Genomic DNA, 54,891 nt, shown 5'->3' with positions numbered 1-54,891 from the left:
CGGGGGTGCACAGCGCGCACGGGGTGAACCCGAGCTGCCGCGCCTCGCCGATGCCGAGCGGGATGGTGTCCCGGGTCTCGAGCCACTCGCACGAAGTCACGTGATAGCGCGGGTACTCGTCGACGACGACGACCTCGATCTCGAGTTCGGAGACGACCGCCACATCCGCGGGGTCGCTCTTCTCCTCGCCGGGGTCGCCGTTCTGCTGAGGCTCGGGGGTGTCCTCCGCGTCGCCGAGTTCACCCGCGGCGGGCATCAGGACGGTCTGCTCGACGTCCTCGGGTTTCTTTTCCTCACCCTCGGCGGGCTCGTCCTCTTCGGCCGGGGCTTCCTCCGCCGCTTCTTCAGCGGGGGCCTCGGCCGCGCGCTTCTTCCGGCGGCGCAGCAGGTCGAAGAGGAGCAGCAACCCCGCGACGACGGAGAGACCGATGGAGATCCAAGCCCACAGGGAGTTCGCGGTGATGAGCGCCGCGACGAGCAGCCCCAGAGCCGCCAGTACCAGTACCAGGACGATGAAGAGCACGGTGAATTACAACACGAGCGCACAGGGAAACGGCCCCGACCCTCCGGAGAGTGCCGAGGCCGTTCCACTGTGTAGAAACAAACCGCTGTAGAAACAAACCGGGGCAGAGATCAGCCCGCTTCGGCCCGGGGGCCGAACGAGTAACCCTGTCCGCTACCGGAGGACGACGACTGCCCCGAGTTCGACGAGGACGCCGAGGCGGGAGCGGCCGAACCGCGGTCGTCGAGCTCACGCAGCTGGGACTCGAGGAACCCGCGCAGCCTCGTGCGGTACTCCCGCTCGATCGTGCGCAGCTCTTCGATCTTCTTGCCCAGCGAGCCCTTCTCCGCGTTCATGTTGTTCATGGTCTCGGTGTACTTGCGCTGAGCCTCGCGCTCCATGGTCGTCGCCTTGTCGCGCGCCTGGCGCTCCAAGGTCTCGGCACGGGTCCGCGCGTCGTTCAGCATCGTCTCGGCACGCGTACGCGCCTCGTTCACCATCGAGTCCGACTTGGACCGCGCGTCCGACAGCAGCTGCTCGGACTTGGTCCGGGCTTCGGCGAGCATGCCGTCCGACTCGGTCTTGGCCTCGGCGGTGAGCCGGTCGGCCATTTCCTGCGCCAGCCCGAGCACCTTCGCGGCCTGGACGTTGGGCTCCCCGTTGTCCGGCACCATCGAGTGGGCCTGGGTCTGCTCCATCGCCGACTGCGGCGGCGGCACCGGCGCCAGGCGGCGCGACGGCTCGTCGCGTACCTGCGGCGGCGGGCCGACGGCGCCGGCCTTGGCGTTTTCGAGCTCACCACGCGTGGTCTCGAGCTCGTTGTCGAGCTGCTCGACCTGCTGCCGCAGCTCGTTGTTGTCCTCGATCAACCGGGCAAGCTCGGTCTCCACCAGGTCGAGGAACGCGTCCACCTCGTCCTCGTTGTAGCCCCTTTTGCCAATGGGCGGCTTGCTGAACGCGACGTTATGCACGTCAGCGGGGGTCAACGACATCAGATCACCTCACGCACTCCATGGCCTGCAGGTCCACCGGGGCTTCCCCGAAAATCACCCTGGCGTTGCCAGCTGCATCGCGAAGAACACAACCAACAGCAGCACCATAATCGATAAGTCCAGTCCGACGCCGCCGATTCGTACGGTCGGGATGATTCGTCTGAACAGACGAACCGGTGGGTCGGTCACTGTGTAGATGGTCTCGAGCGTTACCGCAACCCCTCCGGCAGGACGCCACTCGCGAGCGAAAGCACGCACGAGCTCGACGACGATCCGTGCCGTCAGCAGGAGCCAGAAGGCGAACAGCACGTACCAGACGACCAGCAACACAGCATTCACGTAACCACTCTGCCATGCCTCACGTCAAAAGACGCAGTTGACGGGCCGCGGATGCCGATGAGTCGACAAAATCACATCCGGCTGCGCTCAGCGGTCACCGGGTGATCAGCCGCGCAGGAATAATCCGCCTTCGGCAATCCGCCGACGGTCCTCCGCGGTGACATCCACATCGGGCGGTGAGAGAAGGAACACCTTGTTGGTGACCTTGTCCATCGATCCGCGCAACGCGAAAGCGAGCCCCGCGGCGAAGTCGACGAGACGCTTCGCGTCCGCGTTCTCCATCTCCGTGAGGTTCATGATCACCGGGATGCCCTCCCGGTAGTGCTCCCCGATCGCGCGCGCTTCCGCGTAGCTCGTCGGGTGCAGCGTCGTGATCCGGCTCAACGGGTCACGCACCGCCGGACGCACCGGCTCGGTGACCGGCCGCAGCCGCGCGACCGGCTCCGGCTGACGGTCCATCGCCAGCGCTCCGTGGACGGCCGGCTCCGGACTGGCCACGGAGCGTGACCGGGGCCGGGGCGCGGGCTCGTCGTAAGTGTCAACTTCGTCCCGGTAACGTCCACCCCGTGACCGGGCCGGCGGCTCGTCGTCGTAGTCGTACTCGTCGTCGGTGTAGCCTCGCCGGTACTCATCCTCGACGTCATAGCCGTCTTCGTCCGCGGGCACCATCCCGAAGTAGGCCTTCAGCTTCTGCAGCGCGCTCATGCCTCTCCCTAGCCTTAGCCGCGTCCCGCACGTACTCCCCCGCCCTCGCCGCCACTCCCCGTAACGACGGGACGGTATTCCCTAAGGCGAGGCTAAACCGCGTCCACCGAGCAACGCGGTTCCGACACGCACACAGGTCGACCCGTGCGCGATCGCCTGCTCGAGATCATTGCTCATTCCGGCGGAGATCTCACGGGCATTTGGGTGTTCTTCCCGTAGACGCTCCGACGCTCGGGCGAGTTTCCCGAACGCCTCCGCGGGATCAGTACCCAGCGGCGCGACCGCCATAAGCCCCCGGAGGCGAATATCACCCACATGGGCTATCCGCTCCGCCAAATGGCTCACGTCGCTCAACCGAATGCCCCCGCGCTTCGGATCGTCATCGAGACTTACTTGAATGAGGACGTCCAACGGGTGCTCGCGTTGCCCGGATTCGAGGGCCGACTTGGTCGCTTTCGCGAGCGCCTCGGCCAGCCGTTCGGAGTCGACGGACTGGACCTCGTCGGCCCACCGCACGACCGATTTGGCCTTGTTCCGCTGCAGGCTGCCGACCATATGCCAGCGGATCCGGGCGTCCGGGCGCAGCTCGGCGACCTCTTCGGCCTTCGCGCCCGCTTCCTGATCGCGGTTCTCGGCGAGATCGAGCGCGCCGAGGTCGGCGAGCAGCGCGGCGTCGAGCGCCGGGAAGGTCTTGGTGACCGCGAGCAGTTTGACCTCGTCGCGGGCCCGGCCGGCGGACTCGCACGCGGCCGCGATCCGCTCTTCCACTTCGGCGAGGGAAGCGGCGAGTTCCCCCTTGCGGGCGTCACTCACGACGCGTCCAGCCACGTGATCCCGGCGATCCGGCCCGTCGTGCCGTCGCGGCGGAAGCTGAACAACGTCTTGTCTTCGTTGGTACAGCGCGGATCCACACCGATCTTGCCGACGCCGAGGTCGGCCAGCTGCCGCCAGAGACCGGCGCGCAGATCGAGCCCCGGCGTGCCCTTGCGGGTTTTGCAGGCACTGCCCGGCACGTGCTTTTCGACGTCGGCGGCCATGTCCGCGGGGACTTCGTAACAGTCGCCGCAGATCGCGGGACCGAGCAGCGCTTCGGTCCTGGCCGGTTCGGCGCCGAGCGAACGCATCGCCTCGACCGCGGCGGGGACGACGCCGACCCTGGCGCCGACGCGGCCCGCGTGGACGGCGGCGACGACACCGGCTTCGGCGTCGGCCAGCAGAAGAGGCACGCAGTCGGCGACGAGCACCACGAGCGCGAGGCCGGGCTCGGCCGTTACGAGCGCGTCGGTCGCTTCGGCGGCGGAGGTCTCCGAGCCGTCCACGACGGTCGCGGTCCGGCCGTGGACCTGCTCCATCCAGGCCAGCCTGTCCTCGGCGAGGCCGAGTTCGGTGGCGAGGCGCTTGCGGTTGGCGTAGACGTCGCCCGCGTCGTCGCCGACGTGATCACCGAGGTTGAAGGTGTCGTAAGGCGCGCGGGAGGCCCCGCCCGCCCGTGTCGTGACGACCCGCCGTACCCGCACGCTTTTCCTCCTAGACCTGAGTGAAGGCCCCCTCGACTGTAGTCAAGGAGGCCTTCACGGAACGTACTGGCGAACTACCGGCGCATGAACGGCGGCACGTCGACCTCGTCGTCCGACGGGTCGTCGTGCACCGGGGTGGCACGGCCGGGCAGGCTGCCGTGGTTCGTGTTCGACCCGATCGGCGAGTAGCCGCGCGAACCGCCGCCGGGCTGCGGGAGCCCGCCGCTCAGCGAACCGTTCCCCTCGTTACGGGTGGACAGCATCGGCGTGTGCGTGCGCGGCGGCGCGACCGGGTAGCCGTTCGAACCGGTCGACGGCACCGGCGTGGCACCCGAAGGCGGGCTCTGCACCGGGGTCGCCCCGCCACCGTTGACCTGGCCGGCCTGCGCGGACGCGGTCGAGTTCGTGCGGGAGCCGAACGCCGGCGGGTCGAGCTTCTTGTGCGTCGGGGTGCCGGCGTCGAAACCGGCCGCGATCACGGTGACCCGGACCTCGTCGCCGAGCGAGTCGTCGATGATCGTCCCGAAGATGATGTTGGCGTCGGGGTGCGCGGACTCCTGCACCAGCGACGCGGCTTCGTTGATCTCGAACAGGCCGAGGTCCGATCCGCCCGCGATCGACAGCAGCGCGCCGTGCGCCCCGTCCATCGACGCTTCCAGCAGCGGCGAGTTGATCGCCTTCTCCGCGGCCTGGATCGCCCGGCCCTCGCCGCGCGCCGAGCCGATGCCCATCAGCGCGGAACCCGCGCCGGACATGACGCTCTTGACGTCGGCGAAGTCCAGGTTGATCAGACCCGGCGTGGTGATCAGGTCGGTGATGCCCTGGACACCGGACAGCAGCACCTCGTCCGCCGAACGGAAGGCGTCCATCAGCGAGACGCCGATGTCGCCCAGCTGCAGCAGCCGGTCGTTCGGGATCACGATGAGCGTGTCGCATTCGTTGCGCAGCTGCTGGATGCCCTCTTCGGCCTGCTTGCTGCGGCGCTTGCCCTCGAAGGTGAACGGGCGGGTGACGACGCCGATGGTCAGCGCGCCGAGTTTGCGGGCGATCTGGGCGACGACCGGCGCGCCACCGGTGCCGGTGCCACCGCCCTCGCCCGCGGTCACGAACACCATGTCGGCGCCCTTGATGACCTCTTCGATCTCTTCGCGGTGGTCCTCGGCGGCCTTCTGCCCCACCTCGGGGGCGGCGCCGGCACCGAGGCCGCGGGTCAGTTCCCGGCCGATGTCGAGTTTGACGTCGGCGTCGGACATGAGCAGTGCCTGCGCGTCGGTGTTCACCGCGATGAACTCGACGCCCTTGAGGCCGACCTCGATCATGCGGTTCACGGCGTTCACGCCGCCGCCGCCGATACCGACGACCTTGATCACCGCAAGGTAGTTGTGCGGGGGCGTCATCGGGGCCGCCTTCCTGATCGTGTGTGCCCGTGCTGCCCGCCGGTCGCTGAGCCTGTACCGAACCCTCGAGCTGAAGTTCAGATTGAGAGTTATGTCAACTGCCGACGTTGAAGCAGGACGGTATGCACCAGGCTGGCTCGAATCCAGTAGCCACGCCGTGTGTCGCAAAGGTGTTTTGCCACAACATGTTCGCGGGCGCAAGAGCGAGACCCGGTCGCGGCGGCGAACGGCGGCCTGGTAAAGGCGAAGATCAGGTGGGCATGGACATGACCATGACGACGTCCTTCGACGGCGACCCGGTCGGTGATCCACCGGCCTGTTCGACGCTGAGCGCGAACTTCTCCGCCCCGCCGAGCCCGTCGGCGACCAGCAGCGCACCGTCCTGACCACCGGAAATGAGCCCGGCGGGCTTGGGCGCGGCACCCGGGTACATGAGCCAGGCCTGATAGGTCCGGCCCGGTTCGTTCGCCGGCAGCTGCGCCGCCATGAAGACCAGCCGGTCCTTCGCGCGCGACATCATCACGGTGCCACCGCCGCCCGCCGAGGTCTCGGCGTGCCCGGTCCGGAGATCGACGGCCGAAAGGACGTCGGCGACCGGGGCGTAGCGCTCCGCGTACTGCGCCGCACGCTCCCGCGCGGCCGTCAGCTGCGAGTGGTTGTCGTAGGCGATCCCGCCGAACACGGCGGTGCCCGCGAGCCCGACGACGGCCGCGGCCACCGCGGCGATCGCCCAGCGCGGGGCGCGACGCCGGTCCTTGACGCGCTCGCCCGCGCCGAAGCGCGTCTTCGGCGGCTGCTGCCTGGTCGCCATCGCCTCGGCGAGCACGCGGCGTTTGAGTTCGGGCGGCGGGTCTTCGGCCAGCGCGGCACCGAGCCGGGTCGCCGTCATCTGCAGTTCGAGGACCTCTTGCGCGCACGAGGCGCACTCGGCGAGGTGGCGCTGGAACTGCGCTCGCTCCACTTCGGACAGCGCGTCGACGGCGTACGCGCCGGTGAGCGTGTGCATTTCGGGCATGGTCATGCCGTCACCCCCAAACAGTCCCGGAGCCTGATCAGGCCGTCCCGGAGCCGGGTCTTGATGGTTCCGTGCGGGGTCTGCAGTACCTCTGAGACCTCACGATAGGTATAGCCCTGGTAGTAGGCGAGCAGGACGGATTCCCGCTGCAGCTCGGTGAGGGTGGTCAGGCAGCGGCGTACCTGCGAACGCTCCCAGCGAGCCGCGACGGCCTCGGCCACCTCGTCGAAGGGCCGCGCGCGGGCGGCCTCGAAAGTCGCCTTCACCTCGCGGTCCGAGCTGGCGCGTGCCGAGCGGACGCGGTCGACGGCGCGGCGGTGCGCGAGCGTCATGGCCCAGTTCAGCGCGCTCCCCCGCTCCGGGGAGTAGCGCGTGGCCGTGCGCCACAGCTCCACCATGACCTCCTGCGTGACCTCTTCGGACTGTGCGGCGTCACGGAGGACCCGCCGCACGAGGCCGAGGACCGGACCGGCGAGCCGGTCGTACAAGGCGTCGAAGGCCCGCTCGTCCCCCTTCGCGACCCGGACGAGCAGATCCTCGGCCGTCGGTCCGGCCGGTTCACCGCTGCTTCCGGGAACGGGCGCCATCCGGCGCGGGCGTGCCGATTCATCCATCAAGCCTGCCTCCGGCCGTCTGGGGCGTCCGCTGTGTCATCGGCGCCTTCTTCAACCACAGTTTGACCCCGTGCCGCCGGATCAGCGCGGAGACCCGGTGCGGCATGAGCGGACGGGTGATCAGCATGTGCGCCAGCCACCTGGCGGTGGCCGGGCGCCGCACACCGCGCAGCGACGCGGTCAACGGCGTCTTCCCGTCCTGATGCAGGGCGATCTTGACCGAAAGCAGCGACTCCGGCCGAGGTACCGCCATCCGGTACTCGCCGTCCATCGACTGGAACGGCGAGACGTAGAACTCCTTGTCCGCGAAGGCGTTCCCGTCCTCGTCGGGGCGAAGGAGGTACGCGTGCCTGCCCCCGTAGGTGTTGTGCACCTCGGCGACGACGCATTCGAGTTCGCCGTCGGGCCGGTGGCACCAGTACAGGGTGATCGGGTTGAAGTTGTGGCCGAGCATCCGCGCGCCTGCCAGCATCAGCACCCGGCCGCCGCGGAGGTCGACGCCGCGCGCCGCGAGCCAGCGGTCCAATTTGGACCGGATGCTGGAGGGGTCCTCGGGCGCGAAGTGGTCTCGCGGGTCGAAGCGTGCGAAGGGGCGAAGCCACCACGGCAGCTTCGGCGGCACATCGAGGTCGACGAACCACAGGTAGATCCGATGGGCGAACGAGATCGGCGGCTCGATGCGCCGGACATGCGCCACCGTGGAGTCGTAGAGCACGGCCATGACGGTCACCATCGCACTCCGAAGTTCTCGGCCGCGCGGACACCGGACGCGCAGCCGTCCTCGTGGAACCCCCAGCCGTGGTACGCGCCGGCGAAGGCGACCGTGCCGTCGTTCAGTTCGGGCAGACGACGCTGGGCGGCCACGGATTCCGGCGTGTAGACGGGATGTTCGTAGGTCATCTTGGCCAGCACCGACCCGTCGGCCGGGCCGGCGCCCGGGTTGAGCGTGACGACGTAGCCGGTCGGCTCGTCGAGCCGCATCAGGCGGTTCATGTCGTAGGACACCTGGACCGCGCCGTGGTGGGCGCCGCAGAACGGCGTCGCGTAGTTCCAGCCCGCCCGCGCCGATTCCGCCGTCGGGAGCACGCCGGTGTCGGTGTGCAGCCACGCCTCGTTGCTGGAGTACCGGAAGGTCCCGAGGAGGTCTTGCTCGGCCGCGGTCGGCGACGCGAGCAGCTTCAGCGCCTGGTCCGCGTGCGTGGCCAGGACGACCTTGTCGAGCCGGTGCCGTGTGTCGGCGTCGTCGCGGACCTCGATGCCGCGCGCGGTGCGCTTGACCGAGCGGACCGGAGTCGACAGATGCACGGCGGTCAGCTGTTTGGCCGCCCGCTCGACGTACTCGCGGGAGCCGCCGACGACGGTGCGCCACTTCGGGGACCCGCCGACCGACAGCATCCCGTGGTTGCGGAGGAACTCGAACAGGTAACGCGCGGGGTACTTGAGCGTGTCGGTCCGGTCGGCGGACCAGACGGTCGAAACGACCGGGAGCATGAAGTGGTCGACGAAGTACTTCGTGTACCCGCCGATCGCGAGGAAGGCACCGAGGGTGACGTCTCCGGCCTCGGGCGCTTCGAGGACGCGCCTCGCGTGCCGGTGGAAGCGCTTGACGTCGGCGAGCATCCGCAGGTAGCGGCCTCGTGCGACGTTGCGCGGCTGCGCGAACAGGCCTTTCAGGCCCTTCGCGCCGGCGTACTGGAGCCCGCAGCCGTCGCAGCGGATGCTCATCGACATCTCGGTGTCGCGGGTGGCGACGCCCAGTTCGGCGAACAGGCGGAGCAGGTTCGGATAGGTACGCTCGTTGTGCACGATGAATCCGGAGTCGACGCCGACGGTGCCGCCGTGCGCGCTCGGGACGTCGTGGGTGTGCGCGTGCCCGCCCAGCCTGTCCTCGGCTTCGAACAGCAGTACCTCGTAGCGGCGTTGCAGCAGATAGGCGGCCGTGAGGCCGGCCACGCCGCTGCCGATGACTCCGATGCGTTGACCCTTGGTGTGCACGTGAAGCATTCGGAGCCGGATCGGGCGAGGATTGGATCTCGTGAACCGGCGCGGCATCCGACCCATCCCTTTCCGGTCCGGGAGCGAATGACGACTATGCCGAACAGTCCCGTGTCCCGCCTAGCCCCGTTCGTCGAGCGGCTCCTCGGTGGCGCCCTTCCGGTCGGTCTGCGTACCTGGGATGGCGTACGCGCCGGTCCGCCGGATGCCCCGACCGTGGTGCTCCACAACCGCCGTGCCCTGCGCCGTCTCCTCTACGCCCCCGGCGAATTGGGCCTGGCCAGGGCGTACGTCTCTGGTGATCTCGACGTCGATGGCGATCTCGCCGACGGATTCCGCCGGATCTGGGCGCTGACCCGTTCGGGCGCCGTGCGCGGTGCGAAGCTCGGCCCGCGCGACTGGGCCGAGGCCCTGCGTCTCGCCGTGGGCCTCGGTGTCGTCGGGCCGCCGCCCAAACCGCCCGCCGAGGAGGCCCGGCTGTCCGGGAAGCTGCACACCCTGCTCCGCGACAAGTCGGCGATCGCGCACCACTACGACCTCGGCAACGCCTTCTACCAGCTGTTGATGGATGAATCGATGGCCTACTCGTCGGCGTACTGGACGTCCGAGGAGGAGGGTTACGACCTCGAACAGGCTCAGTGGGACAAGCTCGAACTGATCTGCCGCAAGCTCGGCCTGCGCCCGGGGATGCGGCTGCTCGACGTCGGCTGCGGCTGGGGCTCGCTCCTGGTGCACGCGGCGAAACATCACGGCGTGACCGCCGTCGGGATCACGCTGTCGGCGGAGCAGCTGCAGCACGTCCGCGGCCGCCTCGTCCAGCACGATCTGGAGGATCGCGTCGAAGTCCGGCGGCAGGACTACCGCGAACTGCGTGACGAGCCCTTCGACGCCGTCGCCTCCATCGAGATGGGTGAGCACGTCGGCGAGGAGAACTACCCCGAGTACACGCGGACGCTGTACCGGATGCTCAAGCCCACCGGACGGCTGGTCCTGCAGCAGATGTCACGCGGCGCGGTGGCGCCCGGCGGAGGCGCGTTCATCGAGCGCTACATCGCCCCCGACATGACGATGCGGCCGCTGAGCCGCACGCTCGGGCATCTGGAGACCGCCGGGTTCGAGATCCGCGACGTCCACGCGTTGCGAGAGCACTACGTGCGCACGGTACGGGCCTGGGAGAAGACGCTCGAAAGCAACTGGGACGACGTCGTCGCGCTGATCGGTGAATCCGGCGCGCGCGTCTGGCGGCTGTACTTGGTCGGCGGGGCGCTCGCGTTCGAGGAGAACCGGATGGGCGTCGACCAGATCCTCGCGGTCCGGTCGTCGGAAGAAGGCTTGAGCGCGCTGCCCGCCACCCGGGAGTGGTCCTGATGCCCCTCGGCGGGACCCTCGCGGTCACGGCGGGCGCGACGCTGCTGGCCTTCGTCGTCACCTTCGGCATCGCGCGGTGGCGGAAGCGGTACGACACCGTCGACACGCTGTGGGGGCCGGGCTTCGCGCTCGTCGCGCTGGTGGCGGCCCCGCTCGGGGACGGGTCGGTCGCGCTGCGCGTGGTCACCGCGCTGCTGACCGCGATCTGGGGCATACGCCTCGGCGTCCACCTCCACCTGCGAAACCACAAGTTGCCCGAGGACCCGCGCTATGTGCGGATGGCCGAGAGCGCCGGCCCGAATCCGGCGCTCAAGCTGTTCATCCGCGTGTACCTCGTGCAGGCCGTGGTGCTCTGGTTCGTCTCGCTGCCGGTCCAGTTCGCGATGTACGGCGACACCTTCGGGGTGACGGCGTGGCTGGGCGTCGCGGTGTGGCTGGTCGGCTTCGGGTTCGAGACGATCGGCGACGAGCAGTTGCGCCGCTTCAAGGCCGACCCGGGCAACAAGGGGAAGGTGCTCGACAGCGGGCTGTGGCGCTACACCCGGCATCCCAACTACTTCGGGGACGCGTGCGTGTGGTGGGGCCTGTACCTGCTGGCGTGTTCGAGCTGGGTGGGGGCGGCGACCGTGCTGTCGCCGATCGCGATGACGTACACGCTGGCCAAGGGGACCGGAAAACCTTTGCTGGAGAAGGGTTTGCGGCGTTCGCGGCCGGGATACGCGACGTACGTCGAGCGGACCAGCGGATTCTTCCCGCTGCCCCCTCGCCGCGTCACTCCCCGGTGAGACCGTCCGTCAGCTCGCGCAACAGGTCGAGGTGGCCGGCGTGCCTGCCGGTCTCCTCGATCATGTGCGCGACCACGAACCGGACGTTGACCTTGCGGTCGCCGCGGAAGGGGACCTCGTCGTCCAGCCCCATCGCTTCGACGATCTTGCGGCTCCGCTCGCACTCGGCCTCGTAGGCGGCGATCAGCTGCTCGATCGGGGTCTGCATGGCGACCCGGAACTCGGCGTCCGGATCGGCTTCCAGTGCCTCCTTCCAGACGTCCTCCTGTCCGTTGAGTACCACGGTGAACCAGTACTGCTCGACGAGGGTCAGATGCCCGAGCAGACCGGCGACGGTGGTCAGTTCGCTGGGGACGAGCGGCCGCCGGGCCTGCTCGTCGGTGAGGCCGGAGCACTTCCACACGACGGTGGCGCGGAGGAAGTCGAGGAAGCCGTTCAGCTGGGTGCGCTCGTCGCCGGTGAGCGGCGGTTCGGGGCGCTTCGGTTCGTCGGTCATGGTCGTGCAGTCTGCCGGTTTCCTCGGATGATCCGCTAACGAGTTACCCGGGGAGGCACTGTCCACCATCTGTCGCAGAGCGGTGGTCCGTGTCCGAACGTGATCCCATCGTTCGAGTGAACCCGACGGTAGTTAGCGCCCAGGAAACATGACGACCACCCGCCCGTCATGTCAGGCTGGTGCAGTTGTGCCTAGCCGGAGTGTCGATGAAAGGCAGATGATGTCAGGCCTGCAGCTGAGCGCACTCGATGTCGCTTTCCTTTGCCTGGAAAGCGAAACGACGCCCATGCACATGGGGGCGGTGGTCACCTTCCGCCCGCACGGGCAGGTGCACGCGCGCGAGCTGACCACGCTGCTCGCCGAGCGGGCGGCACGCCTCCCCAAACTGCGTCAGCGTCCCCGCACCGCGCTGTTCCCGCCCGGCGCCGCGATCTGGGCCGACGACCCGGATTTCGTTGCCAGTGAACATATTTCACATCACCACCTGAGTTCCCTGTACGAACCGGACCCGCTCTCCGCCTACGCGTCACGGTGGATGGGGCGGCCGCTCGACACCGGAAAACCGTTGTGGGACTTGCATCTCGTCACCGGCCTGCCGGACGGCGAGTTCGCGTTGCTGCTGAAACTGCACCACGCGCTGACCGACGGGGCGGGCGCGTACGCCGTCGCCGTCGGCCTGCTCGACGGGCTCCCCCGGCCTGCCCGGCGCGCCCACAGCGGTGCCGCACCGCCCCCGCCACGGTCCCCTGTGGACGCTGTGAAGGAAGCGGTCGGCTCGACGCTGACCCAGGCCGGGATCGCGTCGTCGGTGGTGCGCGCGACGCGTTCGCCGCTGTCCCCGATCAGCGCGCCGCCGTCGACCGAACGACGGCTCGGCCTCGTCCGGCTGGACACGGCCGAGATCCGCCGGATCCGCCGGACCCACGGCGGGACCGCGAACGACGTCGTGCTGGCGATCCTCAGCGGCGCGCTGCGGGAATGGATGATCAACCGCGGCCAGCGCGCCGACGACCGGACCCTGCGGGCGCTCATCCCGGTCAGCGTGCGCGGGCGGTCCGCCGAGCAGCTCGGCGGGAACAAGCTGTCCGGGTACCTCTGCGAGCTGCCGGTCGGCCTCGACGATCCGGTGGAGAGGCTGCTGGCCGTCCAGCGCGAGATGAGCCGGAACAAGGCCGCGGGCCCGGCGCGGGGCGCGGGCGCCTTCCCGCTGCTCGCCGACCGGATGCCGCCGATGCTGCACCGGCTCGGTTCGAAGGCCGCCGGGCTGGCCGCGCCGCTGCTGTTCGACCTCGTGGTGACCACGGTGCCGGTGCCGCCCAACCGGCTCACCCTGGACGGGACGCAGGTTTCGGGCGTGTACCCGTTCGTGCCGCTGGCGCCGCGGCAGGCGGTCGGGATCGCGGTGGCGACCTACCGCGACTCGGTCCACATCGGACTGCAGGCGAACGGGGCGGCGGTCTCGGACGTGGGTTCGCTGCGGGACGGCGTGCTCAAGTCCGCTTCGCGCCTGCTGGACACCGCCTAGCGAATGCCATGAAAGGTCCTTTCCTTGCAAATTTTGCAAGGAAAGGACCTTTCATGGCGCGCGTAAGGGGGCAGGTCAGCCGCGCAGCATCTCCGCGACCAGGAACGCCAGCTCCAGCGACTGCTGCGTGTTCAGCCGCGGGTCGCACGCGGTCTCGTACCGGCCCGAAAGGTCCAGATCCGAGATCTCCTGCGCGCCGCCGAGGCATTCGGTGACGTCCTCGCCGGTCAGCTCGACGTGGATGCCACCCGGGTAGGTGCCGAGTTTGCGGTGCACCTCGAAGAAGCCCTGCACCTCGTCCACGATCCGGTCGAAGTGCCGGGTCTTGTAGCCGGTCGAAGCCTCGTGCGTGTTGCCGTGCATCGGGTCGCACTGCCAGATGACCTTGTGCCCGGACGCCTCGACCTTCTCGACGATCGCGGGCAGCACCTCGCGCACCTTGCCGTTGCCCATGCGGGCGATCAGCGTCAGGCGGCCGGGCTCGTTGCGCGGGTCGAGCCGCCGGACGTACTCGACGGCCTGCTCGGGCGTGGTCGTCGGGCCGATCTTGAGGCCGATCGGGTTCGCCAGCAGCTCGGCGAAGGCGATGTGCGCGCCGTCGAGCTGCCGCGTCCGCTCGCCGACCCAGAGGAAGTGCGAGGACAGGTTGTACAGCTTGGGGTTCGCCGCGTCCGCGCGGTCCATCCGCAGCATGGAGCGCTCGTAGTCCAGCAGCAGCGCCTCGTGGCTGGCGAAGATCTCGGTGGACTGGAGCGAGCTGTCGGTGACGCCGCAGGCCGACATGAACCGCAGGCCGCGGTCGATTTCCGCGGCCAGCGCCTCGTAGCGCTCGCTGGCGGGCGAGGACTTCACGAAGTCCTTGTTCCAGTCGTGCACCTGGTGCAGATCCGCCATGCCGGCGCCGGTGAGGGCGCGGACGAGGTTCATCGCGGCGCCCGCGTTCGCGTAGGCGCGGATCATCCGGCCGGGGTCGGGCACGCGCAGTTCGGGCTTGGCGACGAGCGAGTTGATGATGTCGCCGCGGTACACCGGCAGGCCGAGCGCGTCGGTGGACGCCGAACGCGGCTTCGCGTACTGGCCGGCGATCCGGCCGACCTTCACCACCGGCAGGCTCGCGCCGTAGGTGAGGACGACGGCCATCTGCAGCAGGGTGCGCAGGTTGGCGCGGATATGCGGCTCGGTGTTCGACTCGAACGTCTCCGCGCAGTCGCCGCCCTGCAGCAGGAAGGCCTCACCGCGGGCGACCATGGCGAGCCGGTCCGAAAGGCGGTCGATCTCGGCGGGGACGGTGATCGGCGGCACGCTCTCCAGCACGCCGCGTACGCGCTTCGTCAGCTCGGCGTCCGGCCACTCGGGCTGCTGCGCGGCGGGCCGGGAAAGCGCGTCGTCGAGCCGGTCACGCAGCTCGGGCGGCAGGGGTGGCAGTTCGGGGAGCGTGTCGACGGGAACGTCCACTGTCCAGTTCACAGGCACCAGGATATGCCGCGCCGAAAGCCGCCCGCCCACCGGGACGAAAGTCCCAGAACGTGGACGGGCGGCGGAAGGGATCAGGCGGCCTGGGCCTTGTTGTAGAGGTTCTGCGCGTCCGTGCCGAAGTACGGACCGAACATGTAGCCGGGCAGGAAGTTGTAGCCGAAGCTGTTCACCGAGGCCTGGACGCCCGCCCCGGTCGCCTCGCTGAAGTTGAGGAACCACGGGCCGCCGCTCGAACCACCGGTCATGTTGCAGTTCATCCCGTGGTCCTTGGTGAGCAGGAAGTCGGTGAACGTGCTCCCGCTGCAGTAGATCAGCTTCGTGCCGTCGTACGGGGCGGCCGCCGGGTACCCGAACGTGTACATCGACTGGTTGCGCGCCTGGTTGAACGCGATCCCCTGCGCGCCGACGACGTCGGTCAGCTTCTGCCCGTTGAGCGGGTTCACCACAGCGGCGCCGATGTCGTAGTTCATGTCCTCGCTCGCTTCCCACTGAGGAGTGGTCAGCGTGCTCTTCGCGGCCCACGTGCCGTAGGGCGTGTTGCCGTTGTTGTAGCCGGGAGCGAAGGTCCAGTTGGTGTGCCAGGCGCCCTGGTACTTCACGCAGTGCCCGGCGGTGATCACGACGCTGCCGTTCGTGCTGGTGACCGCGTCACCGGAGCACGACGCGTTCCGCCCGCCCATGGTGAAGAACACCCGGCCCGCGGTCTGCACGACCTTGCCCGCGCCGGTCCACGCGCCCCCGCCGTTGGGGATGCTCTGGATGATCGTGCTCGTGCCCTTCGCGACGTCCTTCGGGGTGAAGGCAGGCGCCTGGACCAGCTGTTCGATCGGCACCGCCGACCGCATCCGCTCCGGGGTCCAGTAGGCCGCGACCGCTTGCGCGTCGGTGACCGTCTGATGCTGGACCGGCCCGGCGTGGGCGGGATTCGCGACGGCCGTCAGCGCCGTCACCGCCAGCCCCACGAGCGCCGCCAGTATCCCCGTCCGGGAAGCCGTCCTCTTCATGGCGTACCACCTTTCGCCACCGGTGAATTGCCGTATGACTTGCACGACATTTCGAAAGTATTTGTCCTGCTACCGGGGGTACAAGCGGCCGTTCGGCCGCATCCGGGGTGGCGTATGGGCCGTTCGGTCTAGCGGCAGTGCGCGTCGGCCGCCGGGAGGACACCGTCCCGCAGGTACCGGACCACGAAGTCGTTGCCGCAGGCGTTCTCCTTGGTGAAGACGCCGTGCCCGCCGGCGTCCACGGTGACGAACTTCGCCCGTCCACCCAACGCCGAACGCAGCTCCCGCGCACCGGACAACGGCGTCGCCGGGTCACGGAGGTTCTGCACCAGCAGGATGTTCGACGGCCCGCGGTCGTGGATCCGCACGGGTGGTTCGCGGCGCTCGACCGGCCAGAACGCGCAGGGCGTGATGTTCGCGGCCGCGGGGCCGAACATCGGCTGCGTCACGCGGGCGCGTTCGACCGCTTTTCGGTAGTAGCGAACGCTTTCCGGCCAGTCGGAGTCGTTGCAGAGCACCTGCAGCTGGAGCGCGGCGTGATTGTCGGTGTCGAGCGGACCGCCCTGCGCCTTCGCTGCCGGAGCGGCCCACTGCTCGGCGAGACCGGGGAAGTTCGCGTCGTCGTACAGCGCGCCCCAAGTGTCGATTCGAATTCCCGGGCGCTTTTCGGCCAGCTCGAGGAACTTCGCCGTCACCTCGGCCTGTGTCCGCCCGAGGTGGTAGACGTCGTCGCGCGCCGCCGCCCACGCCGTGAAGTCGCCGAAGCGGTCATCGAAGCCGTCCGCGAAACGCTGATGTGCCCGGACGTCGAGCCCGTCGGGGCCGAGCAGGTGAGGAATACGCCGCGCCCAGGTAACTCCCGTACGAAACGCCGTAGTACGAGATCTTCCGCTCCCCCAACGCCGCGCGGATCCGGTCCATGTCGCGCGCGGTGTTGGCGGTGGTCATATGCGGCAGGAGGTCCGCGGTCTTCGACTCGGCGCATTGCTTCGCCACGACGCGGGACTTCGCCGCCTTCTCGGCGACGTCGCGCGGGCCCTCCGCGTACGGGCCGACGAGGATGAACTGCTGTTCCTCGCTCAGGTCACAGGTCACCGGAGTGCTGTAGACCGTCCCGCGCGGGTCGAAACCGATGACGTCGTAGCTGTCGAGCAGGCCGGACTGTTCCTGTCGCTGCGCGAGTTGCGCGGGCATCGCCAGTCCTGGGCTCCCCGGGCCGCCGGGGTTCATGAGCAGCACGCCTCGCCGCTTCGGCGATTTACTCGCCTTACGGGAAACGGTGAGTTCGATGGTCCGGCCGCCGGGATCGGCGTAGTCCAGCGGCACCTGGAGTTTCGCGCATTCGAGGCCCTCGGTCGGTGAGGGTGTCATGCCGTAGTCCGGGCAGGGAGACGTCCACCGTAGTGCCGGAGCCGCATCGGCGGTCGCCGGGACGGCTACCGCCAGTGGCAGGAAAGCCAGTATCGCCAACGTTTTTCTCATGCGGAAAGCGTGGCGTGACCGGCCGCCCTACCGCGTCGGCCCGGAGGTTGATCCCCGCCCTCCACCTTGGGCAGGAAGGAACGCGCCGACCACGCTGTCGGCGCGCACCGGGCTCAGACCACCGCGAGCGGCAACGCCGTCGGGTGCACCGGAGCGGGCAGGTCCGAAGCGCCGGTGAGGTACGCGTCGACGGCGCTCGCCACCGAACGTCCCTCGGCGATCGCCCACACCACCAGCGAGGCACCGCGGTGCGCGTCGCCGCAGACGAACACGCCGGGCGAGGAGGTCTGCCAGTCCGCGCCGCACGAGAGCGTGCCCCGCTGGGTCAGCGAGAGACCGAGCCCGTCCAGCAGCGGCATGTGCTCGACCCCCTCGAACCCGATCGCGAGCAGTACGAGGTCGGCGGGCAGTTCCTCGACCTCGTCGTTGACCGGGGTCACCATGCGCTTGCCGGTCTCGGGGTCCTTGACCACGCGCACCTGACGGAGCTCCACGGCGCGCACGTTGCCCTCGTCGTCACCGATGAACCGGGTGACCGCGACGGCGAACTTGCGCTCGCCCGCCTCCTCGTGCGCCGGGTAGGTGCGCAGGATGTACGGCCAGGTCGGCCACGGCGAGCGTTCGTCGTCCCTTGTGGACGGTGGCGTCGGGTACTGGTCCAGCTGGGTCACCGAAAGCGCGCCCTGCCGGGTCGCGGTGCCGTAGGAGTCGGCCCCGGTGTCGCCGCCGCCGATGATGACGACGTGCTTGCCCGCCGCGTCGACCGGCGACGGGCCGTCGCCCTCGACGTACTTGTTGGCCGGGACCAGATGTTCCATCGCCAGGTGGATCCCGGCGAGCTCACGGCCGGGTGTGGTCTTGTCGTCGCGGCCGCGCAGCGCGCCCACGGCGAGGACCACCGCGTCGTACTCCGCCCGCAGTTCCTCGACGGTCAGGTCGACGCCGACCTCGCAGCCGGTGACGAACTTCGTGCCCTCCTTGCGGAGCTGCGCGAGCCGCCGGTCGAGGACCTTCTTCTCCATCTTGAACTCGGGGATGCCGTACCGCAGCAGGCCGCCGAGCCGGTCGTCCCGTTCGAAGACGGTCACCTCGTGGCCGGCGCGGGTCAGCTGCTGCGCGGCGGCGAGCCCGGCCGGGCCGGAGCCGACGACCGCGACCCGCTGCCCCGACGAAACCGCCGAGACCTGCGGCTGCACGTAGCCCGCCTCCCAGGACTGGTCGGCGATCGTCTGCTCGACCCGCTTGATCGACACCGGACCGCCGGACAGGGGCGAGATCGACAGGACGCAGCCCGCCTCGCACGGCGCGGGGCACAGCTTCCCGGTGAATTCGGGGAAGTTGTTGGTCGCGTGCAGCCGGTCGCTCGCCGCGGCCCAGTCGCCGCGGCGCACCAGGTCGTTCCACTCCGGGATCAGGTTGCCCAGCGGGCAGCCGGAACCACCGGAGTGACAGAACGGGATGCCGCAATCCATGCATCGCGAAGCCTGCTTGCGCACCTGTTCGTTGCGCTCGCCGGGTTCCACGTCGGCGTAGACCTCTCCCCAGGTGGCGAGACGGTCCTCTTTGGACTTCTTCTTCGGCTCTTCACGGTCGTACTTCAGGAAACCCGTCGGATCAGCCACGAGCGGCCTCCATGATCGCTTCGTCGACGTCGCGGCCAGCGGCACGCGCCGCCTTCGCCGCGTCAAGGACACGCTGGTAGTCGCGGGGCATCACCTTGGTGAACGCCGCCGAGCGACGCGGCCAGTCGCCGAGCAGCGACGCGGCCACGGCCGAACGTGTGAGGTCGTAGTGCTTCTGCACGGTCTTCTTGAGCCAGGCGAGGTCCTCGGACGACGGCGTCTGGAGGTTCACCATCTCCTCGTTGACCTTGCCGCGGTCGAGGTCGAGCACGTACGCCTCGCCACCGGACATCCCGGCCGCGAGGTTGCGCCCGGTCGGGCCGAGCACCACGGCCTGCCCGCCGGTCATGTACTCGAAGGCGTGGTCGCCGACGCCCTCGGCGACGACCACCGCACCGGAGTTCCGCACGCAGAACCGTTCGCCGACCTGGCCGCGCAGGAACATCTCGCCGCCGGTCGCACCGTAGGCCAGCGTGTTCCCGGCGATGGTCTGGCCCTCCGCGGCGAATTTCGCGTCCGGATGCGGGCGCACGATGATCCGCCCGCCCGAAAGCCCCTTGCCGACGTAGTCGTTCGCGTCGCCGACCATGTCGAGCGTGATGCCGCGCGGCAGGAACGCCCCGAGCGACTGCCCGGCGGAACCGGTCAGCAGCACGTGGATCGTGTCCTCGGGCAGGCCCTCACCGCCGTAGCGACGGGTGATCTCGGAACCGAGCAGCGTGCCGACGGTCCGGTTCACGTTCCGCACCGGCAGTTCCAGGCGCACCGGATGCGCGTCCTCCAGCGCCGCCTCGGCGAGCTGGATCAGCGTCCGGTCGAGGGCGTGCTCCAGGCCGTGGTCCTGCCCCCGCGTGCGCCGCTTCGCCCCGCCGTACGGGGTCTCGGCGGGCATCTCGAAGATCGGCGCCAGGTCGAGACCGGATGCCTTCCAGTGCTCGATCGCCTCGTCGGTGTTCAGCACCTCGGCGTGCCCGATGGCTTCGTCGAGGGTGCGGAAACCGAGTGCCGCCAACGTTTCCCGGACCTCTTCGGCGACGAACCGGAAGTAGTTCACGACGTGGTCGGCCTGGCCGGTGTACCGCTTGCGCAGATCCGGGCTCTGGGTCGCGACGCCGACCGGGCAGGTGTCGAGGTGGCAGACGCGCATCATGACGCAGCCTTCGACGATCAGCGGCGCCGTCGCGAAGCCGTACTCCTCCGCGCCGAGCAGCGCGGCGATGACGACGTCCTTGCCGGTTTTCATCGCGCCGTCGACCTGCACGGTGATCCGGTCGCGCAAACCGTTGAGCAGCAACGTCTGCTGGGTCTCGGCGAGGCCGATCTCCCACGGGGTGCCCGCGTGCTTGAGCGAGTTCATCGGGGAGGCGCCGGTGCCGCCGTCGTGGCCGGAGATCAGCACGACGTCGGCGTGCGCCTTGGACACCCCGGCCGCGACCGTGCCGACGCCGAGCGAGGACACCAGCTTCACGTGGATGCGGGCGTTCTCGTTGGCGTTCTTGAGGTCGTGGATCAGCTGGGCGAGATCCTCGATCGAGTAGATGTCGTGGTGCGGCGGCGGCGAGATGAGCCCGACGCCCGGCGTCGAGTGCCGCGTGCGCGCGATCCACGGGTACACCTTGTTGGGCGGCAGCTGCCCGCCCTCGCCCGGCTTCGCGCCCTGCGCCATCTTGATCTGGATGTCGTCGGCGTTGACGAGGTATTCGCTCGTGACGCCGAAGCGGCCGCTCGCGACCTGCTTGATCGCGCTGCGCCGCGCCGGGTCGTACAGCCGCTCGGGATCCTCCCCGCCCTCACCGGTGTTCGACCGGCCGCCGATGCGGTTCATCGCGATGGCGAGCGTTTCGTGCGCCTCGGCCGAAATCGAACCGTAGGACATCGCGCCGGTGTTGAAGCGCTTGAAGATCGCCTCGACGGGCTCGACCTCGTCCAGCGGGACGGGCTCGCGAACGCCCTCGCGGAAGGCGAACAGCCCGCGCAGCGCGCCACCCTGGCGGTACAGGCGGTGCACCTCGTCGGAGTACTTCTTGTACACCTCTTCCCGGCCGGTCTTCGTCGCGTGCTGCAACAGGAAAACGGTTTCGGGGGTGAACAGGTGCAGCTCGCCCTCGCGGCGGTACGCGTACTCGCCGCCGGTCTCGAGTCCACGGTGGACTCGATCGGTCGGGTTGTCCGGGTACGCGCGGCGATGCCGCGTGGCGACCTCTTCGGCGAGCACGGTCAGCCCGACCCCGCCGAGCTTCGACGACGTCCCGGTGAAGTACTCGTCGAGCAGATCCTGCGCCAGGCCGAAGGATTCGAAGACCTGCGCCGCGGTGTACGCGCCGACGGTCGAGATGCCCATCTTCGACATGATCTTCAGGACGCCCTTCACGAGCGCCTTGACGTAGTTGCGGATCGCCTTGGCCGGCTCGATCCCGGTGACCGCACCGGTCGAGATCATGTCCTCGATGGTCTCGAAGGCCAGGTAGGGGTTCACCGCCGCGGCGCCGTAACCGAGCAGCAGCGCGATGTGGTGGACCTCGCGGGCGTCGCCGGTCTCGACGACCAGCGCGACGCGGAGCCGCTCCTTGGTGCGCACCAGGTGGTGGTGCACCGCGGACACCAGCAGCAGCGACGGGATCGGCGCCATGCGGTGGTCGGAGTCGCGATCGGACAGCACGAGCGTGCGCGCGCCCGCCGCGATCGCCTCCGACGCCTCGCGCCGGACCCGCTCGATCGCGGACGCCAGCGCGTCGGCGCCACCGTCCACTTCGTACAGTCCGGAAAGGACACTGCACGCGAAGCCGGGAAGGTCGCCGTCGTCGTTGATGTGGATCAGCTTGGCGAGTTCGTCGTTGTCGATCACCGGATACGGCAGCTGCACGTGGCGGCAGGAGGCCGGGCCGGGGGCGAGCAGGTTGCGCTCGGGGCCCATGATCCGGCTCATCGAGGTGACGAGCTCTTCGCGGATCGCGTCCAGCGGCGGGTTGGTGACCTGCGCGAAGTTCTGCTTGAAGTAGTCGTAGAGCAGCCGCGAACGCTGCGACAGCACGGCGGGCGGGGTGTCGGAGCCCATCGAACCGATCGGCTCGGCCGCCTTGACCGCCATCGGCGCGAGGAGGATCTTCAGCTCTTCTTCGGTGTAGCCGAAGGAAAGCTGGCGCCGCAGCACGGAATCGTGGCTCTGCACGATGTGGTCGCGGTCCGGCAGGTCGGCGATCTGCAGGAGACCGGCGTGCAGCCAGCCCTCGTACGGGAGTTCCTTGGCCAGCGCCGACTTGACCTCTTCGTCGTCGACGATCCGGCCCGCCTCGGTGTCCACCAGGAACATGCGGCCGGGCTTGAGGCGGCCCTTGGCCACGACGTCCGCGGGGGCGACGTCGAGGACGCCCGCCTCACTGGCGAGCACGACCCGGTCGTCCGCGGTGCGCCACCATCGCGCGGGCCGCAGGCCGTTGCGGTCCAGCACCGCGCCGACGAGCGTGCCGTCGGTGAAGGTGACACAGGCCGGGCCGTCCCACGGCTCCATGAGGCTGGCGTGGAACTGGTAGAACGCACGACGTTGTGCGTCCATCCCGGCGTGGTTCTCCCACGCTTCGGGGATCATCATCAGCACCGCGTGCGGCAGCGACCGCCCGCCGAGGTGCAGCAGCTCCAGCACCTCGTCGAAGGAGGCGGAGTCCGACGCGTCGGCCGAGCAGATCGGGTACAGGCGGGTGAGATCGCCGGGGATGAGGTCCGATTCGAGCAGCGCCTCACGGGCGCGCATGCGGTTGCGGTTGCCCCGGATGGTGTTGATCTCGCCGTTGTGCGCGACGAACCGGAACGGATGCGCCAGCGGCCACGACGGGAAGGTGTTGGTGGAGAACCGGGAGTGCACGAGCGCGATGGCGCTGGTGAGCCGGGTGTCGGTCAGGTCGGCGAAGAAGAGCGGGAGCTGCTCGGGGGTCAGCATTCCCTTGTAGACGATGGTCCGCGAGGACAGCGACGGGAAGTAGATGCCGCAGCCCGCGGTCACGCTCTCGTTCTCGACGCGCTTGCGGAGGCAGAAGGCCAGCCGGTCCAGTTCGAGCCCGGCGGGACATCGCCCGTCGGACTCGGCGCCCGCGACGAACAGCATCGCGAAATGCGGCATGACCGAACGCGCCGTCGGGCCGATGTCGGCGCGGTCGGCGTCGACCGGTACCTCACGCCAGCCGAGGACGTCGAGGCCCTCTTCCGTGGCGATCCGCTCGATCAGGGCGATGGCCTTGTTCCGCTCCTCGACGTCCGAGGGCAGGAAACCGATCCCGGTCGCGTAGGTCTGGTGGCCGTCGGCGTCCGCCGCGGGCAGGGGGAAGTCCACTTCCGCCCGCAGCAGCTCGTCCGGGAGCTGCAGCAGGATGCCCGCGCCGTCGCCACTGGTCGGCTCCGCTCCGGCGGCCCCGCGGTGGTCGAGGTTCGTCAGCGCGGACAGGCCGTCGGTGACGATGCCGTGCGAGCGCCGCCCGCGGACGTCGGCCACCATGGCCACACCGCAGGAGTCCTGTTCGGATTCGGGATCGTAGAGACCCTGTTTGCCTGGAATGGCGGAGAAGATCATGAAGGGACCTCCTTCGTCGTCTGTGCTCAGCGGCCGGGCGGGGCCGGCCGGGGGATGCGCACGGGACGACGATGGCCCGTTCGTTAGCGAGACTTTAACACCTGTGAAACACGTCGGCATCAGTTCGGCGGGCGCGAAAGCCCGCCGACGGGTAACGATCTGGACGCCCGGAACGACACAGTTCCTGATGAGGTCACAGTAGTTCGTTCCGCTAAGTATATGTCCTGTTCCGGGATGTCACGAGAAGCGGTGAGGCGACCCTAGTCACTCCCGGCGCCCGGCGCGAGCCCAGGACATCGGAAATAGAACGTGTTACAGTTCCGGCCATGATCCTGGACCGTTTCCGGCTCACCGACCAGGTCGCCGTGGTCACCGGCGCCGGACGCGGGATCGGCGCGGCGACCGCCGTGGCGCTCGCCGAGGCCGGTGCCGACGTGGTGATCTCCTCCCGCACCGAAACCCAGCTCGACGACGTGGCGGCCCTGGTCGCCGCCACCGGACGGCGCGCCCACGTGGTGCCCGCCGATCTGAGCGACCCGGCCGCCGCCGGCGAGCTGGCGCGCATCGCGACGGCGGAGTTCGGGCGGCTGGACCTGGTGGTCAACAACGTCGGCGGCACCTATCCCCGGCCGCTCCTGGAAACCACTTCCGACTTCCTCGAAGAAGCCTTTCGTTTCAACGTCTCCACCGCGCACGCGCTGACCGTCGCGGCGGCACCGTCCTTACTGGAGTCGGGTGGCTCGGTCGTCAACATCTCGTCGGTGATGGGCCGTGTGACCGGCCGCGGTTTCGCCGCGTACGGGACGGCGAAGGCCGCGCTGGCGCACTACACCCGGCTCGCCGCGGCAGACCTCGCGCCGAAGGTGCGCGTGAACGCGATCTCGGTCGGCTCGGTGGCGACCTCCGCGCTCGAAGTGGTGGTGGGCAACGACGAACTGCGCGGCCGGATGGAGGCCGCCACTCCCCTGCGCCGGATCGGCGAGGCCGAGGACATCGCGGCCACCGTCGTGTTCCTGGCGTCGGGCGCGGGCCGGTATGTCACCGGCAAGATCATCGAAGTCGACGGTGGACTGCAGGCCCCGAACCTGGAGCTGGGCCTGCCCGATCTATAGGAGGCGAGCGCCTTGCGCGTGGTCCAGTGGAGTACCGGGAACGTCGGCCGCCACGCGCTGGCCGGGATAGCCGCGCGGCCCGATCTCGAACTCGCCGGGGTCTGGGTGTCGAGCGAGGCCAAGGCGGGCGTGGACGCCGGGGAACTGGCCGGGCTCGGGCGCCCGCTCGGTGTCGCGGCCACCACCGACGCGGACGCGCTCATCGCGCTGAAGCCGGACTGCGTGCTCTACACGGCTATGGCCGACGACAGGCTCGTCGAGGCCGTCGAGGACCTGAAACGCTTTCTGCGCGCGGGGATCAACGTGGTGTCCAGCAGTCCGGTGTTCCTCCAGTACCCCGAAGGTGTCGTGCCGCCGGAGATGATCGAGCCGATCCGTGAGGCGGCCCGCGAAGGCGGCGCTTCGCTGTGGGTCAACGGTGTCGACCCCGGCTTCGCCAACGACTGGCTGCCGCTGGTGCTCACCGGCGTGTGCGAACGGATCGACGAGGTGCGCTGCCTGGAGATCCTCGACTATTCGACGTACGACAACGGCAAGGTCTTGTTCGACATCATGGGCTTCGGCCGCGAGATGGACGACCTGCCGCTGTTGCTGCAGCCTGGCGTGCTGTCGCTGGCTTGGGGCAGCGTCGTGCGGCAGCTCGCGGCCGGGCTGGACGTCGAACTCGACGGCGTCGAGGAGGTCTACGAGCGGCTCCCTGCGCCTGAGACGTTCGAGATCGCCTCGGGAACCATCAAGGAGGGCACGGCGGCGGCGCTACGGTTCGAGGTGCGTGGCATGCGCGGCGGACGGGCGGTGTGCGTGCTGGAGCACATCACGCGGCTGCGCGGCGACCTCGGGCCGGACTGGCCGCAGCCGACCGGGCAGGGCTGCTACCGCGTCCAGGTGACCGGCGAGCCCGAGTACGTGCTGGACCTGCGGCTGGTCGGGACCGATGGCGACCACAACACCGCCGGGCTGAAGGCGACCGCGATGCGGCTGGTGAACGCGATCCCGGCGGTGGTGGCGGCTCCGCCGGGGCTGCTGACGGCGCTGGACCTGCCTTTGGTGACGGGACGGGGCCTGGTCTCTCCCTGAGGCGCGGCACTTTCACGTGACTGCCTGGACGACACGCGTGATCAGACGGACGACACGCGTGACGGGACGGACGACACGGGTCGCGGCCAGGTCCTCTCGCGTGCCGTCCACGTGATCACGCGTGTCGTCCGTCTGGACACATGTGTCGTCCGTCTGGACACGCGACTCACCGCAGCGAGTCCCGATGCCATGAAAGGTCCTTTCCTTGCAAATTTTGCAAGGAAAGGACCTTTCATGGCACTCGCGACGGAAGGGCGGAAGTACGTGAAGGCCCCCTTCATTGCGTCTAGCGCAATGAAGGGGGCCTTCACGTACCAAAGAGCGCTACTTCTCGGCGTCGGGCTTCGGGTCCTCGGTCGCCTTGTCGGCGGCGGAGTCCCGGACGGTGTCCGGAGCCGCGGCGACCTCCGCGTGGGTCTCGGAAGGCTCAGCGGTCTCGGAGTCGGCCGAAGCGGAGGCGCCCGAGGCGGAGTCGGCGTCGTCCCGCGGCACATCCTTGCTCCACAGCGTTTCCGGCGCTTCCCTCGGCCCACGCTTGGCGGCCAGTACGAAGTACGCGATCGCCGCGGCGAACAGCAGGATCGAGGTCCACACGTTGACCCGCAGGCCGAGGATGTGGTTCGCGGTGTCGGTCCGCATCATCTCGATCCAGAACCGGCCCGCGGTGTACCCGGCGACGTACAGCGCGAACACGCGGCCGTGGCCGAGGCGGAACTTCTTGTCCGCCCAGATGACCAGCAGCGCGACACCGAGGTTCCAGATCAGCTCGTAGAGGAACGTCGGGTGCACCGGGCTGTCCGGCAGCGGGACGTGCCCGATCGCGATCCCGTTCAGGAAGTCGTCCGGGTTGGTCGGGTTGTAGCGCTGGTAGATCTCCAGCCCCCACGGCAGATCGGTGTGCGCGCCGTAGAGCTCCTGGTTGAAGTAGTTGCCGAGCCGCCCGATCGCCTGCGCGATCACGATCCCCGGCGCGAGCGCGTCCGCCATCGCGGGCAGCGGGATGCCCCGGCGGCGGCAGGCGATCAGCGCGCCGACGGCGCCGAGCGCGATGGCGCCCCAGATCCCGAGGCCGCCGTCCCAGATCTTCAGCGCGTTGAGCGGGTTCTTGCCCTCGCCGAAGTACAGCTGGTTGTCGGTGATGACGTGGTACAACCGGCCGCCGACCAGGCCGAACGGCACCGCGAAGACGGCGACGTCGATGACGGTGCCCTTCGTGCCGCCGCGGTTCACCCAGCGCCGCTCGCCCAGCCAGATCGCCACGATGATGCCGGCGATGATGCAGAGCGCGTATGCCCGGATCGGGACCGGCCCGATATGCCAGACGCCCTGGTCGGGGCTGGGGATGGTCGCGAGGAACGCTGCCGAGGCGGTATTCACGTCGGCCACCGTAGCGCTTCGTCGACTTCTTGGGGGCGTCAGCCCTCGACGGCGGCCAAATAGCCCGCGATCAGCGCGGACGCGACCTGCCCGATGGCGGCGTCGGGCGGCAGGAACAGTTCGTCGTGCAGGCTCGGCGCGCCCGCGGTGTCGCCGAGGCCGACGAACATCATCAGCCCGCGCGTCATCCCGCAGTAGTGCGCGAAGTCGTCGGCGCCGAAAGACCGGAAGTCGGTGTCCACGGCCGCCCCGGTCCGGACGAGCCGCCGGTGCGCGCGCTGGGTGAGCCCGGCGTCGTTGTGCAGCACCGGTTCGCACGGGCTGATCTCCAGTTCCGCCCGGCAGCCGTGCGCCTTGGCGGTGCCGTGGACGACCTCGGCGAGCCCCTCCAGCGCGAGGTCGCGGTCCTCGGCGCGCATCAGCCGCAGCGAGCCCGACAGACGGGCCTCGTTCGGCACGACGTTCGCCGTGGTCCCGGCTTCGATCCGGCCGACCGAGCAGACCGCGCCGAACACCGGGTCGACCCGGCGGCTCGCGAGCTGCTGCAGGCTCACCACGATCTGGCTGAGCGCGAGGATCGGGTCCCGCAGCAGGTGCGGATACCCGGCGTGCCCGCCCTGGCCGCGGACGACGACGTCGAACTCGTCGGTGGAGGCGTTGACCGGTCCCGGCACCGCCGACACCACGCCCGCCGCGAGCCGGGGCTGGACGTGCGCGCCGATGACCGACTCGACGCCGTACTCGGTGAGCACGCCCGACTCGACGATGTCCAGCGCACCGGACGGCGACGTCTCCTCACGCGGCTGCAGGAGCGCCACGAGCGGCCGGGGCACCCCGACCACGGCGGCCGCGCGGACGGTGGCGACGAGCGCGGCCATGTGGACGTCGTGTCCGCACGCGTGCATCAGCGGCGTCTCCGAAGCCCACGGCACCCCGGTGCGCTCGGTGACCGGCAGCGCGTCCAGTTCGGTGCGCAGTGCCACGGCCGGTCCCGGCCGGGTGCCGGGGAGCAGGACGGCGCGTCCGGTCTTGGCGACCCGGACCCCGTCGTCGATGTCCAGCGCCTCGACGACGACCCGCGCGGTGTCCTCCTCGTCCCCCGACGCGCGCGGATCGGCGTGTACGCGGTGCCGCAGCCCGATCGCGGAAGGCAGCTCCGCTTCGACCGCGGCCTCCCACCGGTCCTGCAGTTCGTCCAGCTCCGTCATGTCCCCTCCAGCCCGTACACCCGTTCGGCGTTGCGGTGCCCCACCAGCGCCGCTATCCGATGCGCGTCCACTTCGGACAGTACGTCCGAAGTGAGTCCCGCGTACAGGAAGTCGGACAGTCCTTGCCGGAACAGCGCGGTGCCGAGGTGGTACAGCTCGGCCAGCCCGAACGCGTCCGTGGAGAACAGCAGCTTCCCGAACGGCACGATCTCCATTGTCTCCGCGATGATCGCGGGCGCACGATGACCGGCGTTGTGCGTCGCGAGTCCCACGTCGACGAACACGTGCTCGAACACCTGCGCCAGATACGCGGCGTTCCGGTGGAAGGGATAGTTGTGCAGCAGCATGATCGGCACCCCGTGTGAGCGGGTGGCCCGCAGCAGCCCGGTGAGCAGCAGCGGATCGCAGCGGTGCAGGTCGACGTCGGAATCGCCGAAGCCGACGTGGAACTGGATCGGCAACGCCAGGTCGATCCCGGTCCAGATCAGGAAGCGGTGCAGCACCTCGTCCGCGAGCCGGACCGGTTCGCCCGCCTCGATCCGCGCGAGCCAGCGGCCCGCCGCTTCGGTGACTTCGGCCTCCGTCGGCCGCTCCTCCGCCAGGTCGAGGCCGACCCGGTAAGCGGCGATGGATTTGAACCCGACGGCCGTCGTGGCGCGTTTCGCCAGTTCCCTGGTGAAGGCCTCGATGAATCCGGCCGCGGTGGTGGCTCCGATCACCGTTTCGGCGACCTGTTCGAGGCGGACGATGTCCCGCGCGCGGGCGCCGGACAGTGCCGCGAACTGCTCGGTCGTGGTCAGCGTGTCCGGCAGGAAACCGCCGTCGAGCAGGAATTCGGTCGTGCCGGTGGCGCGCAGGAATCGCGCGTTGACCTCCGTGGCGCCCAGTTCGGCGCGGCGGGCCAGATAGACCTCGGCCGGGACGTGCGGCGGCAGGTCGAGCACGGGTGCGCAGCGGGCGCGCACCGCGAGCCCGATCAGCGAATCGAACAGGGTGGTGCCCAGTGACGAGACGGTGTCGGCCTCGGTGAGCATCTGCTCGAACTCGATCCGGCCGAGGTCACCGGTGACGACGCCGTGGCAGTGGTGGTCCACCAGCCGCGTCCGGGCCACGAACGGCAGGATCGGGGTTCCCGGCATGAGCGCGTCCCTTCTCGTGATCGACGAGTGCGGCCTCACCCTATGGCCGGATCGGGGCGTGGCAAGGGGCTGGAGAACAGGCCAGGATGAGGAACCATGGTGAACCGGGAAGCACTGACCGCCCGCGCGACCGCCCTCACCGGGGAACTCCGGGCACGGGGTGTCGAGCTCGTGGCGCTGACCTTCGTGGACAACGCCGGGATAGCGCGGGTCAAGGCGGTGCCGCTGCGGAAGCTGCCGTCGGCGGCCGCGTGGGGTGTTGGCGCTTCGAATTCCTTCGATTTCTTCGGCTTCGACGACATCATCACCGGCGGTGAGCATTCCCTCGGGCCGGTCGGCGACCTGCGGCTGCATCCGGACCTCGACGCGCTGACCGTGCTCGCCGGGCAGCCAGGCTGGGCCTGGGCGCCGGTGACGAAACTCGATCAGGAGGGCGAACCGCATCCGCAGGATCCGCGTGCCCTGCTGACGACGGCGGTGGACCGGCTGGCCGCACGCGGTCACCGCGCGCGGATGAGTTTCGAGATCGAATGGGTGATCACCAGCGCCGACGCCCCCGACGACGCGAAGTCGGCCACGGCGGGCCCGGCCTACGGTTACGCGAGGCTTTCCGAGCGCGCGGACTACCTTCGCGCCCTGGTGTCCACTTTGGACCAACAGGGCGTCGGGGTGGAGCAGATCCATCCCGAGTACGCGGACGGCCAGTTCGAACTATCCGTCGCCGCCGCCGATCCGGTGCGGGCGGCCGACATCGCCGTGCTGACGAAGGAGACGATCCGCGCGCTCAGCCACCGGCACGGGCTCAAGGCGTCCTTCACCCCGAAGTTCGCGCCCGCCGGGGTGGGCAACGGCGGGCACGTGCATCTGAGCGTTTGGGACGGAGCGCGGAATCTTTTTTCGGGCGGGGAAAGGGTTTTCGGGCTGACACCGCTCGCGGAGTCGTTCAGCGCCGGCATCCTGAAACGGCTGCCCGCGCTGCACGCGATCGGGGCGCCTTCGGTGGTCAGCTATCTGCGCCTGGAGCCGCACCATTGGGCGGGGGTGTACACCGCGTGGGGCCTGGAGAACCGGGAGACGCCGCTGCGGCTGGTGCGCGGCGTCGCCGGGAATCGCGCGTCGGCGGCGAATCTCGAGGTCAAATGTTTCGACCTGACCGCGAATCCGTATCTGCTGGCGGCCGCGCTGCTGTTCGCCGGGATGGCCGGTGCCGACGAGGAGGCGTCACTGCCGGAGCCCCTCGACGTCGACCCCGGAGTTCTGACCGAAGAGGAACGCGCCGCCCGCGGGGTCGAGCGCTTGCCTCAGCGGCTGGCGGACGCCGTCGCCGCGTTCGAGGCGGACAAGGACCTGGCGGCCGCGTTCGGCGCTCCGCTGGCGACGACGATCGTGGACGTGCGGCGGGCGGAGATCGAGCGGTTCGCGGACGCGAGCCCGGAGGAGATCACCGAAGCGCAGCGGTGGCGGCACTGAGGCGGGTCACCGGAACAGCTCTGTCCGGTGACCTGGCCGCTCTCTAAAGTGACGCTCGCCCGCCCAGGTCGGGTGGGCTTTGTGCGAACTGGGGAACTCAGCCGATGAAGAAACTGAAAGCCGTCCTCGTCACAGTCCTGCTCGCCCTGACGGCCCTGGTCTCGACCGCCACCGCGGCGAGTGCGGCGGCCGGGAATCCGACGAAGTTCCAGCCCGGGATCCGTGAGGCATGGGTGCATTTCCGGCCCGCCATGGATTCCGCGTATGTCGTGGTCAGCGACGTCAGCCTCAGAGCCCTCTGCTACGTGTCCGCCGCCGACGGGCTCTGGAACCTGGTCTACGACGACCACGCGGTCAAGGTCGGGTACACCTACGCGTCGTACCTCACCGCGCCGTCCGGCCAATGGTGCGGGAACGTCGGCCAGGGAACCGGCGGGGCCAAGGGCGAGACCTGGGTGCACCTCTACCCACAGGCGAACTGGGCTCACGAGGTCATGTACCCGGGCCACGACGTCGCGGCGATCTGCACGCTCGGGTTCCTCACCGACGTGTCCGACGGCAGCAACCGCCGATGGGACCTGTACCTCGACCACGCGAACAACGTCGCTGGATTCACCTGGTACACCAGCTTCTACTCGTCGCCGTCGTCGATCACCGACTGCGGCATCTGATGCAGCGAAGGGGCCCTTCACCGCCTGAGATGCGATGAAGGGCCCCTTCGGCTCACGTCAGATCAAGCGGGGGCGACGGCCTTCCGTACCCCCGCGGCCAGTTCGGCCGAAAGCTCGCGCACCGCGTCGGTGCCGCTCGCCGCGGCCGTCACCAGCGCCGAGCCGACGATGACGCCGTCCGCGAAGCCCGCGACCTGCGCCGCCTGCTCGCCGGACCGGACGCCGATCCCGACGCCGATCGGCAGTTCCGTATGCGCGCGGGTCCGCTCGACCAGATCCTCGGCGTGCACGCCGACCTGGTCGCGAGCACCCGTCACACCCATCACCGCGGTGGCGTACACGAAGCCGGAAGCGGCCGCGACGGTCTTCGCGATCCGCTCCTCCGAGGAGGACGGCGCGACCAGGAAGATCCGGTCCAGACCATGCTGCTCGGAGGCGGCCATCCACTCGTCGGCCTCGTCCGGGATCAGGTCCGGGGTGATCATCCCGAGCCCGCCCGCGGCGGCGAGGTCCCGCGCGAAACGGTCGACGCCGTAGCGGTGCACCGGGTTCCAGTACGTCATCACGACGGCCTTGCCGCCGCGCGCCGACACCGACTCGACGACCTCGAACAGGTGCTTGAGTTTGAAGCCGCCGGAGAGCGCGCTCACCGACGCGGCCTGGATGGTCGGGCCGTCCATCACTGGGTCCGAGTAGGGCACGCCCACCTCGACCAGGTCGGCGCCGCCGTCGACCACGGCGGCCAGCAGATCCTTGGACCCGTCGACCGTCGGGAAGCCCGCCGGAAGGTAACCGATCAGCGCGCCGCGCCCCTCGGCCTTCGTCTTCGCGAAGAGGTCGTCCAGCGCGCTCATGCGTTCTCCACCAGGCCGAAGTACTTCGCGGCCGTGTCCATGTCCTTGTCGCCGCGACCGGACAGGTTCACGATGATCAGCCCCTCGGGGCCGAGTTCACGGCCGAGCACCAGCGCACCGGCCAGCGCGTGCGCCGACTCGATCGCCGGGATGATGCCCTCGGTGCGCGAAAGCAGCTTGAACGCGTCCATCGCCTCGGCGTCGGTCACCGGCCGGTACTCGGCGCGGCCGCTGTCCTTGAGCCACGCGTGCTCCGGGCCGACGCCCGGGTAGTCCAGCCCCGCGGAGATCGAGTGCGACTCGACGGTCTGGCCGTCCTCGTCCTGCAGCAGGTACGTCATCGCGCCGTGCAGGTTGCCCGGGGTGCCCTTGGTCAGCGTGGCGCCGTGACGATTGCCCTCGACACCTTCGCCACCCGGTTCGAGACCGACCAGGCGCACCGACGTGTCGTCGATGAAGCCGTGGAAGATCCCGATCGCGTTCGATCCGCCGCCGACGCAGGCCGCGACGGCGTCGGGCAGGCGTCCAGCCTGCTCCAGGATCTGGGCGCGGGCCTCCTCGCCGATGATCTTGTGGAAGTTCCGCACCATCATCGGGAAGGGATACGGGCCCGCCGCCGTGCCGAACAAGTAATGCGTGGTGTCGGCGTTGGTGACCCAGTCGCGCAGCGCCTCGTTGATCGCGTCCTTGAGCGTGCGCGAACCGGTCTTCACCGGGACGACCTCGGCGCCGAGCAGCTTCATGCGGGCGACGTTCAGCGCCTGCCGCTCGGTGTCGACCTCGCCCATGTAGACGATGCATTCCAGGTCCAGCAGCGCGCAGGCGGTGGCGGTGGCCACGCCGTGCTGTCCGGCCCCGGTCTCGGCGATGACCCGCTTCTTGCCCATCCGCTTGGTGAGCAGCGCCTGGCCGAGCACGTTGTTGATCTTGTGCGAACCGGTGTGGTTCAGATCCTCGCGTTTGAGGAAGATCCGGGCGCCGCCGGCGTGCTCACCGAAGCGCTTGGCCTCGGTGAGCAGCGACGGGCGACCGGCGTACTCACGCAGCAGGCGCCGGAACTCGTTGACGAAGTCCGGGTCGGTCCTCGCCTTGTCGTATTCCGCCGCGACCTCGTCGACGACGCCGATCAGGGCCTCGGGCATGAACCGGCCGCCGTACGGGCCGTAGTAGCCCCGGCCGTCAGGGTCGTGCTCGCCGTGCGGCGTTTCGGTGTACTCCACGCTCATCGAGAAGGCCTCGGGCAAGCGGGGTGCGAACCGGCGGTCACGAGCTTGACCAGGGCGCCCTTCGGGTCTCCCGAAGCAACGAGCCCTTCGCCCACGAGGACGGCGTCGGCGCCGTGACCCGCGTAGGACATCAGGTCACCGGGGCCGCGGACACCGGACTCGGCGATCTTGAAGACGTCCATCGGCAGGCCGGGGGCCAGCCGCGAGAAGACGTCCCGGTCGACCTCGAGGGTGTGCAGGTTGCGGGCGTTGACGCCGATCACCTTCGCGCCGGCTTCGAGCGCCTTGTCGGCCTCTTCGGCGTTGTGGATCTCGACCAGCGCGGTCATCCCGAGGGATTCGACGCGGTCCAGCAACGCGATCAGGGCGTTCTGCTCCAGCGCCGCCACGATCAGCAGGACCATGTCCGCGCCGTGCAGCCGCGCCTCGTGCACCTGGTACGGGCTGACGATGAAGTCCTTGCGCAGCACCGGGATGTCGACCGCCGCGCGGACCGCGTCGAGGTCGGCGAGCGAGCCACCGAACCGCCGCTGTTCGGTCAGCACGCTGATCACCCGGGCGCCGCCGTCGGCGTAGTCCTTCGCCAGCGCGGCCGGATCCGGGATCTCGGCCAGATCGCCCTTGGAGGGGCTGCGCCGCTTCACCTCGGCGATGACACCGATACCGGACTCGCGCAAGGCCGCGAGGACGTCACGTGGGGGCGCGACCTGGGTCGCGCGCTTCTTCAATTCGTCGAACGGCAGAGCCGCCTCGCGCTCGGCGAGATCGGCACGGACGCCGGCGACGATGTCTTCGAGCACGCTCACCGGAGTCCCTCACCGGCCGTCGTACTCACGGATTCCTTCGCAAGGTCGCTCACAAAAACCTTCCCCTTCCCGCCGAAACGATGCTAACCCCCGCACGGATACGGCCTGGTTCCGGGTATGTCCGTTACTCCGAATGCCCACCGTGTCATCTTTCCCGGCGTGGATCTCCGAAACCCGCGAATTCCGCCGTCGTCACCGGGTCGCGGTGGGATCTTCGCCGTCGGACAGCGCCTCCCACAGCTCGGTCTCGGGATCCTTCGCGGCCTTCTTCTTCGCCCCCGGCGCCGAATACTTAGCGCCGAGGCGCGGCATCCGGCCCGCGCCCTTGATGGCTGCCAACCCGCCCGCCGTCACGAGAATTCCCCCGAGAATCGCGAGGCCGCGGGCTCCCAGCATCTGGGCGACGGGCAGTCCGTCGGCGAACCCGCTGAACGAGCCGCCCGCCACGCCGATCCACACCGCGGCGAGGCCGGACACGGCGAGTACCACGCCGAGCACCCGGCGTGGCCAGCCGCCGGTGGCGATCAGCCCCGCCGTGCCGGCGAGCGCCAGCAACGCGAGGGGAATCAGCGCAACCGCGCGCTGTGAACCGGTTTCCGTGTACAGCACGGTGCCGCGCACTCCGCCGTCGCGGAACTCCGCGAACCACACGAGCTGCGAGGAACCCCACAACGCGACCGCGCCCAGCAGCAGGCCCACCACGGCGATCCACAGTGGACGCTTGGCTTTCTTCGCCGGGACCTCAGACACGAGTGCGGTCACCCGCCGGGTCGAGCTCGTCCGCCGCGATCATCGTCTGCGCCGCCGCGACGGCGGAAAGCACCGTACGGGCCTTGTTGAGCGACTCGTTGTCCTCGTAGTCGGCCACCGAGTCCGCGACGACTCCCCCGCCCGCCTGGACGTACGCGGTGCCGTCCTTCATCAGCGCGGTGCGGATCGCGATCGCGGTGTCGGCGTCCCCGGCGAAGTCGAGATACCCGACGACGCCGCCGTAGAGCGCCCTGCGGGTCGGCTCCAGCTCCTCGATCAGCTGCATCGCGCGGACCTTCGGCGCGCCCGAGAGCGTCCCCGCCGGGAAACAGGCGGTGACGGCGTCGAAAGCCGTCTTGTCGTCGAGAAGTTCCCCGGTGACCGTGGAGACGATATGCATGACGTGGCTGTAGCGCTCGACGTCGAAGAAGTCGACGACGCGCACGGTGCCCGGCTTGCAGACCTTGCCGAGGTCGTTGCGGCCGAGGTCGACGAGCATGAGGTGCTCGGCGCGCTCCTTCTCGTCCGCGAGCAGGTCCTTGGCCAGCTGCGCGTCCTCCTCCGGATCGGCGCCGCGCCAGCGGGTGCCCGCGATCGGATGCGTGGTCGCGCGGCCGTCCCGCACGGTGACCAGCGACTCCGGGCTGGATCCGACGATGTCGAAGCCGTCCAGGCGCAGCAGGTACATGTACGGGCTCGGGTTGGACGTGCGCAGCACGCGGTAGACGTCGAGCGCGTCGGCCTGGGTCTCGATCTCGAAGCGTTGCGACGGCACGATCTGGAACGCTTCGCCCGCCTTGATCGCCTCGACCGCCTTCTCGACCGCCGCGTGGAAGTCCGGCTTGGACCGGCGGCGCGTGAATTCGGGCGCGGGACGGTCGAAGACGGCGGCCGTGGCCGGGGCGGCGACGTGCAGCTGCTTGGTCATCGCGTTCAGGCGCGCGACGGCGTCGTCGTACGCGGCGTCGACGCGCTCGGCCGAGTCGTCCCAGTTGACCGCGTTGGCGATCAGTGTGACGGTGCCCTCGTGGTGGTCGAAGGCGGCCAGGTCGGTCGCCAGCAGCATGGTGAGCTCGGGGATGTCGAGGTCACGCTCGGCGAGCTCGGGGAGCCGTTCGAGCCAGCGGACGGCGTCGTAGCCGATGTAGCCGACCATGCCGCCGGTGAGCGGCGGCATCCCGGGCAGCTGTTCGGTGTGGAGCGCGGCGACGGTCTCGCGCAGGACGGTGAGCGGGTCGCCCTCGGTCGGCAGGCCGACCGGCGGGGTGCCGGTCCACACGGCCTCGCCGTCACGCACGGTCAGCGCGGCGGGGCTGTCGACGCCGATGAACGACCATCGGCTCCAGGAAGCGCCGTTCTCCGCCGATTCGAACAGGAACGTCCCCGGCCGGTCGGCGGCGAGCTTGCGGTAGACCCCGATGGGGGTCTCACCGTCGGCGAGCACGCGACGGACGACGGGGATGACGCGACGGCCCTCGGCGAGCGCGCGGAACTCGTCGCGCGAAGGGCTGACCGAGCCGAGCCCCGAGGGGCTGGCGTTTGCGGCGCTGACCATGTCGCTCATTGTGCTGCAACGGCCGCACGGCCCGGGACGGGGGGATGAATTCAAAGATTGTTGAATTTCTGGCCGGGTCCGTTCATGATGACGCCATGGCTGGTGAAGACACTACCGTGCGGCGGCGGGGACGGCGGCCCGGCGGACAGGACACCCGGACCGCGCTGATCGAAGCGGCGCGCGCGGTGTTCGGCGAGAGCGGTTTCGACGGCGCGACCGTGCGCGCGATCGCGACGCGGGCCGGGGTCGACGCGGCGATGGTGAACCACTGGTTCGGCAGCAAGGAAGGGCTGTTCGCCCAAGCCATCCTGAAGCTCCCCTTCGACCCGCACGAACTGCTCGCGGAACTCCAGAACGGACCCGACGACGAGTTCGGCCGCCGGATCGTCCGCACCTTCCTCACCCGATGGGACGGCGCTGGCGGCGAGGTGTTCCAGGCCCTCGTCCGCAGCGTCGCCGGACATGAACAGGCCGCAGCCGTGCTGCGCGGTTTCTTCCAGAACTTCTTCACGAAGGTCATCGGCGGACTGGGCTCGGACCGCGTCGAACTGCGGACCACGCTCTGCGCTTCCCAGCTCGTCGGGATGGGGCTGGTGCGCTACGTCGCGAAGTTCGAGCCGATGGCTTCGAGCGAGATCGAGCCGCTGGTGACCGCGATCGCGCCGACCGTACAGCGTTACCTCACCGGCGACATCGACTGAGTTCCGTCTCCGAACACGCGAGTTCCGGCTTCGATCACGCGAGTCACGCCTTCGCTCACGTTGGGAGCCACCCGAAACGCCACTCGATGCCCCCAGCCCGTGCCATGAAAGGTCCTTTCCTTGCAAATTTTGCAAGGAAAGGACCTTTCATAGCATCCGGGGCCGGCGTCGCGAGGTGGTGGCTCACGCAGTGTCCGGTTCGATTTCCTTGACGGGAACCGTGTACAGCGTGTCCTTCGAGAAGCGCCCGCGCGGGAAGATCACGATCATGTCCGTTTCCTCGCCGCCGATGAAGACGGGAACCTTCTCGAGCCCTTTGAAACGGGGAGCGATCCGCAGCGAGCGTCGCGTCTGGAGCAGCTTGTAGCCGCCTTCGAGATAGACGTCTATCCGGGGGAACAGCCAGCCGGGCCGCACCGTCGCCATGGCCTCGCGCAAACCGGTCTTCTCGGCGGACCGACGGCGGCTCTTCCAGAGCCAGGCGGCGTACAGACATGCCGGAATACCGTAGAAGGCCACCAAAGAAAGCGGGACCAGCACCTCGAATCGTCGATCGTCCGAAACTATCTGACACACGACGAAGTAAGCCATCCAGAACACCGCCCAAGCCGTCGCCCGTTGTTCGAGAAGCGACATTTTCTCGATCAAGGGGTCGGCCACTTCTTCGTGGACCGTCGGCGGCTCGTAGCTTTCGGCGAAGTCGTCGTCCGCACTGGAGCGAGGTCGCCCGGCGACCCTTGGACGTCTTCTCGGACGGTCGATCTTCTTTTTCCCTCGCCCCAGTTTCATGCACCGAGGTTAATCGAGAAGAGCGGGTTTTCCGGATAACGAGTCGCGTCTCGCTTCGGGGCAACCCTGAGTGCTCAGCGAGCGTACAAGTTCAGGTCGGGCCGGAAACGCGTACGGGCGGCGGGAAACCCTCCCCCGCGGGAAAAGGACGACCATGTTCGCGCCTTCGCCACCGATCCAGACCCGGAGGCCGGGATTCTTCCGGAAGCGGCGGCACGAGCGGATCGACCAGCCCACCGAGCGGACCACGGTTTCGGTGCCGTCGTCGAAAGTGAGGTACGTGGCGGGCGGGAGCCGGTTGCCCAGCCCCTCGTAATCCGGCCGTACCGTCGCCCGCGCCGGACGCCATCCGGTGGCCTGGACGGAGCGGTGCCTGGCCCGCCAGCCCGCCGCGGACATCAGCGAGCCCACGGACCCGACGAGACCGAACGCCGTGGGCAGCACGCCCAGCTTGCCGAACCCGTCTTCGCCCGACCCGCCCAGGACGAGCAGGAGGACCCCGGCGGCGAAGACGGCGGGCCAGATCGGGGCGATCCAGGCGGAGCGAAGACCCAACAGACGCAGCTTCGCGGTCTCACGCTCGGGGTCGATGGCGACGAGCGCGGCGTCGTCGGCCCTCCGGTCGTCGGGCGCGGCTTCGGCGAGCCCGGCATGGACCCGCGCCCGGTGTCGCGCGAACAGGGCCACCAAGAGCCCCACGCAGATGAGGGCGAATTCGTCGAAAAAGCCCTCGAAGCCCCAAATCGGATCTTTTTCGAAAGCCTGGACGGCGAGACCGATGACCCCGCCACCCACCGGTATCAAGCTCACCACCGCGGTGACGCGGTAGCCCAATCTACGGCGGAGATGCTTTTCCGCCGGCCCTTCCCCAGTCCCCAGTGACATGGAAAAAGCGTACGCCCGCAAGGGGAATTCGGGGATAGGACCAAGGTCCCGACGGCGTCAGCCCGCGACCAGCACCGCGATCAGCGCCAGCGTGCCCGGCACCACCTGGACGAAGAAGATCTTCTTGCTCGCCGTCGCCGTCCCGTAGAGCCCGGCCACGATCACGCACGCGAGTCCGTAGATCTTGAACTGCCACGCCGTACTGCCGGTCGCGATCAGGCCCCAGATCAGCGCGGCGGCGAGGAAACCGTTGTACAGCCCCTGATTCGCCGCGAGCGCCGAGCTCTCCTTCGCGAACTCCTCGGTGGTGCCGAAGGAGGCGCGAGCGCGCGGGGTGGTCCACAGGAACATCTCGAGCACGACGATGTACAGATGGATCAGCGCGACGATGCCGACCAGCACGTTGGCGACGACATTCACGGGTTACTCGCTCTCGTCGGCCAGCAGCAGCCGTTCGTCGGTGTCGAAACAGGTGTGCGTGCCGGTGTGACAGGCCGGGCCGGTCTGGTCGACGCGCAGCAGGACGGTATCGCCGTCGCAGTCGATCCGCACTTCGCGCACGTGCTGGACGTGGCCCGACGTCTCGCCCTTGACCCACAGTTCCTTGCGGCTGCGCGAGTAGTAGGTCCCCCGCCGGGTCGTGAGCGTGCGTTCGAGGGCCTCGTCGTTCATCCACGCCATCATCAGCACGTCCGATGTGGAGTGTTCGACGACGACGGCCGCGATGAGCCCGTCGGCGTTGCGCTTCAAGCGATCCGAGAGGGCGGGGTCAAGCGTCATTCGTGGCTCCGAGAAGGTGCCGTTTCACCGGCATCGAGTTGAGCAGGACCGCCGTGTAGATGTACCCGGCGAAGAGGATCCCGGAGACGATCTTCACCCAGAAGAGTTCCGCCGCCAGCATCGACAGCGCGTGCAGCAGCCCGAAAAGGAAGCTGACCGCGAACCCGGCGAACCGCGCGGACGACATCTTGAGCACCAGGCCCGCGACGACGAGACCGCCGAGGACCAGCGACGTCCCCGGCAGCAGGAACGTCCGCGCGGACGAATACGGCGCGAACATGAGGATCCCGGCCATCGCGAGGTACGCGACGGCGAGCCCGAGCAGCAGCGCGCAGACGACCTTGACCTCGGTGGCGGCCTTCCACTTGCCCGCGATCACCGGACCACGACTCCCCCGGCGCGCAGCGCGCCCTTGACCTCGCCGATCTTCAACTGTCCGAAGTGGAACACGCTGGCCGCGAGCACCGCGTCCGCGCCCGCTTCGACGGCGGGCAGGAAATGCTCCAGCGCGCCGGCGCCGCCGCTGGCGATCACCGGGACACGGACGGCCGCGCGCACCTGGGTGAGGAGTTCGAGGTCGAAGCCGTTCTTCGTGCCGTCGGCGTCCATCGAGTTGAGCAGGATCTCGCCGACACCGAGTTCCTCGCCGCGCGCGGCCCATTCGACGGCGTCGATCCCGGTGCCGCGGCGACCGCCGTGGGTGGTCACCTCGAAGCCGGACGGGGTCGGTTCGGTGCCCTCGGGGACCCGGCGCGCGTCCACCGACAGCACGACGCACTGCGCGCCGAACCGGCGGGACGCCTCGCGCAGGAACTCCGGCCGGGCGATGGCGGCGGTGTTGATGCTCACCTTGTCCGCACCGGTGCGCAGCAGCCGGTTGACGTCGTCGTTCGTGCGCACGCCGCCACCGACGGTGAGCGGGATGAACACCTGCTCCGCGGTCCGGCGGACCACGTCGAAGGTGGTCTCGCGGTCCCCGGAGGAGGCCGTGACGTCGAGGAACGTGAGCTCGTCCGCGCCCTCGGCGTCGTACAGGCGGGCGAGTTCGACGGGGTCGCCGGCGTCGCGCAGGTCGGCGAAGTTGACGCCCTTCACCACACGGCCCGCGTCGACGTCGAGACACGGGATGACCCTGACTGCGACTGACATGGGGACAAGCGTAGTCAAGGGCGTTCTAAGCTCGCGGAATGGCACAGGCGGGGCGGCGGCCGGGGCAGACCGAGACGCGGGAGGTGATCCTCGACGCGGCACGGCGCAGGTTCGCCGAACAGGGCTACGACGGGGCGACCGTCCGCGGAATCGCGGCCGACGCCGGGGTCAACGCCGCGCTGCTGCACCATTTCTTCGGCACCAAGCAACGGCTCTTCGCCATGTCGATGAACCTGCCGGTCGACCCGGGCGAGCTGGTCCCCCGGATCCTCGATGGCCCCGAGGACGAGATCGGCGAGCGCCTCGTCCGCGCGTTCCTCGGCCTCTGGCAGGTTCCCGAGGGCCGCGCGCCGTTCCTGGCGATGATCCGGTCCGCGACCACCAACGAGCAGGTCGCGACCATGATGCGGCAGTTCCTGGAGCGGGCGGTGCTGGCGCGGGTCGCCGAGGCGCGCGGCGTGCCGAAGGTCCGGGTGGCCGGGATCGCCGCGCAGATGATCGGGTTCGCGCTGCTGCGCTACGTCATCGGGCTCCCGCCGCTGGCCGCCGCCTCGGAGGACGAGATCGTCGCGATGCTGGCGCCGGTCGCGCAGTACTACCTGACCCCCGACGTTCACCGGCCGGACACTCCACGCGGCTAACTTCCCGGGAATGCGCATCGCTGCCCTACTCCCCTTGCTGGCGGCCTCCCTTCTCGCCGGAGTGCCGGCCGAAGCTGGCCAGAACCCCTCTCCCGTGGCACAGACCGGGGCGTACGTCGACGACAAGGGCGCGGACCCGGCGAACGCCGACGCCGACGACCCGGCGATCTGGGTCCACCCGAAGGACCCTTCGGCCAGCGTCGTACTCGGCACGCTCAAGGAAGGCGGGCTGGCCGCGTTCGACCTGAAGGCGCGGCAGTTGCAGCATCTCGCCGTTCCCGGGGGCGGCCGGTTCAACAACGTCGACGTCGTCGGCGATCTCGCCGTGGTGAGCGACCGCGGCCGGGACCGCGTGCGCGTCTACCGGATCGACCCGGCCGGTGCCGCGGCCGGCTCGCGGGTGCTGCGTGACGTCACGGATCCTTACGCCCCACCGGTCTTCTCCGCGTCGGAGTCCGAAGTAGACGAACAGCGGACCGCGTACGGCCTCACCGCCGGTCGTGATCCGCGCACCGGCGCGCGCTGGGTCGCGGTGACCCGGCGGCACGAGACCCGCGTGGCGCTCTTGCGACTTGTCGACAAAGCGGACGGCACGGTCGGCACGGCGCCGATCGGCACGATCGACCTGCCGTCGGAGTTCCGGCTGCCGAACGGGAAGACGTGGTCGCCCTGCGGCGAACCGGACGAGCGGCCGCAGCTGGAGGGGTCGATCCTCGACGCCGGGAACCACGTGCTCTACACCGCGCAGGAGGACGTCGGGATCTGGCGGATCCCGGTGCACGGCGCCGGTTTCGGCCGTCCGGAACTGATCGACAAGGTGCGGTCGTTCGGGGTTCCGCAACGCTTCGACGAGGCGACCGAGGAATGCGTCGCCGACGGCCCCGACCCCGGCTTCGGCGGCGAGTGGCTGACGGCGGACGCCGAGGGGCTGGCCCTGGCCGACGGCAAGCTGCTCGCGTCGAGCCAGGGCGACTCGCGGTTCGTGGTCTACGACCGTGACGGCACCCCGCGGCGCGATTTCCGGATCGTCGCCGGACGCGGGACCGACTCGGTCGAGCACTCCGACGGCGCCGCGATCACCACCCGGCCGCTGGGGCCGCTGTTCCCGCACGGCCTGCTGGTGGTGCACGACGGCGAACGCCGCCCGGCGGCCACCGACCCCGCGGGTGAGGAACTCGCGACGACCGGGTTCGCCTTCGTCCGGCTGGAGACCGCCGTGCGGTGATCACGTTCACCGAGAAAGTTCCGCTCCCGATGCATCAGCCGGGTGGTCTCGCGCGTCCTTAGAGGGAGACCACCGGCTGAGGGGGACACGTGCCTGCGAGCTTCGACGAGTTCGTCGCGGATCGCCTGGACGGGCTCCTGCGCTACGCGACCGTCCTGACCGACGATCCGTACCTGGCGCAGGACATCGTCCAGGACGTGCTGCTGCGTGCTCAGCAACGCTGGCCGAAGATCGACTCGCCACCGACCTACGTCCGCCGGATGGTGACCAACGAGTACCTCTCGTGGCGAAGGCGGCTGGCGGTCCGCCGGGTGACACCGTCGTCACCGGAAGTGCTCGACCTGGTGAGCCCACCGGTCTCCGATCACGCCATCGAGTACGACGAACGCGACGCGATGCTGGACCGGCTCGCGAAGCTCCCGCGCAAACAACGCGCCGCGATCGTGCTCCGCTACTACGAGAACTACTCCGACGAGGAGATCGGCGCGGTGCTCCGCTGCGCGACGTCGACCGTGCGCAGCCAGATTTCGCGCGCGCTCTCGACGCTGCGGGAAACCGGGCCGTCCTCGTCCGTGCAGCCCACGGGAGCCCGCAAATGACCCGACTGAGTGACGAGCACACCGAGGACCTGATCCGGGAGAGCCTCGAACACCTGGCGGCGCGGGCGCCCGACGGTGCCGAGATCCGCGACGCGCTGGCCCAGCGGCCGTCACGCCGTCCGACGATGGCCTTGGCACTGGTCGCGGCGGCGGTCGCGATCATCGCGCTCGGCGTCCCGCTGGGCCTGCGGGCCTACACCACGGTCACCCCCGCCTCGCCGCGCAACGCCGATTGGGCGGTGCTGCCGTACAAACCCGGCTGGCTGCCCGACGGCTTCAAGGAGCTGACCCGGAGCGCGAAGCCCTACCCGGGACCGCAGACCAGGACGTGGAGCAACGGCGAGGTCGGGCAGCTGCGGCTGACCACCACACCGCTGGACGACCGGGGCGGACCGTGGACGATCGCGCCCGCGCCGAACCAGATCATCGTGCACGGCCGCGTCGGGATGGTCGCGGAGGTCTACGGCGACGGGACGATGCTGACCTGGTCGCCCGACGACACGTACCTGCTGAGCTTGACGCTGGTCGGGGTGAAGGACCCGCGCGGCGTCGGCCAGCGGATCGCGGACGAGATGGTCAGGGACGACCGTGCCCGGGTTTCGGGCGAACTGCGGTTCGGCAGGCTGCCCACCGACCTGGAGCTGTCCGGGGTGAACCTGTTCATGACCGTCGGCGGGGGCGCGACCGAACTCGAAGCCACCCGTACCGGGCAACCCACCGCGGCGGCGGTCGTCACGGCGTCGCTCCGCGCCGAACGGCCGGACTCGGGCGACGCCACGCCCGTGCCGCTCAAGGTCAGGGGTGCCGACGGCTTCTTCCTGCCGCAGCGGACCGGGCGGCTCGGGCAGCAGGACGAAACGGTCGCCGTCCAGGTGGAGGGCGGGCGGTGGCTCACCGTGTCCGGCAAACGGGACCAGGCGACCCTGCTCGACATCGCGAACGGCGTCCAGCTGATCCCCGGCGATTACAGCTGGTTCGGGAAGCCGCCGGAATAGTGACGGACGGGCGGGGGTTGTCGACGGCATGACGGACACCTACCGCTCCATCGCGTTCACCGAGTACGGCGACTCCGGGGTCCTGCGCGTCCTCGAGCGGGAGCTGCCCGAGCCGGGCCCCGGCCAGGTGCGGGTCGCCGTCCGGGCCGCGAGCGTGAACCCGATCGACTGGAAGATCCGCTCCGGGCTGATGGCCGAGGTGTTCCCGACGGAGTTCCCCGCCATCCCCGGTGGCGACATCGCCGGCGTGATCGACGCGGTCGGCGAGGGCGTGTCCGAGTTCGCGGCCGGTGACGAGGTGCTCGGCTCCGGGGCGGGCGGATACGCGGAGTACGTCCTCGCGAAGCCCGCGAGCCTGATCCGCAAGCCCGAGTCGCTCTCGTGGGAGCTGGCCGCGGCGCTGCCCGCTGTCGTCAGCACCGCCTATCGCGCGCTCAACCTGCTGGATCTCCAGAAGGGCGAGACGCTGCTCATCGACGGCGCCGCGGGAGGTGTCGGCACCATCGCCGTGCAGCTCGCCGTCGCGCGCGGGCTGACCGTGGTGGGCACCGCGAGCGAAGGGAACCACGAGTACCTGCGCTCTCTGGGCGCTGTGCCGGTGCAGTACGGCGAAGGACTCTCCGCGCGCGTACGCGGCGTCGCACCGCAGGGCGTCGACGCGTCCTTCGACGCTTCCGGGCGTGGCTCGCTGGCCACCCTGGTCGAACTGACCGGTGGCCCGAAGCGGGTCATCACCATCGCCGCTCCGGACGCGGCCGACCACGGTGTCCGCTTCACGTCGGGGACTCCGGCCGAGCAGGTGCCCGGCTCGCTGGCCGAAGGCGCCGCGCTCGCCGCCGAAGGCAAGCTCGACCTGCCGATCGCCCGGGTCTACCCGCTCGCCGAGGCGGCCGCGGCCCAGGACGAGAGCGAGGCGGGCCACGTCCGGGGCAAGCTCGTCCTGGTGCCATGAGCCTCCCCTCGTGACGCGCCCCGCTTGAGGTACATGAAGGCCCCCTTTATTGCGCTAGACGCAGTGAAGGGGGCCTTCATGTACAGCTGATGCGGCTACTGGGGCGAGTGTGGCGATCCGCAAGTCCGTGAAGGCCTCCTTGAGGGACCCAGAGTCCCTCAAGGAGGGCTTCACGGACCGGTATTCGGTGATCTACGTCTGAACCGGACATGGGCGGGATTCGTTCCAGACCGGGGCGAGCGTTGTCGATGAAGGATTTGGGACGTTCACTGTCCCAAATCCTTCATCAACGAATCCCTGTGCGGAGGAGCCAGGACATTCAACGCCCCACGACCCTCTTGACTCGTGCTTCTCAACGGGCGCAGAATTAAACGCATGGCTAATTCAGCGATCTCAGTGACCGGCCTGCGGGTCGTCCGCGGCGGCCGTGAGGTCGTCAGGGACATCGGTTTCGCGACGCCGCGCGGCCGGATCACCGGCCTGCTCGGTCCCAGTGGCTGCGGCAAGACGACGCTGATGCGCTCGATCGTCGGCGTGCAGATCGTCGCCGCGGGCGAGGTCACCGTGCTCGACCATCCCGCGGGCAGCCCGCCGCTGCGGCGGTTGATCGGCTACGCCACCCAGAACCCGGCCATCTACGCCGACCTGACCATCACGGAAGCCTTGCGCTACTTCGCTTCCGTGCTCCGCGCGCCGATGTCCGATGTGGACAGAGTGATCGGCGAGGTCGGGCTCGCCGATCACGCGGGCAAGCTCGTCGGCGCCCTGTCGGGTGGCCAGCACAGCCGCGCCAACCTCGCGGTCGCGTTGCTCGGGAAGCCCGAACTGCTCGTCCTCGACGAACCGACCGTCGGCCTGGATCCCGTGCTCCGCGACGAACTCTGGGCACTTTTCCGCCGTCTCGCCGAGGGCGGGGCGACACTGCTGGTGTCCAGCCACGTCATGGACGAGGCCGCGCGCTGCGACCGTCTGCTGCTCATGCGCGAAGGCCGGATCCTCGCCGACGACACCCCGGCCGGGCTGCGCGAGCGCACCGGCACGACCGATCTGGAGCAGGCGTTCCTGCGGCTGGTCCGCGAGACCGAGGTGAGCCCGTCATGAACCCCGCCTTGACCCTCGCCACGGCCCGCCGAATCCTCCTGCAGCTCCGGCACGATCCACGCACCGTCGCGATGCTGATCGTCGTGCCGTCGCTGCTGATGGTGCTGCTGCGCTTCGTCTTCAACTCCGAAGCGGTGTTCAGCCGCGTCGCGCCGGCGTTGCTCGGTGTCTTCCCGTTCTTGATCATGTTCCTGATCACCTCGATCACGACCCTGCGCGAGCGCACCACGGCCACGCTGGAACGGCTGATGACCCTGCCGATCGGCAGGATGGACCTGCTCTTCGGTTACGCGCTCGCGTTCGGCTCGATCGCGATAGTGCAGGTCGGCGTCGCCGCCGGGGTGTCGCTCGCCTGGCTGGGCCTCGACATCGCGGGCTCGATCGGGATGCTGCTGCTCATCGCCGTCCTCGACGCGCTCCTCGGGATGGCGCTCGGCCTGTTCGTGAGCGCGTTCGCGCGGACCGAATTCCAGGCGGTGCAGTTCATGCCGCTGTTCGTGCTGCCGCAGATCCTGCTGTGCGGCCTGTTCGTGCCGCGCGGGGAAATGGGCTGGCTCCTGAACTGGCTTTCGAACGTGATGCCGCTTTCGTACGCCGTCGAGGCCCTCACCCGGGTCACCACGTCGGGCACCGTGGACGCGACGCTGATCCGGAACCTGATCATCGTCGGGGCGTGTGCCCTGGCGGCGCTGGTCCTCGGCGCGGCGACCTTGCGCAGGCGGACACCCTAGACTTTCCACATGGGATCGGAGTTCGAGCGGATCGCCGCCGAGAAGTACGTCGTCCTGACCACCTTCCGCAAGAACGGCACCCCGGTGCCGACGCCGGTCTGGGCGGCGGGCGACGGCGGCGAGCTGGTGCTCTGGTCCGAGCGGAAGGCGGGCAAGGTCAAGCGCATCCGCAACAGCGGGCGGGTCGAGGTCCAGGCCTGCGACTTCCGCGGCAACAAGACCCACGGCGACGTCGTCGCGGGCGAGGCGCGGCTGCTGGACCTCGACGGGACCGAACGCGTGCGCAAGGTGATCGCGCGGAAATACGGGATCACCGGCCGGGTCACGATGTTCTTCAGCAAGCTGCGGGGACCGAAGGACCGGACCGTGGGGATCGCGATCAAGCTGGCCGAGTGAGCTGAGCCTCCCGCAGCTCCGCCGCCATCGCCGCCGAGTCGTGGTCCGGCCCGCAGCCCTCCACCAGGATCAGATCGCCCGGGATGTGGTCCGCCCGCAGATGCAGGATCTCCTGGTAAGCGGCCGACGCGTACCACTCCCGGGCCACGGCCAGGCTCGGGAAGCCGATCATCACCAGCGCTCCCGGCCACTCCCCCTCGACGACCTCGATCTCGTTCCCGTGCACGAGGAACTTCCCGCCGAAGGGGTCGAGCGTGTCCTGGATCCGCTCCAGGTACTCGAGTACCTCTTCTGTCGGTGCTCCGGTGGGGCGAAGGTGGGCGATGCCGTACGCGGTCATGATGTCCTCCCAGGTTTCGTTGTCCTGGAAGGAATCCTGACCGAACGGGCGCGCGGCGTCGATTACCCGGGAGGTAAAGCTCAGAACTCCGCGACGGCGGCGAGCGCCTCGGGCAGGGTGAACGCGCCGGCGTAGAGCGCCTTGCCGACGATGGAACCCTCGACACCGTCGCGGGCCAGCGCGGCCAGTGCGCGCAGATCGTCCACACTGGACACACCGCCGGAAGCGATGACCGGCGCGTCGGTGCGGGCGGCGACCTCGCGGAGCAGGTCGATGTTCGGGCCCTGGAGGGTGCCGTCCTTGCTCACGTCGGTGACGACGTAGCGCTGCGCGCCGTCGCGGTCGAGCCGGTCGAGGACCTCCCAGAGGTCACCGCCGTCCTGCGTCCAGCCGCGCGCGGACAGCCGGTGCCCGGCCTCGGTGATCCGCACGTCCAGCCCGATGGCGACCCGGTCGCCGTAGGAGGAGACGACCTTCGCGGTCCACTCCGGGTCCTCCAGCGCCGCTGTGCCGAGATTGACCCGGCGGGCGCCGGTGGCCAGCGCGGCCTCCAGCGACGCGTCGTCGCGGATGCCGCCGGAGAGCTCCACCTGGACGTCGAGCTTCGCCACGACGTCGGCGAGCAGCTCGCGGTTGGAGCCCTTGCCGAACGCGGCGTCGAGATCCACCAGATGGATCCATTCCGCCCCGTCACGCTGCCAGGCGAGCGCCGCCTCCAGCGGGCTGCCATAGGAGGTTTCGGTGCCGGCCTCGCCCTGGACGAGTCGCACGGCCTGGCCATCGGCCACATCAACGGCGGGAAGGAGCGTGAAAGTCACGCGCCCACTCTAAGCGAGGGTGTTCAGCCAGTTGCGCAGCAGGTGCGCACCCGCGTCCCCGGACTTCTCCGGGTGGAACTGGGTGGCCCACAGCGGCCCGTTCTCGACGGCGGCGACGAAGTCCTGACCGTGGTTCGCCCAGGTCACCTTGGGTTGCTGCCCGGCGAGGCCGGAGTCCAGGTCCCAGGTCCGCGCGGCGTAGGAGTGCACGAAATAGAACCGCGTGTCCGCGTCGAGCCCGGCGAACAGCTGCGAATCCTCCGGTGCGCGGACGGTGTTCCACCCCATGTGGGGGAGGACGTCGGCCTCCAGCCGGTCCACCGTGCCCGGCCATTCACCCGCGCCTTCGGCCTCCACGCCGTGCTCGACCCCGCGTTCGAACAGGATCTGCATGCCGACGCAGATGCCCAGCACGGGGCGGCCACCGGCGAGACGTTTGCCGATGATCTTCTCCCCCGACACCGACCGCAGCCCCTCCATGCAGGCGGAGAAGGCGCCGACACCGGGAACGACCAGGCCGTCGGCCTCGAGCGCGGCATGCGGGTCGGCGGTGACCTCGACGTCGGCGCCGGCGCGCTCGACGGCGCGTTCGGCGGACCGGAGATTGCCGGACCCGTAGTCCAGGATCACCACGCGAGGAGTAGCCACGCTCTCCAGGCTAGCGGACCGGATTTTCCCCGGATTCCCTGTTTCGACCTTCACTCTTCTGGGTAATAGCGACTCCGAGTGAAAGGCCGGCGCAGGACCGCCCTGCACTTATGGAGGAACGATGCAGGACGCCGACGACCTGACCCGCCTGCTCAGCGCCTGGCGCGAGGACATCGACAGCGTGCCTTTCCCTACCTTCGCGGAGCTGCTGATCCCGGCGCAGAAGCGGCGCTCCGCCCCGGCCCGGACGGCCACGGCATCGGTTCAGGTGACGAAGACCACCGGATGGCGCGATCGCTGACACTCGACTCCGGTCATGTGTGTGGTTTTCTTCATAGGAAGGTGACCCACCGAGCCGACCAGGAGTGACGCATGAGCAGCAGCCCGGATCCGCGCGACTTCCTCGATCTCGACGCCGAGCTCTCCGCCGAGGACCGGGCCATGCGGGACGCCGTGCGTTCCTACGCGCACGACCAGCTCCTGCCGCACGTCGCCGAATGGTACGAAACGGGCGCCCTGCCCGCCGCCGAGCTCGCCAAGGGGTTCGGGCAGCTCGGGCTGCTCGGCATGCATCTGGAGGGCTACGGCTGCGCGGGCACCAGCGCGGTCGCCTACGGCATCGCCTGCCGCGAACTGGAGGCCGTCGACTCCGGGCTGCGCAGCTTCGTCTCTGTACAGGGTTCGCTGGCGATGTACGCGATCCACAAATGGGGCACCGAGGAGCACAAGCAGGAGTGGCTGCCGCGGATGGCCGCCGGTGAGGCGCTCGGCTGCTTCGGCCTGACCGAACCGGACGCCGGCAGCGACCCCGGCAGCATGCGGACGCGCGCGGTGCGCGACGGCTCCGATTGGGTGCTGAGCGGCACGAAGATGTGGATCACCAACGGAACCGTGGCCGACGTCGCGGTCGTCTGGGCGCAGACCGACGAAGGCGTGCGCGGCTTCGTCGTCCCCACGAACACGCCGGGCTTCACCGCGAACGAGGTCAAGCACAAGCTGTCGCTGCGGGCCTCGCTGACCGCGGAACTCGTGCTCGATGGCGTCCGCCTGCCGGATTCGGCGGCGTTCCCCGAGGTCAGGGGGCTGCGCGGACCGCTGTCCTGCCTGAACGAGGCGCGCTACGGGATCCTGTTCGGCGTCGTCGGCGCCGCTCGCTCCTGCTACGAGTCCGCGCTGGAGTACACGCTGAGCCGGGAACAGTTCGGCAAACCGCTGGCCGGATTCCAGCTCACCCAGCGCAAACTCGCCGACCTCGTCGTCGAGGTCAACCGCGCCGGGCTGGTCGCGCTGCGGATCGGGCGGCTCAAGGACGCCGGGACGCTGCACCACAACCACGTCAGCTTCGGCAAGCTCGCCAACGTCCGCTCCGCGCTGGAGGTCGCCAGGACCGCGCGCGGCATGCTCGGTGCCAACGGGATCTCGCTGGAATACCCGGTGATGCGGCATATGTCGAATCTGGAAACCGTGCTGACCTACGAGGGCACCGAAGAGATGCACGCGCTCTCGCTCGGCCAGTCGGTCACCGGGCTGGCCGCTTTCCGCTGAGCGGCGATCAGTCCCGCGCCGCGAGGAGATCCGCGAGCCCGTCCGGGTAGAGGATCGCCTTGCCGCTCGCCACGTCGGCCATCGGCAGCCAGTGCACGCGGGCGCCGTCGTCGAGGACGACGCCGACCTCGTCGCGCTCGTAGAACGCCTTGTCGATGAGGTCGGCGGTGAACAGGAACACGATCTCGTGCCCCGGCCTGCCTTCGAAGGTGAACACGTTCTCCAGCACGGCGATCTGCTCGACCGAGGTCAGCTCCGCCGCGAGTTCCTCCTGGAATTCGCGGTGCAGCGCCTCGGCGGCGGTCTCACCGAACTCGATCCCGCCGCCGAGCGGACGGTGGTAGGTCTCGCCTTTGGCGTGGTCGCGGCCTTCGAACACGAGAAGGTCATCGCCGCGGCAGATCACCCCGAGCGCGAGCGGGCGGATCTTCGTCATCCCGGTGACGCTAGCGGAGGAATTCCTTGACGGACAAGGCGATCGAACCGGCGTCGAGACCGTGCGCGAGGTCGTGATCGGCCATTTCGCCGTAGATCCGGACTTCCGCGTCGCGCCGGACGCCCAGGGACAGCAGCCGGTGCGGCGTTTCGGACAAGGCGTCCGCCACCGCGTGTGCCGAGGTTCCCGCGAGATAGGGCTCGACCAGTACGACGTCGTTGCTGCCCGCGGCCTCGACGGCCGAACGCAGTCCGGCGGCGTCGAACGGCCGGATCGTCGAGGTGTAGAGCACGGTGACGTCGAGATCGGCTGTCGCTTCGAGCGCCCTGTCGAGCATCGGCCCGACGGCCACCACCACACCCCGCCCGCCTTCCCGCAGTGTCTGCAGGCCCGCGCCCAGATGCGCTTTCGCGTTCTCCTGCGCGGAAAGCCGGAGATAGACGCGCCCGGTGCCGGGGATGGACTCGAGCAGCAGCCGCCGTGCTTCCTCGGGGTGACCCGGCACGTGCACGGTCCAGCCCGGCAACGTGTCGATGAGGGCGACGTCGCCGGGCGCCTGATGTGTCCGCCCGGCGGTCGGCATGTCGTAGGACGCGCCCGACGACACCAGCACGGCGCCGACGTCCTGATGTCCGAGGTCGAGTTTGACCTGCTCGAAGGCCCGCTCCACGAGGAACGACGAGAAGGTGTGGACGATCGGGCGCATCCCGGCCAGCGCGAGTCCACCCGCGGTGCTCATCATCAGTTGTTCGCGGATGCCGACGTTGAGCACCCGGTCGGGATGTTTCCGCGCGGCGAAGGCGAGTTGTGCCGCGGAGATGTCGGCGAGCACGACGGCGACGTTCGCGTCGGTGTCGAGCACTTCGGCGGCGGCTTCCAGGAACGTTTCGCGCATGTTCACGGGTTCAGGCCTTTCGCTCGACGGTCGCGACCACGGCGAGCGGCCGGTCCGGATGGGGTGTGGTGAGGGCTTCGTGGAGCGCGTCGTGGTCGCGGCCGTCGACGGTGCGCGTCGTCCAGCCCTCGACCTCGAACCGGCGCGCGATCCCGCCGGGCCAGCCGTGCGTCGCCGAGGAGTTGTCGACGACGACGGCGGTCAGCTGCGGCATGCCGATGCGGCCGGCGACCGCGATGGCCTCTTGGTTGGAGCCCTCATCGAGTTCCGCGTCGCCGACGAGGGTGACGACCTTGGCGTCACGGAATCCCTTGGCGCGCAGGCCGAACACGGTGCCGATGGCCAGCGGGAGCCCGTGCCCGAGCGAGCCGCTGGAGATCTCGGCCACCGGCAGCCTCGCCCGGTCCGGATGGTGGCCGAGGCGGGACTCGGCCGAAGTCCAGTCCGCGAGTTCCTCCTCGTGGATGAAGCCCTTCTGCGCCAGCACCGCGTAATAGGCCATCGGGCCGTGGCCCTTCGACAGCAGGAAACGGTCGCGGCCGGGCTCGCGGACGTTCTCCGGGGTGATGTCGAGCACACGGTCGTAGAGCACCCATAAGACGTCCACAGTGGACTCAGCGGCGGCCTGATGCTTCTCGTCCCCGGTCATCAGCGAGATCAGCCGCGGCAGATCCTCGTAGCCGGTCTTGATGTCAGTGGTCATGAACCGAGGTTGCAACCTCGACTTAGGTCGAAGTCAAGGCTAGCCTGGCGACGTGACGAGACTGGCTGAACACCTGAGCATCGGACAGGTCGCCGACCGCAGCGGCGTGCCCCATACGGCTTTGCGTTTCTACGAGGACAAAGGGCTGATCAGCTCCGAACGCTCGGCGGGCAACCAGCGGCGGTACTCGCGTTCGGTGCTGCGCCGGATCGCCTTCATCCGCGCCGCGCAACGGGTCGGCCTCAGCCTGGACGACATCAGCTCGGCACTGGAGACCCTACCCAAGGACCACGCCCCCACCAAGGCCGACTGGGCCCGCCTTTCGCGGGGCTGGCAGGACGAGCTCGACGCGCGGATCGACGCTTTGCAGCGCCTGCGCGACCGGCTGACCGGCTGCGTCGGCTGCGGCTGCCTTTCCCTGCGCAGCTGCGGGCTCTACAACGCCGACGACCAGATGTCGCGGTTCGGCCCCGGCGCGGGCAAACTGCGCCCGGCTTCCGAGGGCGGCATCTGAATTCCGTTGCGCCGCCGGGGCCGGATATGGGTCACTGTGACTCGAAATGGACAAGAAACACCTCATCCGGGTCTCGAAACGACTCTCCCGGCATCTGCGGCACGCACCCGGCGACATCGGGATCACCCTCACCCCCGACGGCTGGGTCGAAGTCGACACGCTTTTGGCGGCCTTGCGGCGCAACGGCTTGAAGCTCACCCGCGCCGAACTCGACGAAGTCGTCGACGGCAACGACAAACGGCGCGAGGGGCTCCGGCCGATGAACCGGCACGCCGTGCATCTCTCGGCGACCGTGGACACCGCGCGGGCCGTCGGGGCGCGGCGCGGCGTCCCGGTGCTGCTCGCCGTCGACGCACGGGAGATGACCGCCGCCGGGCACGAATTCCAGGTGAGCGCCAACGGTGTCTGGCTCACCGCCGCCGTTCCGCCGGAGTTCCTGCGGCGGCTCCCCTAGATCAGGCCGTTGGCCCGCAGTAGCCCCAGTGTGCCCACGGTGAGCATGCCGTTCCACTCCAGGGCGGCCGCGGGCGAATAGCTGGTGTAGTCGACCCGCCAGCCCCCGTCTTCGTGCTGTCCGCCCGCCACCCGCCGCAGATCCGCTTCGATGACGTCGGGCCGGAACAGCTTCCGTGCCGGGCCGCCGGGTTCCGGGGCGAAATCGAGCGGGCGCATGGCCTCGCCCTCGATGCCGCCGCCGACGGCGACCACCCCGTCGGCCGGGAGGAACCGGCCGAGCTTCTCGACCAGACGCGTGTCGCCCAGGGCGTCCACCAGCTTCATCGCGAAGGCGAGCACGAGCGCGTGCGGTGCCTCGTCGAGCTTTTCGATCGCGCCGAGGCAGTAGCTCGTCGCCTTCGCCAGCCAGGGATGCGCGGCCACCGCGGGATCGTGCGCCGCGACGCGATGGGCGGTGACCGCGACGATCGCGGTGATCTGCAGCGAAGAGACCGACGGATCCGCGTTCGCCCAGAACGGCGCGCTGCCGAACGGATCCGGCATCGGGACCGCGAACGGGATCCCGCCGTCCGGCAGGGAGATCGATTCGAGCCAGTCGCAGAGTTCGGCCGCGCGCGGACTGGTCGCCGGGCCGACGTCGGCGAAGACCTCGAAAGCGTGCAGCGCGCCACCGGGCTGGCTCGTCGCCGAGCGGCAGTCGGGTTCCAATCCGTGGCCGTAACCGCCGTCGGGATTGCGGTACGCCTCCAGCGCGGCGAGCGCCGCCGCCGGGTCACCGTCGCGGAAAAGGACCTCGAAGCGCCGCCTGTCGAGCAGCCGGGCCTGGGTGGCCATGAACGTGGCCGCCGTCGTCAGATCGATGTTCATACCGACAGGGTCGCGTGGATCGCGGCCGCCGTCTTGAACGCATCGGTCACGAACGGCGGCGCGGGCGGTTGTAGAGCTTGCGCCC

58 protein-coding genes and 1 pseudogene (2 of these 59 only partly in view) are annotated in these 54,891 nt (G+C 69.5%); 20 read left to right on the top strand and 39 right to left on the bottom strand.

All coding sequences use genetic code 11. The annotated features are described in order from the left end of the window. The 11 genes from AJAP_RS11320 to AJAP_RS11270 all read right to left on the bottom strand — a co-directional run. Positions 1–523, bottom strand: partial view of a hypothetical protein gene (locus tag AJAP_RS11320; protein WP_038510448.1) — the 5' portion only. The gene continues 38 nt to the left of window position 1, outside the view; 523 of the gene's 561 nt are visible here — the first part of the coding sequence; the start codon lies at positions 521–523; its stop codon lies beyond the left edge, outside the window. Between the two features lie 110 nt (positions 524–633). Further along, complete coding sequence (gene wag31, locus AJAP_RS11315; protein ID WP_037344910.1) at positions 634–1,494, bottom strand: DivIVA-like cell division protein Wag31; 861 nt, start codon at positions 1,492–1,494, stop codon at positions 634–636. A 54-nt stretch (positions 1,495–1,548) separates the two neighbouring features. Then, the gene (locus AJAP_RS11310; protein ID WP_005155180.1) at positions 1,549–1,824 is read right to left on the bottom strand and encodes a YggT family protein; all 276 of its coding nucleotides are present in this window, start codon (positions 1,822–1,824) and stop codon (positions 1,549–1,551) included. 114 nt (positions 1,825–1,938) lie between these two features. Continuing rightward, positions 1,939–2,538 (bottom strand): cell division protein SepF, encoded by a 600-nt coding sequence (locus AJAP_RS11305; protein ID WP_038510445.1) that lies wholly within the window; start codon positions 2,536–2,538, stop codon positions 1,939–1,941. 81 nt (positions 2,539–2,619) lie between these two features. Then, positions 2,620–3,351 carry a YggS family pyridoxal phosphate-dependent enzyme gene (locus tag AJAP_RS11300; RefSeq protein ID WP_038510442.1) on the bottom strand — a complete coding sequence of 244 codons (732 nt, stop codon included), beginning with the start codon at positions 3,349–3,351 and terminating at the stop codon, positions 2,620–2,622. Continuing rightward, complete coding sequence (gene pgeF, locus AJAP_RS11295) at positions 3,348–4,055, bottom strand: peptidoglycan editing factor PgeF (protein ID WP_038510440.1); 708 nt, start codon at positions 4,053–4,055, stop codon at positions 3,348–3,350. The genes AJAP_RS11300 and pgeF overlap by 4 nt, the downstream gene beginning before the upstream one ends. Before the next feature lie 74 nt (positions 4,056–4,129). Beyond that, the gene (gene ftsZ, locus AJAP_RS11290) at positions 4,130–5,452 is read right to left on the bottom strand and encodes a cell division protein FtsZ (RefSeq protein WP_038510437.1); all 1,323 of its coding nucleotides are present in this window, start codon (positions 5,450–5,452) and stop codon (positions 4,130–4,132) included. Positions 5,453–5,702: 250 nt separating this feature from the next. Continuing rightward, positions 5,703–6,473 carry an anti-sigma factor gene (locus tag AJAP_RS11285; RefSeq protein ID WP_038510434.1) on the bottom strand — a complete coding sequence of 257 codons (771 nt, stop codon included), beginning with the start codon at positions 6,471–6,473 and terminating at the stop codon, positions 5,703–5,705. Next, entirely contained in the window at positions 6,470–7,081 is a 612-nt protein-coding gene (gene sigK, locus AJAP_RS11280; RefSeq protein ID WP_038510431.1) for an ECF RNA polymerase sigma factor SigK, read from the bottom strand. Before sigK ends, AJAP_RS11285 begins: the two co-directional genes overlap by 4 nt. Next, positions 7,074–7,814: a DUF1365 domain-containing protein gene (locus AJAP_RS11275; protein ID WP_038510428.1), complete on the bottom strand. Its 741-nt coding sequence runs from the start codon at positions 7,812–7,814 to the stop codon at positions 7,074–7,076. Before AJAP_RS11275 ends, sigK begins: the two co-directional genes overlap by 8 nt. After that, positions 7,808–9,085, bottom strand: a complete 1,278-nt coding sequence (locus AJAP_RS11270) for an NAD(P)/FAD-dependent oxidoreductase (RefSeq protein ID WP_038510426.1) — start codon at positions 9,083–9,085, stop codon at positions 7,808–7,810. The genes AJAP_RS11275 and AJAP_RS11270 overlap by 7 nt, the downstream gene beginning before the upstream one ends. 87 nt (positions 9,086–9,172) lie before the next feature. On the opposite strand from AJAP_RS11270, the gene AJAP_RS11265 reads away from it, so the two are divergent. Both AJAP_RS11265 and AJAP_RS11260 read left to right on the top strand, forming a co-directional pair. Next, the gene (locus AJAP_RS11265) at positions 9,173–10,444 is read left to right on the top strand and encodes an SAM-dependent methyltransferase (RefSeq protein ID WP_038510424.1); all 1,272 of its coding nucleotides are present in this window, start codon (positions 9,173–9,175) and stop codon (positions 10,442–10,444) included. Next, on the top strand, positions 10,444–11,229 hold the full coding sequence (locus tag AJAP_RS11260) for a DUF1295 domain-containing protein (RefSeq protein ID WP_038522836.1): 786 nt from the start codon (positions 10,444–10,446) through the stop codon (positions 11,227–11,229). The genes AJAP_RS11265 and AJAP_RS11260 overlap by 1 nt, the downstream gene beginning before the upstream one ends. On the opposite strand, the gene AJAP_RS11255 is transcribed toward AJAP_RS11260, so the two are convergent. Then, the gene (locus tag AJAP_RS11255; RefSeq protein ID WP_038510421.1) at positions 11,216–11,725 is read right to left on the bottom strand and encodes a DinB family protein; all 510 of its coding nucleotides are present in this window, start codon (positions 11,723–11,725) and stop codon (positions 11,216–11,218) included. The genes AJAP_RS11260 and AJAP_RS11255 overlap by 14 nt on opposite strands. A 217-nt stretch (positions 11,726–11,942) precedes the next feature. Here AJAP_RS11255 and AJAP_RS11250 point away from each other — a divergent pair, with 217 nt between their 5' ends. Continuing rightward, complete coding sequence (locus tag AJAP_RS11250; RefSeq protein WP_084098100.1) at positions 11,943–13,250, top strand: wax ester/triacylglycerol synthase family O-acyltransferase; 1,308 nt, start codon at positions 11,943–11,945, stop codon at positions 13,248–13,250. A 75-nt stretch (positions 13,251–13,325) separates the two neighbouring features. Here AJAP_RS11250 and AJAP_RS11245 read toward each other — a convergent pair whose 3' ends face one another. The 5 genes and pseudogenes from AJAP_RS11245 to gltB all read right to left on the bottom strand — a co-directional run bounded on the left by AJAP_RS11245 (position 13,326) and on the right by gltB (position 23,395). Then, the gene (locus AJAP_RS11245; protein WP_038522829.1) at positions 13,326–14,717 is read right to left on the bottom strand and encodes a class II 3-deoxy-7-phosphoheptulonate synthase; all 1,392 of its coding nucleotides are present in this window, start codon (positions 14,715–14,717) and stop codon (positions 13,326–13,328) included. An 80-nt stretch (positions 14,718–14,797) separates the two neighbouring features. Beyond that, on the bottom strand, positions 14,798–15,730 hold the full coding sequence (locus tag AJAP_RS11240; protein WP_038510418.1) for a trypsin-like serine peptidase: 933 nt from the start codon (positions 15,728–15,730) through the stop codon (positions 14,798–14,800). 128 nt (positions 15,731–15,858) lie between these two features. Then, a pseudogene (locus AJAP_RS11235) lies at positions 15,859–17,212 on the bottom strand (alpha/beta hydrolase). A gap of 113 nt (positions 17,213–17,325) precedes the next feature. Further along, positions 17,326–18,834: a glutamate synthase subunit beta gene (locus AJAP_RS11230; RefSeq protein ID WP_038510415.1), complete on the bottom strand. Its 1,509-nt coding sequence runs from the start codon at positions 18,832–18,834 to the stop codon at positions 17,326–17,328. Next, on the bottom strand, positions 18,827–23,395 hold the full coding sequence (gene gltB, locus AJAP_RS11225) for a glutamate synthase large subunit (protein WP_038510413.1): 4,569 nt from the start codon (positions 23,393–23,395) through the stop codon (positions 18,827–18,829). The genes AJAP_RS11230 and gltB overlap by 8 nt, the downstream gene beginning before the upstream one ends. 326 nt (positions 23,396–23,721) lie before the next feature. Between gltB and AJAP_RS11220 the strand changes: the two genes are divergently transcribed. Then, entirely contained in the window at positions 23,722–24,507 is a 786-nt protein-coding gene (locus tag AJAP_RS11220) for an SDR family oxidoreductase (RefSeq protein WP_038510411.1), read from the top strand. Positions 24,508–24,519: 12 nt separating this feature from the next. Beyond that, positions 24,520–25,584, top strand: coding sequence for an NAD(P)H-dependent amine dehydrogenase family protein (locus AJAP_RS11215; RefSeq protein WP_038510409.1), 1,065 nt, complete (start codon positions 24,520–24,522; stop codon positions 25,582–25,584). A 324-nt stretch (positions 25,585–25,908) separates the two neighbouring features. Here the strand turns inward: AJAP_RS11215 and lgt are convergent, their stop codons facing one another. The 3 genes from lgt to AJAP_RS11200 are packed head-to-tail and all read right to left on the bottom strand — an operon-like array spanning position 25,909 to position 29,308. Then, a complete protein-coding gene (lgt, locus tag AJAP_RS11210) occupies positions 25,909–26,970 on the bottom strand; it encodes a prolipoprotein diacylglyceryl transferase (protein WP_038510406.1) in 1,062 nt (353 codons plus the stop codon). Positions 26,971–26,999: 29 nt separating this feature from the next. Next, positions 27,000–28,169, bottom strand: coding sequence for a M20 metallopeptidase family protein (locus tag AJAP_RS11205; RefSeq protein ID WP_038510403.1), 1,170 nt, complete (start codon positions 28,167–28,169; stop codon positions 27,000–27,002). Then, on the bottom strand, positions 28,166–29,308 hold the full coding sequence (locus tag AJAP_RS11200; protein WP_038510400.1) for an amidohydrolase family protein: 1,143 nt from the start codon (positions 29,306–29,308) through the stop codon (positions 28,166–28,168). The genes AJAP_RS11205 and AJAP_RS11200 overlap by 4 nt, the downstream gene beginning before the upstream one ends. A 96-nt stretch (positions 29,309–29,404) precedes the next feature. Between AJAP_RS11200 and AJAP_RS11195 the strand changes: the two genes are divergently transcribed. Next, positions 29,405–30,778, top strand: a complete 1,374-nt coding sequence (locus AJAP_RS11195) for a glutamine synthetase family protein (protein ID WP_038510398.1) — start codon at positions 29,405–29,407, stop codon at positions 30,776–30,778. Positions 30,779–30,882: 104 nt separating this feature from the next. Continuing rightward, positions 30,883–31,449 carry a hypothetical protein gene (locus AJAP_RS11190; RefSeq protein ID WP_037344877.1) on the top strand — a complete coding sequence of 189 codons (567 nt, stop codon included), beginning with the start codon at positions 30,883–30,885 and terminating at the stop codon, positions 31,447–31,449. A 62-nt stretch (positions 31,450–31,511) separates the two neighbouring features. Here AJAP_RS11190 and trpA read toward each other — a convergent pair whose 3' ends face one another. From trpA to AJAP_RS11165, 5 genes are all read right to left on the bottom strand, one after another. Beyond that, positions 31,512–32,303 (bottom strand): tryptophan synthase subunit alpha, encoded by a 792-nt coding sequence (gene trpA / locus AJAP_RS11185; RefSeq protein WP_038510395.1) that lies wholly within the window; start codon positions 32,301–32,303, stop codon positions 31,512–31,514. Then, positions 32,300–33,529: a tryptophan synthase subunit beta gene (trpB, locus tag AJAP_RS11180; protein ID WP_051972405.1), complete on the bottom strand. Its 1,230-nt coding sequence runs from the start codon at positions 33,527–33,529 to the stop codon at positions 32,300–32,302. The genes trpA and trpB overlap by 4 nt, the downstream gene beginning before the upstream one ends. Next, on the bottom strand, positions 33,526–34,335 hold the full coding sequence (gene trpC, locus AJAP_RS11175; RefSeq protein ID WP_005155232.1) for an indole-3-glycerol phosphate synthase TrpC: 810 nt from the start codon (positions 34,333–34,335) through the stop codon (positions 33,526–33,528). The genes trpB and trpC overlap by 4 nt, the downstream gene beginning before the upstream one ends. A 192-nt stretch (positions 34,336–34,527) precedes the next feature. Beyond that, on the bottom strand, positions 34,528–35,085 hold the full coding sequence (locus tag AJAP_RS11170) for a Trp biosynthesis-associated membrane protein (RefSeq protein WP_084098606.1): 558 nt from the start codon (positions 35,083–35,085) through the stop codon (positions 34,528–34,530). After that, entirely contained in the window at positions 35,078–36,640 is a 1,563-nt protein-coding gene (locus AJAP_RS11165; RefSeq protein WP_038510390.1) for an anthranilate synthase component I, read from the bottom strand. Before AJAP_RS11165 ends, AJAP_RS11170 begins: the two co-directional genes overlap by 8 nt. Positions 36,641–36,735: 95 nt before the next feature. Between AJAP_RS11165 and AJAP_RS11160 the strand changes: the two genes are divergently transcribed. Next, positions 36,736–37,341 carry a TetR/AcrR family transcriptional regulator gene (locus AJAP_RS11160; RefSeq protein WP_038510387.1) on the top strand — a complete coding sequence of 202 codons (606 nt, stop codon included), beginning with the start codon at positions 36,736–36,738 and terminating at the stop codon, positions 37,339–37,341. A 183-nt stretch (positions 37,342–37,524) separates the two neighbouring features. On the opposite strand, the gene AJAP_RS11155 is transcribed toward AJAP_RS11160, so the two are convergent. From AJAP_RS11155 to hisF, 6 genes are read right to left on the bottom strand one after another with little or no spacing between them, the layout of a single operon-like run. Next, a complete protein-coding gene (locus AJAP_RS11155) occupies positions 37,525–38,130 on the bottom strand; it encodes a hypothetical protein (protein WP_148311492.1) in 606 nt (201 codons plus the stop codon). A 9-nt stretch (positions 38,131–38,139) separates the two neighbouring features. After that, the gene (locus tag AJAP_RS11150) at positions 38,140–39,015 is read right to left on the bottom strand and encodes a hypothetical protein (RefSeq protein WP_148311491.1); all 876 of its coding nucleotides are present in this window, start codon (positions 39,013–39,015) and stop codon (positions 38,140–38,142) included. 57 nt (positions 39,016–39,072) lie between these two features. Next, a complete protein-coding gene (locus tag AJAP_RS11145) occupies positions 39,073–39,435 on the bottom strand; it encodes a DUF1304 domain-containing protein (protein WP_038510378.1) in 363 nt (120 codons plus the stop codon). 3 nt (positions 39,436–39,438) lie between these two features. Beyond that, on the bottom strand, positions 39,439–39,795 hold the full coding sequence (gene hisI / locus AJAP_RS11140; RefSeq protein WP_016335961.1) for a phosphoribosyl-AMP cyclohydrolase: 357 nt from the start codon (positions 39,793–39,795) through the stop codon (positions 39,439–39,441). Further along, a complete protein-coding gene (locus AJAP_RS11135) occupies positions 39,785–40,174 on the bottom strand; it encodes a hypothetical protein (protein WP_037344870.1) in 390 nt (129 codons plus the stop codon). The genes hisI and AJAP_RS11135 overlap by 11 nt, the downstream gene beginning before the upstream one ends. Next, positions 40,171–40,944, bottom strand: coding sequence for an imidazole glycerol phosphate synthase subunit HisF (gene hisF / locus AJAP_RS11130; RefSeq protein WP_026466775.1), 774 nt, complete (start codon positions 40,942–40,944; stop codon positions 40,171–40,173). Before hisF ends, AJAP_RS11135 begins: the two co-directional genes overlap by 4 nt. Positions 40,945–40,982: 38 nt before the next feature. Here hisF and AJAP_RS11125 point away from each other — a divergent pair, with 38 nt between their 5' ends. The 8 genes from AJAP_RS11125 (at position 40,983) to AJAP_RS11090 (ending at position 47,584) form a co-directional block, all read left to right on the top strand. Then, positions 40,983–41,585 (top strand): TetR/AcrR family transcriptional regulator, encoded by a 603-nt coding sequence (locus AJAP_RS11125; protein ID WP_038510370.1) that lies wholly within the window; start codon positions 40,983–40,985, stop codon positions 41,583–41,585. A gap of 10 nt (positions 41,586–41,595) precedes the next feature. Beyond that, positions 41,596–42,810 carry a phytase gene (locus tag AJAP_RS11120; RefSeq protein ID WP_038510367.1) on the top strand — a complete coding sequence of 405 codons (1,215 nt, stop codon included), beginning with the start codon at positions 41,596–41,598 and terminating at the stop codon, positions 42,808–42,810. Positions 42,811–42,899: 89 nt separating this feature from the next. After that, positions 42,900–43,409 carry an RNA polymerase sigma factor gene (locus AJAP_RS11115; RefSeq protein WP_038510364.1) on the top strand — a complete coding sequence of 170 codons (510 nt, stop codon included), beginning with the start codon at positions 42,900–42,902 and terminating at the stop codon, positions 43,407–43,409. Further along, positions 43,406–44,404: a hypothetical protein gene (locus AJAP_RS11110; protein WP_038510361.1), complete on the top strand. Its 999-nt coding sequence runs from the start codon at positions 43,406–43,408 to the stop codon at positions 44,402–44,404. The genes AJAP_RS11115 and AJAP_RS11110 overlap by 4 nt, the downstream gene beginning before the upstream one ends. A 28-nt stretch (positions 44,405–44,432) precedes the next feature. Beyond that, positions 44,433–45,356 carry an NADP-dependent oxidoreductase gene (locus AJAP_RS11105; RefSeq protein ID WP_038510359.1) on the top strand — a complete coding sequence of 308 codons (924 nt, stop codon included), beginning with the start codon at positions 44,433–44,435 and terminating at the stop codon, positions 45,354–45,356. Positions 45,357–45,731: 375 nt separating this feature from the next. Further along, on the top strand, positions 45,732–46,457 hold the full coding sequence (locus AJAP_RS11100; RefSeq protein WP_038510356.1) for an ABC transporter ATP-binding protein: 726 nt from the start codon (positions 45,732–45,734) through the stop codon (positions 46,455–46,457). After that, positions 46,454–47,188, top strand: a complete 735-nt coding sequence (locus AJAP_RS11095) for an ABC transporter permease (RefSeq protein ID WP_038510353.1) — start codon at positions 46,454–46,456, stop codon at positions 47,186–47,188. The genes AJAP_RS11100 and AJAP_RS11095 overlap by 4 nt, the downstream gene beginning before the upstream one ends. Positions 47,189–47,197: 9 nt before the next feature. Next, positions 47,198–47,584 (top strand): PPOX class F420-dependent oxidoreductase, encoded by a 387-nt coding sequence (locus AJAP_RS11090; protein ID WP_038510350.1) that lies wholly within the window; start codon positions 47,198–47,200, stop codon positions 47,582–47,584. Here AJAP_RS11090 and AJAP_RS11085 read toward each other — a convergent pair. The 3 genes from AJAP_RS11085 to hisH form a co-directional block, all read right to left on the bottom strand. After that, positions 47,568–47,924 carry a DUF1330 domain-containing protein gene (locus AJAP_RS11085; protein WP_038510348.1) on the bottom strand — a complete coding sequence of 119 codons (357 nt, stop codon included), beginning with the start codon at positions 47,922–47,924 and terminating at the stop codon, positions 47,568–47,570. The genes AJAP_RS11090 and AJAP_RS11085 overlap by 17 nt on opposite strands. An 80-nt stretch (positions 47,925–48,004) precedes the next feature. Further along, the gene (gene priA, locus AJAP_RS11080; protein WP_007029948.1) at positions 48,005–48,742 is read right to left on the bottom strand and encodes a bifunctional 1-(5-phosphoribosyl)-5-((5-phosphoribosylamino)methylideneamino)imidazole-4-carboxamide isomerase/phosphoribosylanthranilate isomerase PriA; all 738 of its coding nucleotides are present in this window, start codon (positions 48,740–48,742) and stop codon (positions 48,005–48,007) included. A 9-nt stretch (positions 48,743–48,751) separates the two neighbouring features. Next, positions 48,752–49,375 carry an imidazole glycerol phosphate synthase subunit HisH gene (gene hisH, locus AJAP_RS11075; RefSeq protein WP_038510345.1) on the bottom strand — a complete coding sequence of 208 codons (624 nt, stop codon included), beginning with the start codon at positions 49,373–49,375 and terminating at the stop codon, positions 48,752–48,754. Positions 49,376–49,511: 136 nt separating this feature from the next. On the opposite strand from hisH, the gene AJAP_RS11070 reads away from it, so the two are divergent. Together AJAP_RS11070 and AJAP_RS11065 are read left to right on the top strand one after the other, a co-directional pair. Further along, positions 49,512–49,691, top strand: coding sequence for a hypothetical protein (locus AJAP_RS11070; RefSeq protein ID WP_038510342.1), 180 nt, complete (start codon positions 49,512–49,514; stop codon positions 49,689–49,691). A gap of 71 nt (positions 49,692–49,762) precedes the next feature. Next, positions 49,763–50,935 carry an acyl-CoA dehydrogenase family protein gene (locus AJAP_RS11065; protein WP_038510339.1) on the top strand — a complete coding sequence of 391 codons (1,173 nt, stop codon included), beginning with the start codon at positions 49,763–49,765 and terminating at the stop codon, positions 50,933–50,935. A 7-nt stretch (positions 50,936–50,942) separates the two neighbouring features. Here the strand turns inward: AJAP_RS11065 and AJAP_RS11060 are convergent, their stop codons facing one another. Genes AJAP_RS11060 through AJAP_RS11050 form a run of 3 tightly spaced genes read right to left on the bottom strand, consistent with a single transcriptional unit; the run spans position 50,943 to position 52,969 of the window. Next, positions 50,943–51,371: an NUDIX hydrolase gene (locus AJAP_RS11060; protein ID WP_038510336.1), complete on the bottom strand. Its 429-nt coding sequence runs from the start codon at positions 51,369–51,371 to the stop codon at positions 50,943–50,945. 10 nt (positions 51,372–51,381) lie between these two features. Then, a complete protein-coding gene (locus tag AJAP_RS11055) occupies positions 51,382–52,272 on the bottom strand; it encodes a transketolase family protein (protein ID WP_038510333.1) in 891 nt (296 codons plus the stop codon). Positions 52,273–52,276: 4 nt separating this feature from the next. Then, positions 52,277–52,969, bottom strand: coding sequence for a thiamine pyrophosphate-dependent enzyme (locus AJAP_RS11050; RefSeq protein ID WP_038510330.1), 693 nt, complete (start codon positions 52,967–52,969; stop codon positions 52,277–52,279). 52 nt (positions 52,970–53,021) lie between these two features. Between AJAP_RS11050 and soxR the strand changes: the two genes are divergently transcribed. Then, on the top strand, positions 53,022–53,483 hold the full coding sequence (gene soxR, locus AJAP_RS11045; protein ID WP_016335982.1) for a redox-sensitive transcriptional activator SoxR: 462 nt from the start codon (positions 53,022–53,024) through the stop codon (positions 53,481–53,483). A 46-nt stretch (positions 53,484–53,529) separates the two neighbouring features. Next, entirely contained in the window at positions 53,530–53,937 is a 408-nt protein-coding gene (locus AJAP_RS11040) for an RNA 2'-phosphotransferase (RefSeq protein ID WP_038510327.1), read from the top strand. Here AJAP_RS11040 and AJAP_RS11035 read toward each other — a convergent pair. Then, complete coding sequence (locus AJAP_RS11035) at positions 53,934–54,806, bottom strand: prenyltransferase/squalene oxidase repeat-containing protein (protein WP_038510323.1); 873 nt, start codon at positions 54,804–54,806, stop codon at positions 53,934–53,936. The genes AJAP_RS11040 and AJAP_RS11035 overlap by 4 nt on opposite strands. Positions 54,807–54,852: 46 nt before the next feature. Continuing rightward, positions 54,853–54,891 carry the final stretch of a TetR/AcrR family transcriptional regulator gene (locus AJAP_RS11030; RefSeq protein ID WP_016335985.1) on the bottom strand. Its footprint extends 531 nt past the window's final position, so 39 of the gene's 570 nt are visible here — the last part of the coding sequence; the start codon falls outside the window, past its right edge; its stop codon occupies positions 54,853–54,855.

The sequence above is a fragment of the Amycolatopsis japonica genome (genome assembly GCF_000732925.1).
In the GTDB taxonomy this organism is placed as follows: domain Bacteria; phylum Actinomycetota; class Actinomycetes; order Mycobacteriales; family Pseudonocardiaceae; genus Amycolatopsis; species Amycolatopsis japonica.
The sequence above is the reverse complement of the archived record's forward strand: the minus strand, read 5'-3'. Positions and strand labels throughout refer to the sequence as shown.

What these genes read in the sequence shown, in the direction of transcription:
- AJAP_RS11120 (WP_038510367.1), top strand. Translation starts at nt 41,596, where the DNA reads ATGCGCATCGCTGCCCTACTCCCCTTGCTGGCGGCCTCCCTTCTCGCC.
- hisF (WP_026466775.1), bottom strand. Translation starts at nt 40,944, where the DNA reads ATGTCAGTCGCAGTCAGGGTCATCCCGTGTCTCGACGTCGACGCGGGC.
- AJAP_RS11265 (WP_038510424.1), top strand. Translation starts at nt 9,173, where the DNA reads ATGCCGAACAGTCCCGTGTCCCGCCTAGCCCCGTTCGTCGAGCGGCTC.
- AJAP_RS11205 (WP_038510403.1), bottom strand. Translation starts at nt 28,169, where the DNA reads ATGACGGAGCTGGACGAACTGCAGGACCGGTGGGAGGCCGCGGTCGAA.
- AJAP_RS11100 (WP_038510356.1), top strand. Translation starts at nt 45,732, where the DNA reads ATGGCTAATTCAGCGATCTCAGTGACCGGCCTGCGGGTCGTCCGCGGC.
- AJAP_RS11195 (WP_038510398.1), top strand. Translation starts at nt 29,405, where the DNA reads ATGGTGAACCGGGAAGCACTGACCGCCCGCGCGACCGCCCTCACCGGG.
- trpA (WP_038510395.1), bottom strand. Translation starts at nt 32,303, where the DNA reads ATGAGCGCGCTGGACGACCTCTTCGCGAAGACGAAGGCCGAGGGGCGC.
- AJAP_RS11050 (WP_038510330.1), bottom strand. Translation starts at nt 52,969, where the DNA reads ATGACCACTGACATCAAGACCGGCTACGAGGATCTGCCGCGGCTGATC.
- AJAP_RS11165 (WP_038510390.1), bottom strand. Translation starts at nt 36,640, where the DNA reads ATGGTCAGCGCCGCAAACGCCAGCCCCTCGGGGCTCGGCTCGGTCAGC.
- AJAP_RS11220 (WP_038510411.1), top strand. Translation starts at nt 23,722, where the DNA reads ATGATCCTGGACCGTTTCCGGCTCACCGACCAGGTCGCCGTGGTCACC.
- AJAP_RS11105 (WP_038510359.1), top strand. Translation starts at nt 44,433, where the DNA reads ATGACGGACACCTACCGCTCCATCGCGTTCACCGAGTACGGCGACTCC.
- AJAP_RS11065 (WP_038510339.1), top strand. Translation starts at nt 49,763, where the DNA reads ATGAGCAGCAGCCCGGATCCGCGCGACTTCCTCGATCTCGACGCCGAG.
- AJAP_RS11070 (WP_038510342.1), top strand. Translation starts at nt 49,512, where the DNA reads ATGCAGGACGCCGACGACCTGACCCGCCTGCTCAGCGCCTGGCGCGAG.
- AJAP_RS11125 (WP_038510370.1), top strand. Translation starts at nt 40,983, where the DNA reads ATGGCACAGGCGGGGCGGCGGCCGGGGCAGACCGAGACGCGGGAGGTG.
- hisI (WP_016335961.1), bottom strand. Translation starts at nt 39,795, where the DNA reads ATGACGCTTGACCCCGCCCTCTCGGATCGCTTGAAGCGCAACGCCGAC.
- AJAP_RS11255 (WP_038510421.1), bottom strand. Translation starts at nt 11,725, where the DNA reads ATGACCGACGAACCGAAGCGCCCCGAACCGCCGCTCACCGGCGACGAG.
- AJAP_RS11270 (WP_038510426.1), bottom strand. Translation starts at nt 9,085, where the DNA reads ATGCTTCACGTGCACACCAAGGGTCAACGCATCGGAGTCATCGGCAGC.
- AJAP_RS11155 (WP_148311492.1), bottom strand. Translation starts at nt 38,130, where the DNA reads ATGAAACTGGGGCGAGGGAAAAAGAAGATCGACCGTCCGAGAAGACGT.
- trpB (WP_051972405.1), bottom strand. Translation starts at nt 33,529, where the DNA reads ATGAGCGTGGAGTACACCGAAACGCCGCACGGCGAGCACGACCCTGAC.
- AJAP_RS11160 (WP_038510387.1), top strand. Translation starts at nt 36,736, where the DNA reads ATGGCTGGTGAAGACACTACCGTGCGGCGGCGGGGACGGCGGCCCGGC.
- AJAP_RS11150 (WP_148311491.1), bottom strand. Translation starts at nt 39,015, where the DNA reads ATGTCACTGGGGACTGGGGAAGGGCCGGCGGAAAAGCATCTCCGCCGT.
- AJAP_RS11040 (WP_038510327.1), top strand. Translation starts at nt 53,530, where the DNA reads ATGGACAAGAAACACCTCATCCGGGTCTCGAAACGACTCTCCCGGCAT.
- AJAP_RS11240 (WP_038510418.1), bottom strand. Translation starts at nt 15,730, where the DNA reads ATGAAGAGGACGGCTTCCCGGACGGGGATACTGGCGGCGCTCGTGGGG.
- AJAP_RS11260 (WP_038522836.1), top strand. Translation starts at nt 10,444, where the DNA reads ATGCCCCTCGGCGGGACCCTCGCGGTCACGGCGGGCGCGACGCTGCTG.
- AJAP_RS11110 (WP_038510361.1), top strand. Translation starts at nt 43,406, where the DNA reads ATGACCCGACTGAGTGACGAGCACACCGAGGACCTGATCCGGGAGAGC.
- sigK (WP_038510431.1), bottom strand. Translation starts at nt 7,081, where the DNA reads ATGGATGAATCGGCACGCCCGCGCCGGATGGCGCCCGTTCCCGGAAGC.
- AJAP_RS11190 (WP_037344877.1), top strand. Translation starts at nt 30,883, where the DNA reads ATGAAGAAACTGAAAGCCGTCCTCGTCACAGTCCTGCTCGCCCTGACG.
- AJAP_RS11305 (WP_038510445.1), bottom strand. Translation starts at nt 2,538, where the DNA reads ATGAGCGCGCTGCAGAAGCTGAAGGCCTACTTCGGGATGGTGCCCGCG.
- ftsZ (WP_038510437.1), bottom strand. Translation starts at nt 5,452, where the DNA reads ATGACGCCCCCGCACAACTACCTTGCGGTGATCAAGGTCGTCGGTATC.
- AJAP_RS11085 (WP_038510348.1), bottom strand. Translation starts at nt 47,924, where the DNA reads ATGACCGCGTACGGCATCGCCCACCTTCGCCCCACCGGAGCACCGACA.
- gltB (WP_038510413.1), bottom strand. Translation starts at nt 23,395, where the DNA reads ATGATCTTCTCCGCCATTCCAGGCAAACAGGGTCTCTACGATCCCGAA.
- AJAP_RS11275 (WP_038510428.1), bottom strand. Translation starts at nt 7,814, where the DNA reads ATGGTGACCGTCATGGCCGTGCTCTACGACTCCACGGTGGCGCATGTC.
- AJAP_RS11035 (WP_038510323.1), bottom strand. Translation starts at nt 54,806, where the DNA reads ATGAACATCGATCTGACGACGGCGGCCACGTTCATGGCCACCCAGGCC.
- AJAP_RS11200 (WP_038510400.1), bottom strand. Translation starts at nt 29,308, where the DNA reads ATGCCGGGAACCCCGATCCTGCCGTTCGTGGCCCGGACGCGGCTGGTG.
- AJAP_RS11095 (WP_038510353.1), top strand. Translation starts at nt 46,454, where the DNA reads ATGAACCCCGCCTTGACCCTCGCCACGGCCCGCCGAATCCTCCTGCAG.
- AJAP_RS11060 (WP_038510336.1), bottom strand. Translation starts at nt 51,371, where the DNA reads ATGACGAAGATCCGCCCGCTCGCGCTCGGGGTGATCTGCCGCGGCGAT.
- wag31 (WP_037344910.1), bottom strand. Translation starts at nt 1,494, where the DNA reads ATGTCGTTGACCCCCGCTGACGTGCATAACGTCGCGTTCAGCAAGCCG.
- AJAP_RS11250 (WP_084098100.1), top strand. Translation starts at nt 11,943, where the DNA reads ATGATGTCAGGCCTGCAGCTGAGCGCACTCGATGTCGCTTTCCTTTGC.
- AJAP_RS11285 (WP_038510434.1), bottom strand. Translation starts at nt 6,473, where the DNA reads ATGACCATGCCCGAAATGCACACGCTCACCGGCGCGTACGCCGTCGAC.
- AJAP_RS11090 (WP_038510350.1), top strand. Translation starts at nt 47,198, where the DNA reads ATGGGATCGGAGTTCGAGCGGATCGCCGCCGAGAAGTACGTCGTCCTG.